General features: G+C 75.1%; 54 protein-coding genes (2 of these 54 running past the window's edge). 18 read left to right on the top strand and 36 right to left on the bottom strand.

All coding sequences use genetic code 11. The features are described 5' to 3' along the window. Both HH311_RS17070 and HH311_RS17065 read right to left on the bottom strand, forming a co-directional pair. On the bottom strand, positions 1 to 129 hold the start of the coding sequence (locus HH311_RS17070) for an LLM class flavin-dependent oxidoreductase (RefSeq protein ID WP_169184869.1). The gene continues 939 nt to the left of window position 1, outside the view; 129 of the gene's 1068 nt are visible here — the first part of the coding sequence; the start codon lies at positions 127 to 129; its stop codon lies off the left edge, out of view. Next, positions 126 to 344 carry a dodecin gene (locus HH311_RS17065; RefSeq protein WP_169184868.1) on the bottom strand — a complete coding sequence of 73 codons (219 nt, stop codon included), beginning with the start codon at positions 342 to 344 and terminating at the stop codon, positions 126 to 128. The genes HH311_RS17070 and HH311_RS17065 overlap by 4 nt, the downstream gene beginning before the upstream one ends. A 359-nt stretch (positions 345 to 703) precedes the next feature. Between HH311_RS17065 and HH311_RS17060 the strand changes: the two genes are divergently transcribed. After that, entirely contained in the window at positions 704 to 1990 is a 1287-nt protein-coding gene (locus HH311_RS17060) for a DUF222 domain-containing protein (protein WP_169184867.1), read from the top strand. A gap of 50 nt (positions 1991 to 2040) precedes the next feature. Here the strand turns inward: HH311_RS17060 and HH311_RS17055 are convergent, their stop codons facing one another. The 17 genes from HH311_RS17055 to HH311_RS16980 all read right to left on the bottom strand — a co-directional run bounded on the left by HH311_RS17055 (position 2041) and on the right by HH311_RS16980 (position 21290). Beyond that, entirely contained in the window at positions 2041 to 2547 is a 507-nt protein-coding gene (locus HH311_RS17055) for a GNAT family N-acetyltransferase (protein ID WP_312030209.1), read from the bottom strand. Between the two features lie 122 nt (positions 2548 to 2669). Beyond that, positions 2670 to 3665, bottom strand: coding sequence for an ABC transporter substrate-binding protein (locus HH311_RS17050; RefSeq protein WP_169184866.1), 996 nt, complete (start codon positions 3663 to 3665; stop codon positions 2670 to 2672). Between the two features lie 12 nt (positions 3666 to 3677). Continuing rightward, a complete protein-coding gene (locus HH311_RS17045; RefSeq protein WP_169184865.1) occupies positions 3678 to 4472 on the bottom strand; it encodes an amino acid ABC transporter ATP-binding protein in 795 nt (264 codons plus the stop codon). Beyond that, positions 4469 to 5440, bottom strand: coding sequence for an amino acid ABC transporter permease (locus HH311_RS17040; protein WP_312030208.1), 972 nt, complete (start codon positions 5438 to 5440; stop codon positions 4469 to 4471). The genes HH311_RS17045 and HH311_RS17040 overlap by 4 nt, the downstream gene beginning before the upstream one ends. 126 nt (positions 5441 to 5566) lie before the next feature. Next, complete coding sequence (locus tag HH311_RS33735) at positions 5567 to 5674, bottom strand: putative leader peptide (RefSeq protein WP_396027448.1); 108 nt, start codon at positions 5672 to 5674, stop codon at positions 5567 to 5569. A 165-nt stretch (positions 5675 to 5839) separates the two neighbouring features. Continuing rightward, on the bottom strand, positions 5840 to 7192 hold the full coding sequence (locus HH311_RS17035; RefSeq protein ID WP_169184864.1) for a rhodanese-like domain-containing protein: 1353 nt from the start codon (positions 7190 to 7192) through the stop codon (positions 5840 to 5842). Positions 7193 to 7209: 17 nt separating this feature from the next. Next, on the bottom strand, positions 7210 to 8340 hold the full coding sequence (locus HH311_RS33370) for a peptidylprolyl isomerase (protein ID WP_169184863.1): 1131 nt from the start codon (positions 8338 to 8340) through the stop codon (positions 7210 to 7212). Further along, positions 8337 to 10775 (bottom strand): RND transporter, encoded by a 2439-nt coding sequence (locus HH311_RS17025; protein WP_169184862.1) that lies wholly within the window; start codon positions 10773 to 10775, stop codon positions 8337 to 8339. The genes HH311_RS33370 and HH311_RS17025 overlap by 4 nt, the downstream gene beginning before the upstream one ends. Continuing rightward, positions 10772 to 12082: an MlaD family protein gene (locus tag HH311_RS17020; protein WP_169184861.1), complete on the bottom strand. Its 1311-nt coding sequence runs from the start codon at positions 12080 to 12082 to the stop codon at positions 10772 to 10774. The genes HH311_RS17025 and HH311_RS17020 overlap by 4 nt, the downstream gene beginning before the upstream one ends. Next, positions 12079 to 13392 carry an MlaD family protein gene (locus HH311_RS17015; RefSeq protein ID WP_169184860.1) on the bottom strand — a complete coding sequence of 438 codons (1314 nt, stop codon included), beginning with the start codon at positions 13390 to 13392 and terminating at the stop codon, positions 12079 to 12081. Before HH311_RS17015 ends, HH311_RS17020 begins: the two co-directional genes overlap by 4 nt. Continuing rightward, a complete protein-coding gene (locus tag HH311_RS17010; protein WP_169184859.1) occupies positions 13389 to 14783 on the bottom strand; it encodes an MlaD family protein in 1395 nt (464 codons plus the stop codon). The genes HH311_RS17015 and HH311_RS17010 overlap by 4 nt, the downstream gene beginning before the upstream one ends. Further along, positions 14780 to 16084, bottom strand: a complete 1305-nt coding sequence (locus HH311_RS17005; protein ID WP_169184858.1) for an MlaD family protein — start codon at positions 16082 to 16084, stop codon at positions 14780 to 14782. The genes HH311_RS17010 and HH311_RS17005 overlap by 4 nt, the downstream gene beginning before the upstream one ends. After that, positions 16084 to 17499 carry an MlaD family protein gene (locus HH311_RS17000; protein WP_169184857.1) on the bottom strand — a complete coding sequence of 472 codons (1416 nt, stop codon included), beginning with the start codon at positions 17497 to 17499 and terminating at the stop codon, positions 16084 to 16086. The genes HH311_RS17005 and HH311_RS17000 overlap by 1 nt, the downstream gene beginning before the upstream one ends. Next, complete coding sequence (locus HH311_RS16995; protein WP_169184856.1) at positions 17496 to 18758, bottom strand: MlaD family protein; 1263 nt, start codon at positions 18756 to 18758, stop codon at positions 17496 to 17498. Before HH311_RS16995 ends, HH311_RS17000 begins: the two co-directional genes overlap by 4 nt. A 2-nt stretch (positions 18759 to 18760) precedes the next feature. After that, positions 18761 to 19570, bottom strand: coding sequence for an ABC transporter ATP-binding protein (locus tag HH311_RS16990; RefSeq protein ID WP_169184855.1), 810 nt, complete (start codon positions 19568 to 19570; stop codon positions 18761 to 18763). Positions 19571 to 19584: 14 nt separating this feature from the next. Continuing rightward, positions 19585 to 20421, bottom strand: coding sequence for an ABC transporter permease (locus HH311_RS16985; RefSeq protein WP_312030207.1), 837 nt, complete (start codon positions 20419 to 20421; stop codon positions 19585 to 19587). After that, positions 20418 to 21290, bottom strand: coding sequence for an ABC transporter permease (locus HH311_RS16980; protein WP_169184854.1), 873 nt, complete (start codon positions 21288 to 21290; stop codon positions 20418 to 20420). Before HH311_RS16980 ends, HH311_RS16985 begins: the two co-directional genes overlap by 4 nt. Positions 21291 to 21941: 651 nt before the next feature. On the opposite strand from HH311_RS16980, the gene HH311_RS16975 reads away from it, so the two are divergent. The 13 genes from HH311_RS16975 (at position 21942) to HH311_RS16915 (ending at position 34561) form a co-directional block, all read left to right on the top strand. Beyond that, positions 21942 to 22793, top strand: a complete 852-nt coding sequence (locus tag HH311_RS16975) for an ABC transporter permease subunit (protein ID WP_312030206.1) — start codon at positions 21942 to 21944, stop codon at positions 22791 to 22793. Beyond that, positions 22790 to 23506: an ABC transporter ATP-binding protein gene (locus tag HH311_RS16970; protein ID WP_312030205.1), complete on the top strand. Its 717-nt coding sequence runs from the start codon at positions 22790 to 22792 to the stop codon at positions 23504 to 23506. Before HH311_RS16975 ends, HH311_RS16970 begins: the two co-directional genes overlap by 4 nt. Then, on the top strand, positions 23493 to 24482 hold the full coding sequence (locus HH311_RS16965) for an ABC transporter substrate-binding protein (protein ID WP_169184853.1): 990 nt from the start codon (positions 23493 to 23495) through the stop codon (positions 24480 to 24482). The genes HH311_RS16970 and HH311_RS16965 overlap by 14 nt, the downstream gene beginning before the upstream one ends. A gap of 50 nt (positions 24483 to 24532) precedes the next feature. Next, positions 24533 to 25600, top strand: coding sequence for an LLM class flavin-dependent oxidoreductase (locus tag HH311_RS16960; protein WP_169184852.1), 1068 nt, complete (start codon positions 24533 to 24535; stop codon positions 25598 to 25600). 257 nt (positions 25601 to 25857) lie between these two features. Then, entirely contained in the window at positions 25858 to 26340 is a 483-nt protein-coding gene (locus tag HH311_RS16955; protein WP_169184851.1) for an OsmC family protein, read from the top strand. 443 nt (positions 26341 to 26783) lie between these two features. Then, entirely contained in the window at positions 26784 to 27635 is an 852-nt protein-coding gene (locus HH311_RS16950) for an ABC transporter permease (protein ID WP_312030204.1), read from the top strand. A gap of 11 nt (positions 27636 to 27646) precedes the next feature. Next, positions 27647 to 28435: an ABC transporter ATP-binding protein gene (locus HH311_RS16945; protein ID WP_396027450.1), complete on the top strand. Its 789-nt coding sequence runs from the start codon at positions 27647 to 27649 to the stop codon at positions 28433 to 28435. Next, the gene (locus tag HH311_RS16940) at positions 28432 to 29421 is read left to right on the top strand and encodes an ABC transporter substrate-binding protein (protein WP_169184850.1); all 990 of its coding nucleotides are present in this window, start codon (positions 28432 to 28434) and stop codon (positions 29419 to 29421) included. The genes HH311_RS16945 and HH311_RS16940 overlap by 4 nt, the downstream gene beginning before the upstream one ends. Next, positions 29418 to 31058: an FAD-dependent oxidoreductase gene (locus tag HH311_RS16935; RefSeq protein ID WP_169184849.1), complete on the top strand. Its 1641-nt coding sequence runs from the start codon at positions 29418 to 29420 to the stop codon at positions 31056 to 31058. Before HH311_RS16940 ends, HH311_RS16935 begins: the two co-directional genes overlap by 4 nt. Continuing rightward, positions 31055 to 31462: a ferredoxin family protein gene (locus tag HH311_RS16930; RefSeq protein WP_169184848.1), complete on the top strand. Its 408-nt coding sequence runs from the start codon at positions 31055 to 31057 to the stop codon at positions 31460 to 31462. The genes HH311_RS16935 and HH311_RS16930 overlap by 4 nt, the downstream gene beginning before the upstream one ends. Beyond that, entirely contained in the window at positions 31459 to 33024 is a 1566-nt protein-coding gene (locus HH311_RS16925; protein WP_169184847.1) for an FAD-dependent oxidoreductase, read from the top strand. Before HH311_RS16930 ends, HH311_RS16925 begins: the two co-directional genes overlap by 4 nt. Next, positions 33021 to 33371 carry a ferredoxin family protein gene (locus HH311_RS16920; RefSeq protein ID WP_169184846.1) on the top strand — a complete coding sequence of 117 codons (351 nt, stop codon included), beginning with the start codon at positions 33021 to 33023 and terminating at the stop codon, positions 33369 to 33371. The genes HH311_RS16925 and HH311_RS16920 overlap by 4 nt, the downstream gene beginning before the upstream one ends. 86 nt (positions 33372 to 33457) lie before the next feature. Next, positions 33458 to 34561: an LLM class flavin-dependent oxidoreductase gene (locus HH311_RS16915; RefSeq protein ID WP_169184845.1), complete on the top strand. Its 1104-nt coding sequence runs from the start codon at positions 33458 to 33460 to the stop codon at positions 34559 to 34561. Between the two features lie 25 nt (positions 34562 to 34586). Here HH311_RS16915 and HH311_RS16910 read toward each other — a convergent pair whose 3' ends face one another. From HH311_RS16910 to HH311_RS16885, 6 genes are read right to left on the bottom strand one after another with little or no spacing between them, the layout of a single operon-like run. Then, the gene (locus tag HH311_RS16910; RefSeq protein WP_169184844.1) at positions 34587 to 35378 is read right to left on the bottom strand and encodes a sulfotransferase; all 792 of its coding nucleotides are present in this window, start codon (positions 35376 to 35378) and stop codon (positions 34587 to 34589) included. Between the two features lies 1 nt (position 35379). Then, on the bottom strand, positions 35380 to 36339 hold the full coding sequence (locus HH311_RS16905) for a hypothetical protein (protein WP_169184843.1): 960 nt from the start codon (positions 36337 to 36339) through the stop codon (positions 35380 to 35382). Beyond that, positions 36336 to 36995: an adenylyl-sulfate kinase gene (cysC, locus tag HH311_RS16900; RefSeq protein ID WP_211190376.1), complete on the bottom strand. Its 660-nt coding sequence runs from the start codon at positions 36993 to 36995 to the stop codon at positions 36336 to 36338. Before cysC ends, HH311_RS16905 begins: the two co-directional genes overlap by 4 nt. Before the next feature lie 16 nt (positions 36996 to 37011). After that, entirely contained in the window at positions 37012 to 37905 is an 894-nt protein-coding gene (locus tag HH311_RS16895) for an ABC transporter permease (RefSeq protein WP_169184842.1), read from the bottom strand. Then, positions 37895 to 38698, bottom strand: a complete 804-nt coding sequence (locus tag HH311_RS16890) for an ABC transporter ATP-binding protein (protein ID WP_169184841.1) — start codon at positions 38696 to 38698, stop codon at positions 37895 to 37897. The genes HH311_RS16895 and HH311_RS16890 overlap by 11 nt, the downstream gene beginning before the upstream one ends. Before the next feature lie 22 nt (positions 38699 to 38720). After that, positions 38721 to 39803 carry an ABC transporter substrate-binding protein gene (locus HH311_RS16885; RefSeq protein WP_169184840.1) on the bottom strand — a complete coding sequence of 361 codons (1083 nt, stop codon included), beginning with the start codon at positions 39801 to 39803 and terminating at the stop codon, positions 38721 to 38723. Positions 39804 to 40254: 451 nt separating this feature from the next. Between HH311_RS16885 and HH311_RS16880 the strand changes: the two genes are divergently transcribed. Then, complete coding sequence (locus HH311_RS16880; RefSeq protein WP_169184839.1) at positions 40255 to 41208, top strand: DUF559 domain-containing protein; 954 nt, start codon at positions 40255 to 40257, stop codon at positions 41206 to 41208. Here HH311_RS16880 and HH311_RS16875 read toward each other — a convergent pair. From HH311_RS16875 to HH311_RS16860, 4 genes are all read right to left on the bottom strand, one after another. Further along, positions 41171 to 42112 carry an MBL fold metallo-hydrolase gene (locus HH311_RS16875; RefSeq protein ID WP_169184838.1) on the bottom strand — a complete coding sequence of 314 codons (942 nt, stop codon included), beginning with the start codon at positions 42110 to 42112 and terminating at the stop codon, positions 41171 to 41173. The two genes, HH311_RS16880 and HH311_RS16875, sit on opposite strands and share 38 nt — an antisense overlap. 13 nt (positions 42113 to 42125) lie before the next feature. Beyond that, positions 42126 to 42716 (bottom strand): fumarylacetoacetate hydrolase family protein, encoded by a 591-nt coding sequence (locus tag HH311_RS16870; protein ID WP_169184837.1) that lies wholly within the window; start codon positions 42714 to 42716, stop codon positions 42126 to 42128. A 2-nt stretch (positions 42717 to 42718) separates the two neighbouring features. After that, a complete protein-coding gene (locus tag HH311_RS16865; protein ID WP_169184836.1) occupies positions 42719 to 43810 on the bottom strand; it encodes a hypothetical protein in 1092 nt (363 codons plus the stop codon). A gap of 82 nt (positions 43811 to 43892) precedes the next feature. Next, on the bottom strand, positions 43893 to 44786 hold the full coding sequence (locus tag HH311_RS16860; protein WP_169184835.1) for a LysR family transcriptional regulator: 894 nt from the start codon (positions 44784 to 44786) through the stop codon (positions 43893 to 43895). Between the two features lie 121 nt (positions 44787 to 44907). On the opposite strand from HH311_RS16860, the gene HH311_RS16855 reads away from it, so the two are divergent. Further along, positions 44908 to 45753 carry a polysaccharide deacetylase family protein gene (locus HH311_RS16855; protein WP_169184834.1) on the top strand — a complete coding sequence of 282 codons (846 nt, stop codon included), beginning with the start codon at positions 44908 to 44910 and terminating at the stop codon, positions 45751 to 45753. Between the two features lie 124 nt (positions 45754 to 45877). On the opposite strand, the gene HH311_RS16850 is transcribed toward HH311_RS16855, so the two are convergent. Further along, positions 45878 to 46366 (bottom strand): DoxX family membrane protein, encoded by a 489-nt coding sequence (locus HH311_RS16850; protein WP_169184833.1) that lies wholly within the window; start codon positions 46364 to 46366, stop codon positions 45878 to 45880. A 164-nt stretch (positions 46367 to 46530) separates the two neighbouring features. Here HH311_RS16850 and HH311_RS16845 point away from each other — a divergent pair, with 164 nt between their 5' ends. Next, a complete protein-coding gene (locus HH311_RS16845; RefSeq protein ID WP_169184832.1) occupies positions 46531 to 48744 on the top strand; it encodes an MFS transporter in 2214 nt (737 codons plus the stop codon). A 221-nt stretch (positions 48745 to 48965) separates the two neighbouring features. Then, positions 48966 to 50024 (top strand): isopenicillin N synthase family oxygenase, encoded by a 1059-nt coding sequence (locus tag HH311_RS16840; protein WP_169184831.1) that lies wholly within the window; start codon positions 48966 to 48968, stop codon positions 50022 to 50024. 19 nt (positions 50025 to 50043) lie between these two features. On the opposite strand, the gene HH311_RS16835 is transcribed toward HH311_RS16840, so the two are convergent. The 6 genes in view from HH311_RS16835 to HH311_RS16810 are tightly spaced (at most 31 nt apart) and all read right to left on the bottom strand, a layout consistent with a single transcriptional unit that may run on beyond the window. After that, positions 50044 to 51405 (bottom strand): aminotransferase class V-fold PLP-dependent enzyme, encoded by a 1362-nt coding sequence (locus HH311_RS16835; protein ID WP_169184830.1) that lies wholly within the window; start codon positions 51403 to 51405, stop codon positions 50044 to 50046. Then, a complete protein-coding gene (locus HH311_RS16830) occupies positions 51402 to 52703 on the bottom strand; it encodes an MFS transporter (protein WP_169184829.1) in 1302 nt (433 codons plus the stop codon). The genes HH311_RS16835 and HH311_RS16830 overlap by 4 nt, the downstream gene beginning before the upstream one ends. Further along, positions 52703 to 53071, bottom strand: a complete 369-nt coding sequence (locus tag HH311_RS16825) for a hypothetical protein (RefSeq protein ID WP_169184828.1) — start codon at positions 53069 to 53071, stop codon at positions 52703 to 52705. The genes HH311_RS16830 and HH311_RS16825 overlap by 1 nt, the downstream gene beginning before the upstream one ends. A gap of 12 nt (positions 53072 to 53083) precedes the next feature. Continuing rightward, positions 53084 to 54361 (bottom strand): YeeE/YedE family protein, encoded by a 1278-nt coding sequence (locus HH311_RS16820; RefSeq protein WP_169184827.1) that lies wholly within the window; start codon positions 54359 to 54361, stop codon positions 53084 to 53086. A 31-nt stretch (positions 54362 to 54392) separates the two neighbouring features. Beyond that, positions 54393 to 56411, bottom strand: a complete 2019-nt coding sequence (locus tag HH311_RS16815; RefSeq protein ID WP_169184826.1) for a hypothetical protein — start codon at positions 56409 to 56411, stop codon at positions 54393 to 54395. Beyond that, positions 56398 to 56502: the 3' end of a hypothetical protein gene (locus tag HH311_RS16810; RefSeq protein ID WP_169184917.1), read on the bottom strand. The gene runs 1701 nt beyond the window's last position; only the last 105 of its 1806 coding nucleotides appear in the window; its start codon lies off the right edge, out of view; the stop codon is at positions 56398 to 56400. Before HH311_RS16810 ends, HH311_RS16815 begins: the two co-directional genes overlap by 14 nt.

Below are 56502 nucleotides of genomic sequence, written 5' to 3'. Positions count from 1 at the left end.
TTCGGCGAGCAGCACGAGGCGCTGGTTGCGCTCCCAGGACGCGTCGAGCGGGTCCTCGGGGTGACGCAGCGCCGCCCAGCTGCCGTAGACGTTGGCCCAGACCCCGAACCGCGGGCCCGCCGCGGTCACGGCTTCGTGTCCTGCAGCGTGAAGCCCACCACGAGGGTCACCTGGACGTGCCCGACCTCGCCGTCGCGGACCTCCCCGCGAATCTCGGTGACCTCGAACCAGCCGATCTCGTCGATGGTCTCCGAGGCGCGCTTGATCGCGCCGCGGATGGCGTCGTCGACGCCGATCTCCGAGCTCCCGACGATGTCGGTCTTGCTGTACACGTTGTCGGACATACGTCTCCTCCTGGATGCGTGCTCATGGGAAGGGAGTGCTGTGGCGCGGCCGTCACCGCATGGGCGGCGTGGTGCCGAGGGGCGCGACGCGGCCGGGGTTCAGGACGCGGGCGGACAGCTCGCCGAACAGGTACGGCAGAGGTCGATGTGACGGCGCAGCACGGCTGCGTTCACCACCCGCCACCTCCTCCGGCGTCGTCCCGTGTGATCACCGACGCTAGCGGACGGGCCCGGGCCACAGGCCGCGACGACGGCCCACGGTGGGCGCGGTCACATCGCCACGGGCGGGTCGCGGGCGGCGCCGTCGGAGGTCCGCTCGCTCGAGGGTCGTTGTCGGGGGGTTGAGTTACCGTGCGAACATGAGTTCGAACGAGGCAGTGGGTGATGCGGTAAGCGCGGAGCTGGCCGCGCTGCTCGCGCGCCTCGGCGAGCTCGCCGTCGGCCTCGATGCGGTGCCGGACGCGGTACGGATCGACCGGATCGCGCTGCTGGAACAGACCCGCGCCGCGCTGGCCGCCGCGCAGCACACCGAGATGGTCGCCTTCGCCGGTTCCCAGGTCGCCGCCCACGAGGCCGAGATCGCCGCCGGCCGGCTGGACCCGCGCAAACTCGGCACCGGCATCGCCGATCAGATCGCCCTGGCCGCGCACGTGTCGCCGTGGCAGGGCTCGCGGCGCCTCACGATCGCCCGCGCCCTGGCCACCGACCTGCCCCACGTGCGTGGGCTGCTGGCGGCCGGGCGGATCAGCGAGCGGCTGGCCGAGACCGTGGTCGCCCAGACCTCCCACCTGGACGCGGCAGCGCGTCGCGCGGTCGACAAGCAACTCGGAGGCGCTCGCCTCGACGAGCTGGGGTTCCGGCGGGCCGAAGCGACGGTGAAGAAGACCGCCTACGAGACCGACCCCGCCGGCTACACCCACCGCGGCCGCACCGCCCGCAAAGACCGGCGGGTCACGGTGCGCCCCGCCCCGGACACCATGAGCGTCCTCTCGGCGCTGCTGCCCGTCGAACAAGGCGTGGCCTGCCTCGCCGCGCTACGCCGCCACGCCGACTCGTTGATCGCCACCGGCGACACCGACGGCCGCAGCCGCGACCAGATCCTCGCCGACACCCTCGTGGAGCGAGTCACCGGACAAGGCCGCGCCCAGGACGTGGATGTCGAGGTCGGGATCGTGCTCCCCCTCGACGCCCTGCTCGACCCCGACAGCCCCACCACCGGCGAGCTGGTCGGCCACGGGCCGCTACCCGCCGGGATCGTGCGCGACCTGCTGCGCTCCACCGGCGGGAAAAGGTGGTGGCGGCGGCTGTTCGCCCACCCCGCCCACGGCGGCCTGCTCGGCGGCGACCCCCAGAAGCGGCGCTTCGACGGGTTCCTCGCCCGGCTGATCGACCTCCGCGACCACGGCCGCTGCCGGGACCCCTTCTGCGACGCGGCGATCCGCCACCACGACCACATCGTCCAGTCCCGCGCCGGCGGCCCCGCCAGCCTCGCCAACGGCCGCGGGGTCTGCGCCCGCGGCAACTACACCCGCGAGATGCCCGACTGGACCGTCGAGACCATCCACGACGGGCACGGCGAGCACCCCCACACCGTGCGCACCACCACCCCGACCGGCCACACCTACACCAGCCGCGCCGGACCCTGATCACGCCGCGGCGCGCTCCCAGACCCGCCGGCGACCCGCACGGTGCCCACTCACGACGGCGCCCGGGCGACGAGCTTCTCGAAGGGGTGCTTGCCGACCTCCTCGGGCGGCCGGGAACGGTCGTAGAGCGGCCGGTAGCCGGTGCTCAGGTAAAGGTTCTGCGCCTCGGGCTGGCGCCAGCCCGTCGTGAGGTAGATGCGGGCGTACCCGCGGGCGGCGATCTCGCGCTCCAGCTCGACGAGCACCCGCGCGGCGAGCCCTCGGCGGCGATGCCGGGAGTCGGTCCAGATGCGCTTGAGCTCGGCGGTGTCCGCGTCCCACCGGCGGAAGGCGCCGCCCGAGACGGGGACGCCGTCCTCGAGGAGGAGGACGAGCCCGCCGTCGGGCGGCCCGAAGCGCTCCCGCTCGCGGCGCATCTCCTCGGCGAGGTCGCCGAGGGTGTGCCCGTAGCGCCGGCCGTACTCCTGGTCGAGCTCACGGAGCATCGGGAGCACCAGCGGGTCGGCGTAGTCGACCCACCGCAGCTCGTTCGCGGGAGCACGACGAGGTGCGGACACGCGGGGGCTCCTTCCGGGGAGGTCAGGCGGCGGCGGACGCCGGGACGCGCACCGCCGCGTCGCGGGTGCGGCGCCGCAGCCGAAACCGAGCAGCGAGGCCCGGACCGCGTTGTCGAGGACGCTCACGAGTTGGTGATCGGCAGGCCGGGCGGGTTGATCTCCGAGGTCTTCACCGCCTCGTTGGAGAGGTTCCAGGTCGCGAGCACCTTCTGGTACTGGCCGTTCGCGATGAGGTAGTTGATCGCGTCGGCGAGGGGCTTGACCAGGCCGTTGTCCTTCTTCGTCGTGGCGGCGATCAGCCCCTGCAGGGACGCCCCGGCGCCGGAGTACGTGCCGGCGCTGCGCTTCGGCGTCGGGGTGTGCGCGCTCTGGGTGACGTTGTAGGCGACCTCGGGGTTCGGCTCGAACGCGGCGTCGATCTTCCCCGAGGCCAGCGCGAGCTCGACGGCGTTGTTGTCGGGGAAGTACTCGACGTCGATGTCCTTGCCCTGGGCCTGCAGCTGCGCCTTCCACTGCAGCAGGATCTTCTCCTGGTTGGTGCCGGCGCCGACGTAGATCCGCTTGCCCGCGAGCACCGAGGGGTCGCCCGTGAAGGTCAGCGGGTTCGAGGCGAGCGTCTCGAGGGCCAGGTTGTCCTGGCGGTACGTCGCGAAGTCGTACTTCTTCTTCCGCTCCTCGGTGTCGGTGATGTTGGAGATCCCGACGTCGGTGCGGCCGCTGTCGATCCCGACGAACATGTTCTCCCAGGTGGCGTCGGTGAGGTTCACCTTCAGCCCGAGCACGGCGCCGATCGAGCGGGCGAGGTCGGGCTCGACGCCGGTCAGCGTCTTGTCGTCGGTGCCGGTGAAGCCGAGCGGCGGGGAGCCCGCGGGCAGCAGTCCGAGCCCGACGTTCAGCACGCCGCCGTCGCGGATCTGCTGCGGCAGCTCGTTGCGGATGGCGTCGACGGTCGGGACCTGGATCGTCGACTCCTGGGCGGCCCCGTTCGACAGCGCACCGATCGTGACGCTGCCGTCCCCGCCGCCGTCCGAGGCGGAACCGCCGCCACAGGCCGCGACGAGCGAGAGCAGCGCGGCGGACGCGGCGACGGCGACGGTCGTCCGTCTGGGGAAGAACATGCTTCTGTCCTCCTACAGGACCTTGGTGAGGAACTCGCGGGTGCGGGGATGGACGGGGTGGTCGAGGACCTGCGCGGGCGGGCCCTGCTCGACGACCACGCCGCCGTCGAGGAACACGACCTGGTCGGCCACCTCCCGGGCGAAGCCGATCTCGTGGGTGACGACGACGAGGGTGGTGCCGGTGGCGGCGAGGTCCTTGATGACGGAGAGCACCTCGCCGACGAGCTCGGGGTCGAGCGCGGACGTCGGTTCGTCGCAGAGGATCACGCCGGGCCGCAGGGCCAGCGCCCGCGCGATCGCGACCCGCTGCTGCTGCCCGCCCGAGAGCTGGCGCGGATAGGCGCCTGCCTTGTCGGCGAGCCCGACGCGGGCCAGCAGCTCCTCGGCCAGCTCGATCGCCTCGGGCCGCCCGAGCGCGCCGGTGGCGCTCGGCGCGGCGGCGACGTTGTCGAGCGCCGTGAGGTGGGGGAAGAGGTTGAAGTTCTGGAACACGAACCCGATGCGCCGGCGCTGGACGAGGATCGCGCGTTCGGGCAGCTCCTTGAGCCGGTCACCGACCCGCTGCACGCCGATCGGCTCGCCGCCGACGCTGACGTAACCGCGGTCGAGCTTCTCCAGGTGGTTGATCGCGCGCAGCAGGGTCGACTTGCCGGAGCCCGACGGGCCCAGGACGGCCGTGACGGTGCCCGGGTCGATGGTGAGGTCGATCCCCGCGAGGACCTCGAGGGTGCCGAACGACTTGTGCGCGCCGTGGACCTCGACCGCGGCGGCCCGCACCGGCGCGAGGCCGGCGTCGAGCGCGGTCATCGCGCGGCCCCGATCGACCGGATCGACCCGAGCGTGCGTCGCAGCCGCTGCAGGGGCGTCGGCGGCAGCGTCCGCTCGGCACCGCGGGCGAACCGTCGCTCGACGTAGTACTGCACGACGGAGATCACGCTGGTGAGCACGACATACCAGACGGTGGCGACGACCAGCAGCGGGACGATGTCCCCGGGGTAGGTCGACCCGAGGCTCTGCACCTGTCCGAACAGGTCGAGCAGCGACACGTAGAACACCAGGGACGAGCCCTTGACGATGTCGATCAGCACGTTGACGTAGGACGGCACGATCGTGCGCAACGCCTGCGGCAGGACGATGTGACGGAACTGGTAGATGCGGGGCAGCCCGAGGGCGGCGGCCGCCTCGTGCTGGCCCTGGTCGACCGAGAGCAGCCCGGAGCGCACCACCTCGGCCGCGAACGCCGCGGCGTTGAGGCTGAGCCCGACGATGGCGATCACCAGGTCGGTGCCGAGCCTCGCCACCCCGAAGGTGACGAACTGCGGTCCGAAGGGGACACCGAGCCCGAGCACCTTGTAGAGGGCGCTGAAGTTGTAGAGGAACAGCAGCAGGACGATGAGCGGGACCGACCGGAACAGCCAGATGTAGGCCCAACTGACGGTCTGCAGCACCGGGCTCTGCGACCGGCGCATCAACGCGAGCACGATGCCGCCCGCCAGCGCGAGGACGGCGCTGATCGCCGTCACCTCGAGGGTGATCAGCAGGCCCTGCAGCACCACAGGGCGGGCGAACCAGTAGGTGAAGCGGTCCCATTGGTAGAACGGGTTCGTGATGAGCCCGTGCACGACCTGGGCGAGCAGCACCAGCACGACCACGGTGGCGATCCACCGGCCGGGATGACGGAGCGGGACGACGCGCTGCGCGGTCAGGTCCGGCTCGGCGGGTCGCTCGGGCCTTGCCTCGACGGCTTCTCCCGTCGAGGGCAGGGGTGGGGGCACGGCAGTCTCCAGACTCCGGAGCGCGCACCAACACGACCCCTGCGCGTGGCAGGGGCCGAGATCAGCGGCGGTGATCGACAGCTCAGGAAGGATCGGCGCGCGGTTCCGGCGCCGGGGAGATCCGGGTCAGCGACAGAGCGCGCTGCTGACCCGCGCGAGGTCGACGTGCCGACGGGTGCGGCTGGTCGCGCGACCGTGGCAACGCCACACGTCGGTCCGCGATGCCGTGTCCATGCCCGTCCTCGGGTCAGCGTTCTCCACGACCCGCGCCGAACGGCGCGATCTTGTCGGACGCTAGACATCGCTGCTCGCGCTTGTCAACGGTCCGCCGGTGAGGTCATGCGCGTCACGGATCGTTGCCGCCCGACGCATCTGCCCAGGTCAGCGACCTGGACGGAGTCACTCGGCGGTCAGGCCGAGGCGCACCGCCTCGTCGAAGTCGTCGTCGACGAGGACGACGTCGCGCCCTGCCCGGGCGAGGATGCCCGCGCCGACCCCGGCGCGGTAGCCCGACTGGCAGTGCACCCACAGCGTCGTCTCCGGCAGCTCGTCGAGCCGGCCGGCGAGCTCGTGCAGCGGCACGTTGACCGCGGAGGGGATGGCCTCGGCCGCGAACTCGTCCTCGCGGCGGACGTCGAGCACGACGGCGTCGTCGGTCCCGGCGAGGTCGGTGAAGGAGGCCACCGGGAACGAGGCCCGCTCCGACGACGGCACCAGGTCCGCGGGCTCCCCCACCCCGGCGCCGCCGAGGTGGTCGATGCCCAGCCGGACGAGCTCGCGACGCGCGTCGGCGATCTGCTCGGAGCTCTCCCCGAGCAGCGTCACCGGCGCGCCCCACGGCACGACCCAGCCCAGGTAGGTCGCGAACGACCCCTCCAGACCGATGCCGATCGCACCCGCGACGTGGTCGGCCGCGTACGCCCGCCGCTCGCGCAGGTCGACGACCCACTCCCCCGCGGCGAGCCGCCGCCGCAGGATCTCGGCGTTGACCGGCGCCACCGGCCCGTCGTCGGGGGCCTCGGGCCCGGCGAGGTTCTGCGGGCCGATGTGGGCGTAGTACGACGGGTAGGCGGTGAGGCCCTCGACGAGGCGGCGCACGAAGTCACCCTCGTCGTCGACCGTGAGCGCGAGGTTGCCCTCCCGCTCGGCCGCGATCGTGCTCTCGCTCGCGCCCGAGGTCGGCGCGGAGGAGCAGAAGCTCCCGAACCCGTGGGTGGGGAAGATCCGGGCGGTCTCCTCGAGCTCGTCGGCCAGACGGCGGGCGGAGCGGTACTGGGCGCGGCTGAGCTCCTCGGTGCGGCCGGGGTCGACGAGGTCGGTGCGCCCGACGGTGCCGAAGAGCAGCGAGCCGCCCGTGAACACGGCGGCGGGCTCCCCGGGGTCGGGCCCGCGGACGACGTAGGCGACGTGGTCCGCGGTGTGGCCCGGCGTGGCGAGCACCCGCACCGTGAGCGCGCCGACGGCCAGCTCGTCGCCGTCGCGGACCGGGGTGCGCTCGAAGGCCACGTCCTCGCCGGCGGGCACGGCGTAGCGGGCGCCGGTACGCCGGGCCAGGGCCAGGCCGCCGCTGACGTAGTCGTTGTGCACGTGGGTCTCGACGACCAGCCCGACGGCGAGGCCGTGCTCGCCGAGCACCGCCTCGAGGCGGTGGAGGTCACGCTGCGGGTCGACCACCACCGCGGTCGCGCCGTCGTGCGCGACGTAGCTGCGGTCGCCCAGCGACGCTGTCTCGAGCACGGCGACGTCGACCACGGGGTCCTCCAGGGTTGCTAGCGGGGAGCGGGTGCCGAGCTCGGGTCGGCGGGCTGGTAGCTCTCGGCGTACTCGACACCCTCGGCGCGCAGGCGGTCGGCGATCCAGCCGTTCCACACCGCGCCGGTGCGTTCGACGCCGAGCTGGGCGCGCAGCTCGTCGCGCGCCTGGTCGAGGGTCAGCGGGGTGCCGGGGCGGACCTCGGCGACCTGGGCGACCACGAACGCCTGCTGCAGCGGCAGCGGCCCGACGTACGCGTTCGGGGCGGCCCCGAACACCGCGTCGGCCAGACCCTGGTCGAGCGTCGCGAGCTGGTCGTGGCCCACCAGCCCGAGGTCGCCGCCGGTGCCGCGCGTGCTCTGGTCGAGCGAGCGGGCGGCCTCGGCGGTGACGTCGGCTCCCCCGCGCAGCCGGTCGAGCGTCGCCGCCGCATCCTGCTGGGACCCGAGCACGACGGCGCGCACGTGGCGCTGCTCCGGGGTGGTCAGGGTGGCCCTGCGCTGGTCGTACGCGCGGGCCACGTCGTCGTCGGTCACCGGCGGCACGCCCCGGGTGATCCGGTCGTAGAGCTGGGACGTGACCATCTGGCGGCGGACCTCGCCGAGCACGTCCTGCTCGGAGACCCCCGCGGCGGAGAGCTTCGCGAGGAAGTCGTCGCGCCCGGCCGGGAAGCTGCGGGCGACGAGCTGGTCGAGCTGGTCGGAGACCGCCTTGTCGGCGACCACGATGCCGCGGGCCGCCGCCTCGCGGGTGACCAGCTCGCTCACCGCGACCGCCTTCGCGGTGTCCCGCCGGAACCGGTCCTGCCCGGCCGGGTCGGTCGGCGCGGCGATGCCGTAGAGGGCGCCGTAGAGCCGGACCCGGGCGTCGAGGGACTGCGTGGTGACCACCTCGCCCCGCAGACCGCCGACACGCAGCGCCGCGTCCGCGGGCAGCGCGGTGACCGTCGACCAGGCGAGCTGGCCGGCGCTCGCGAGCAGCACCAGCACCAGCACCACGGCGGTGACGATCCGGCCGCGGCGGGTGCGGGGCGCGTCGAGGAGGGCCACACGCCGGCGGGCGACGAGTCGCCGCAGGCGGCCCCGTGGACGACCCTCGGCGGGGTCGCGGTCGGGTCCGGCCCCGGGCCGGGTGAGGGTCTCGGTCACGCCGGGACCTCCGTCCTGTCGCGGTCGGTGGTGGCGACGGCGTGGGGAGCGCCGCCGCCCCCGGCGGGACGCCGCCGGCGTCGGGGGATCACACCGGCCACGGCCGGGGCGGTGACCAGCAGCGCGGCGAGGTAGGCCAGGGCGACGCTGCCGGTGAGCACGAGGCCGAAGTCGCGCAGTACCCAGAGCCGGGACGCCGCGAGCGCCGCGTAGCCGACGGCGGCGGTCGCGGCGGCGACGGCGACGCTGCGGCGGTGCCGCCGGGCGTCGCCGGTGCCGGGCAGCCGCAGCAGGACGACGAACTCGGCGGCGCTGACCGCGACGAGCGCGCCCAGGGCCAGCGTGAGCACCGTCGGCCGGATGCCGGTGACCCACATGAGGGCGTAGCCCCAGCCCGTCGCGAGGACGGCGGCGGCGACGGCCCGCAGCGCCTCGCGTCGCCGCCGCAGCCCCAGCCCGAGCACCAGCCCGACGGCGGCGATCCCGGCCAGGGTGGCCGGGTAGCGCTCCGCGGAGATCGTCGCGTAGCCGTCGGCCGCGGCGACCGGCAGGCCGGCCAGCTCGGCGGTGTATCCCGGCGGCACGGGTGGGAGCCCGGCCCGGATCGCGCGCACGAGGTCGGCCTGGGTGCGCAGCTCCTGGTCGAGCGAGAGCCCGACGGTGACCAGCGAGGTGTGGTCGTCGGAGGTGACCACCGCCGAGCGCAGGTAGTCGGGCAGGAGCGCCGCGGCGTCCCGGATCTGCGCCGCGGTCGGGGCGTCGCCGAGGAAGCCGAGCTGGTCGGGCAGGCTGATCACCGGGCGCAGCTGGTCGCCGTGGGCGGCGAGGAGCTGCCGCGAGACGGTGCGCGACCAGGCGAGCGCGGGCGGGGAGAGCACGTCGGGCCCGCGCAGGACGACGGTGATCTCGCCCGACGAGCCCAGCACGCGGTCGGCGGCGCGGGCGTCGTCCAGCTGCGGGGTGCCCCGCGCGAGGTCCAGCGGGTTGGCGGTGACCCCGAGACCGGCCAGGGCGGCCCAGCCGAGTCCGGCGACGACGACGAGCGCGGCGGCGGCGAGCCGCACCCCCACCGGCCGCGGGCGCGGCGGCGGCTCCGCCCCGCCCGCGGCCGTCGCCGGGAGGTCCTCGGAACCGGCGGGGGCGTACCGGCGCAGCGCGAGCCCGGCGCCCACGGTCAGGCCCACGCCGAGGCCGAGCACGAGGCCCAGCTGGCGCACGAACGGCAGCGGCGAGACCGCCAGCGCGGCGAACCCGGCCGCGGCCGCGAGGCCCATCACCACCATCGGCCGGCGGTCGCGGGCCGAGGCGAGGTAGAGCAGGAACGAGGTCCCGACGCCGAGCAGCGCCGGGAGGAGCGCGATTGCACCGAACGACAGCGGGACGCCCAGCCACCCCGCGACGGCGGGCGTGACGCTCGCGCCGAGGGCGGCGACCGCGAGCGGCCAGAGCACCGCCCGCCACCGGTCGCCTCGGCCGTGATCGCTTCCCGGGGGTGGTTCCGGACGCGCGGCCGTCGAATCCGCCACGGGAGAACGATCGGCGGCGGGCGTGGCGCGTCCTCGTCGCCGCACCGCGGGCACCAACCAGAACCGCACCGCCACCACGAGCGCGACGAGCCCGGCGAGCAGCGGCAGGTCCCGCACGACCGCGGTGGCCAGCCCCGACGTGACGACCGGGACGCCGGCCACCGTGGTCGACGTGGTCTCCAGCCCCGCCGCCGCGACCTGCGACCGCACCCCGTCGACGAGCCGCGCGGTGCCGGCCTGGTCGAGGCCCTCGCGGGGCCGGACGAGGACGGCGACGGCGTCGGGGGCGGGCACCACGAACCGCCACCGCGGCTTCGGGCTCCCGTCCGGGTCGAGGATCGCGGCGCGGACGAAGGCCGGGTTGCGCAGCGTCGGCACTCCCGCGGGGAGTGCCGCGACCACGAGCGGCGCGTAGCGGGCGTCGACGGCCTCGGCGGCGGCCTGACCGGCCGCGGCGGCGTCGGCCGGGTCCGCCCCGGCCTGCGTCGCCTGGACCTGCGCTGCCTGCCGGGCCCCGTCGCGACGCCCGGCGACCTGCGCGAGCAGGCCGCGAGCCGCGCCGACGACCTGGTTGAGGACGGTGGCCGGGCCGTAGACCGCGGCGACGTCCGGGGTGCGGGCGAGGTCGCCCTCGAGGCGCAGCAGCCGCAGCAGCTGGTCGGGGTCGGTGAGGAGTGCCGGCCCGGGGCGAGCGGAGCGACGGGGATCGGACTCCGGCTGGGCGGAGCGGGCGAGCACCACGATCGGGTCACCGCCGAACGCCCGGGCCTCGTCGGCCGTCGCGGCCACCGACGCGGCACCGCTCGGGAGGAACTGCTCGGTCCCGGTGTCGACCCGCAGCTGCGCGAGGCCGCCCACCAGGCCCGCGAGGACCGCGAGGGCCGCGCCGGCCGCGGCGAGCCGCCTCATCCGCCGTCCCGATCGATGTGGGGGAACGGCCCCTGCGGCTGCCGGTTCGCGAGGGACCCGGGCGCCGGGTAGGCGTTCTCCCCGGTGATGATGCCGGGTGGCAGCGTGAGGGGGTCGGGCTGCAGCGCGCCCGGGTTCTCCACGGCCTGCAGGGGGATGTAGATCTGCCCGTCCGTGGTGGGGTGGTCCATCCCGGCGGCGAAGTTCGCGAAGAACTGGCCCGCCTCGGGGCCGTAGGGCCGCAGGTAGCGCAGCGCGGGGTTGAGGTCGCGCAGCAGGTCCGTCGCCGGCCCGACGAAGGCGCGGACGTCGGCGCCGGTCGCGGGGACCCGGTCGAGGGTGGCCGGGGAAGCGTCGAGCGTGCCCTTCAGGTCGGGCAGCAGCCCGCGGAGCTCCGCGGTCACCACCGGCAGCTCCTGCAGCGCGATGCCGAGGTCGGGAGCGGCCCGCTGCAGGTCGGACGCGACCGGGGCGAGCTTCCCGGAGAGCCCGGTGAGGTCGTCGGAGGCGGTGCGGGTGCTGGCGAGCAGCCCGGGCAGACGCTCGACGCTGCCCTGCAGGGCCTGGCGCTGGCCGGCGGTCGCGGCCGTGACCCGGTTCGCGTCGCGGACGACCTGGGCGATCTGCCCGCGGTCCGTGTCCACCGAGGAGAAGACGGTGTCCAGCTCGGCCGAGAGGCGGGTGAGGTCGGCCGACTGCGCGGAGAGCGCGTCGAGCGCGTCGCCGCCGTGGTCCCCGATGCGGGCCAGGCCGTCGACGAGGCGCGCGACGTCCTGCCGGCGGCCCGCGGTCGCGGTCCCCGCGGACCGGATCACCGACCCGAGCGCGCCGCGGGTGGGGGTGTCGACGCTCGCGAGGACGTCGCGCAGGTCGACCGAGGGCCGCACCCCGGCCGGGGGCAGCACCGTCCCGGACGGCAGGGCAGGCCCGGTGCCGTCGACGAGGTCGACGTAGTACTGCCCGGCCAGCGACTTCTCGCTGACCCGGATGCTCGCGCCCTGGTGCAGCGGGACGGCGACGTCGTCGAGGCGCAGCTCGAGCCGCCGGGCCGACGCCGCCCCGGGCGCCGGGGTGATGGTCTCCACGACCCCGACGCGCACGCCGGCCGTCTCGACGTCGGCGAACGGCACCAGGTTGCGCACGGTGTCGACGTCGGCGGAGACCGCGTAGTCGCGGTCGGAGGTGAAGAACGGGACCTCGACCCCGGTGAACGACCACATCCAGGCCAGGACGAGCAGGCTCACCAGGGCGAACCCGAGGACGAGGGCCAGCCGGCCGTGTCCGACCAGCGAGTCGCGAATCTTCATCGGGGACCTCCTGACCCGGCGGCCGGGTAGGGCCCGTAGGGGCTCGGCCCGTCGCGGTAGGTGTTGGTGCCGGCCCGATCCGGGGGCAGCGTGCCGTCGGGGTTGGTGAGGTCGAGCGAGAGGTGGCCGCGGCCGATGCGGCGCCCGTTCGCCTCGCCGACGCTGAACACCGAGTTGGTGTTGGCGAAGAAGGCCTGCAGGTCGTACATCCACGGCGCGACCTGGGCGGTGGCGTCGTCGGCCCAGCGCGCGACCGGGTGGGCGTCGCCCAGGGCGCCCTTCAGGTCGGTGACCACGGGCCGCAGACCCCCCAGCACCGGCCGGGCCTCCGCGACGACGGGGGTGGCCTGCGCGGCCACCTGCTGCAGCGTCACCGTCACGTCGTCGAACCGCTCGAGCGCGGGTGGCAGGGCGTCGCCCGCGGCCCGGAGCTCGTCGAGCGTCGGGTCGAGCTCGCCGGTCAGCGTCGAGGTGCTCGACAGGGCCCGGCGCAGGTCGTCGGAGAGGCCGGGCAGCTGGTCGAGCGTGTGGGCGAGCTGGTCGTCGCGGCCGGCGAGCGTCGCCAGCGTGGCCTGCGTGGAGTCGAGCAGGCCCCGCAGCCGGGCGTCGTCGTGGCCGGCCGCCGTCCCGACCTGCGCGAGGGTGCCGACGAGCCGGCGGATGTTCTCGCGGCGCGCCGCGAGCGCGGTGACGACCGGACGCAGCTGGTCGAGGGTCGCGCTGGTCGCGTCGAGGCCGGCCGGCAGCGACCGCGGCGCCCGGGCCAGCGCCTCGTCGGACTCCGAGATCAGTGAGGTCAGGGCGGCGCGGGAGCGGTCGTCGAGCCCGCCGAGGGCCTCCTCGACCTGCACCGGGCGGGAGGTCTGGGTGATCGGGAGGACGTCGTCGGGCCCGAGCTCCCTGGCCGGCGGCGCTCCCGGGGACAGCGAGATGTACATCTCGTTGAGCGGGTTCTTCGGGCGTAGCACCGCCCGGGCGTCGGCGTAGACCGGGTGTCCGGGTTCGATCGAGAGCGTGAGGATCGAGGTGTGGTGGTCGGTGGCCTCGGAGCCCTCGATGAGCCCGACCGGCACCCCGGCGATCCGGACCTCCTGGGAGTTCCCGGGGCTCACCGACACCGCGTCGTCGACCTCGACCCGGATCTCGCTGCGCGAGCTCCACGGCGGGGTGAAGTTCAGCTGGGTGAGGATGACGACCGCCGCCACCGCCCCGAGCACGACGACGCCGACCAGCACGAGGGTGTCGCGGCCCAGGCCCGGGATGCTCCGCAGCCGCCGCCAGCGGCGGCGCAGCGTCGTTCCGGCGCTCACCGGCCGGGCCCCGGGTCGAGGAGCGGGCGGGCGACCGGTGAGACCGCGTCGGTCAGGCCCGGCGCGGTCAGCGGGTGGTTGAGGCGGTCGAGCAGCCCGTCGAGGCCGCCCTGGCCGGTGATCAGCGAGGACGCCCCGAAGCCCGGCTGGAAATTGATCATGCCGGCGTTCCCGTCGTAGGTCTTGATCGCGCCGTTGAGGTTGGTCAGGGCATAACCGAGCTGGGCGTAGAGCGGGCCCCTGGTGTCGAGCCCTCCGCCCGGGTACTTGGAGTTCTCGTCGCCCTCGGGGGTGCCGTGGAACTCGGCGTTCAGCGCCCCGAGGATCGGGCCGTTGATCCGGTCGAAGACCGGGTCGGCGACGTCGTCGAGCACCCGGTTCCCGGCGCGGACGGCGGGCACCAGGTCGCCCACGAGGGGGTGGGCGTCGTCGAGGGCCGGGCGGAGCTGGTCGAGGAGGTCGTGGGTCCGGGCGAGGGCCGGGTCCAGGTCGCGGAAGAGCGGGTCGAGGTCGCGGACCGCGGGGTCGATGGCGTCGGCGGTCGGCGGGATGCGGTCCAGGGTGGTGGAGAGGTCGTCGGCGCCGCGGTGGACCGCGCGCAGGGTCTCGGGCATCGCGGCGACCGCGTCGGACACCGGGCGGCTCTCCCGGGCCAGGACGTCGGCCGTCGTCGCGAAGGAGTCCACGACCGACCCGAGCTGCCCGTCCCTCTCCGACAGGACGCCGGCGGCCCGGTCGACGTTCGTCACGAGCGCCTCGAGGTCGGTGTCCGGCCGCCGGCCGCGCAGCGCGTCGAGCGTCTGCCCGGCGGGGACGAGGGTGGCCGGCGCGGTGCGCAGCAGGGAGCGCAGCGGGTCCTGGGCACCGCCGGGTCCGGGACGCAGCGTCCGGTCGAGCAGCCCGAACGTGCGCTGCAGGGACCGCTGGGCGTCCGGGGGGATCGCAGCGAGCGCGGTGTCGAGCTCGACGGGGGTCGTGGTCCGGTCGGCCGGGATCCGGCCGCCGTCGGGCCGGCCCGGGCGTCCCCCGGCGACGAGGTCGACGTAGTAGGTCCCGCCGAGCACCGTGGTCGGACGGATGTCGGCGCGCGGCGCCGTCCCGAGCTTCTCGACGGTGCCCGGGTCGAGCTTGAGCCGGATCTCGACGTGTCCCGGGGCGGTCTGCTCGACCGAGGCCACGGTGCCCACCGGGGTGCCGGCGATCTTCACCTCGCTCTTGTCGGCCTCGAGCTTGTAGTCCCGGGCCGCGTCGACGACGAGCACGGAGCCGGGCCGCAGCGTCGTCACCAGCGAGGTCTTCGCGAAGACGAGGGCGAACACCGCGACGGTGACGAGCAGCAGCAGGGCGCCGGTGCGCGCGGGGGTGAGCCAGGCACGGAAGCGGGCGGTCATCCGGTGCTCCCTCCGGGGACGAGGGCACCGTTCGGGTCCCGGTCGCGGAACGCCGTGCAGGGTGCGGGGTAGGTGTCCAGCGGGGCGTCACCGAACCCGGCGGGGAGGCCGGACAGCGACGAGGACGACGGCGCCGAGAGGAAGATCCGGAACTGGTGCCGGAACCCGTTGTGGCTGGTGTTGAGCCTGCTGAACGTGTCGGTGAACAGCGTGATGTCGCAGGTGTGGCGCGAGAGGACGGCCAGCGGCGGCGCGGCCGCCCGGAGCCCGTCGTCGAGGCGGGGCACGAAGGGCCGCAGATCGGCGAAGGTCCTCGTGAGGTCGGTGAGCGCTGGCTTCGCGTGGTCGGCGACGCCGGGCACCTCGTCGAGCGGCGGGACCGCCTCGCGCAGCACCCCGTGCAGGTCGGGGGTGGCCCGCCCGAGGGCCGCCGCGCCGGGCCCGAGGGTGCGCATCGCGTTCCCGGTGTCGCCCAGCGGGCCGTAGAACGAGTCGCTGGCGGTGCGCAGCGCGGGCAGCGTGTCCGCGGCTTCCGCGACGGTCTGCGCGAGCGGGCGCCCGCCGTCGGTGGAGACCGCCGCGAGGGTGTCGCGGCTCTGCGCGAGCAGGCTGCGCAGCTCGTCGGAGGTGGGCGCCAGGTGCCCGGCGAGCGAGGCCCCGGAGTTCAGCATGCCCGGCAGGTCGGCGTCCGGGTCGGCGAGCGCCCCGGTGATCGTCCCGACGTCGTCGAGGTCGCCGCGGGCGGCGCCGAGGAAGCGGCCCAGGGCCGCTCCCTGTCCCGCGAGCCCGCCGCCGACCTCCCGCAGCGTCGAGCGCAGTGCCCCCCGGGTCGGCTCGTCGAACACGTCGAGCAGGTCGGCGAGGTCGTGGGTGGGGTCGGTGTGGGCCGCCGGCAGCACGCCCTGCAGCGGCGGCGCCGCCGCGGAGCCGGGCGAGAACTCGACGTACTTCTGGGCCAGCGCCGACTGGTCACGGATCTCGGCGTGGGCGTCGGCGTGGACGTCGACGTGGCCGTCGAGGACCAGGGTGGCGACCGCCTGACCGTTCTCGACGGCGACCGACTCGACCTGCCCGATCCGCTGGCCGCCGGTGCGGACCTCGGAGTTGGCGTCGGTCTGGCCGACGTCGGTGAACGCGACCCGCACCGTCGTCGTCGGCGCGCCGGGCAGGTGGCCGCGGTTCGCGGTGAACGCCACCACCGTGATCAGGGCGATGACGACGACGGCGACGCCGCCGACGATCAGCGTCCGGCGGTGCTCGGCCGCGGCGTGGGTCCCGGGGACCGGCTTCGTGCGGGCCATCACCGACCCCCTCCCAGCATCTGGCCGACGAGCCCCTGCTCCTGCGCGGGGGTGAGGCCGGTGGCGTTGTCCGAGGTCCCGGCCGGCGCGGGGGCGGCCGGGGCGGGCGCTCCCCCCGGCAGGAGCGTGGGCAGTCCGGGCGCCGCGGGCACGGCCGCGCCGGCGGTCGTGCACAGCGGGTCGGGGACGGCACCGGCGGGGAACAGGCCGGCACCGGCGTGGCAGATCGTCTGCGGGGTGGTCACCGCGACGCCGCGGAAGTAGTGCGAGGCGCCGTCGTAGCCGTTGGTGGCCATCGCCCAGTCCGCGATGCCGCTCATGAAGTCCTCCAGGTGGCTCGGCACGCCGCGCGGGTGCTCGAGCAGCGCCTGCCCGATCGGCCGGACCGACCCGGTGACCGAGTGCAGGTCGTGCGCCGCGGGCTGCAGGTCCCCGACGAGGGGCCGGGCCTGGTCGAGCAGCGCGTCCAGGCGGTCGAGCACCGGGGGCAGCGACCCGAGCGCCGGGTCGGCGGCGTCGGAGAAGTCCTGCAGCTCCCGGCTCAGGGTGGTCAGGTCGCTGGTGACCGGCCGGATCGAGCGCAGCACCGGCGTCGTGGCGTCGGCCGTCCCGGCCAGCTGGCCGAGGGTGCGCCGCACCGAGGCCACGGTGTCGGGCAGCGCGACGAGGGTCGCGTCGAGCGCCTGCCGGTTGGCGGCGGTCGCGTCGAGGGTCTGCTTCGTCGTGTCGACGAGCTCGTCGAGGGTGGCGCCGTCGTGGTCGGCGAGGCCGGCCGACACCCGCGAGCCGTCGTCGATCATGTGGTCGAGCGCGTCGTTCTGCTGGTGGAGCACCGCGGTGAGCTGGTCCGTGCGCCGCAGCGCCGGGGCCAGCGCGTCGAGGGCGGCCGCGACCTGCGGGCCGCGGCCGCGCAGCCCCTCCCCCAGCGTGGTGACCATCGCGGCGAGCGCGGCCGAGGTGGGGTCGTCGAAGGTGTCGAGGACGTCGTCGACGTCCACCGCCCGGGAGGTGTGCTCGGGCCCGATCACCGCCGGGTCGCCCAGCGGCGGGGCCTGCGGGGTGCCGGGGGTCAGGTCGAGGTAGCGCTCCCCGAGGAGGCTGACCGGCCGGATGGCCGCGGCCGCGTCGGCGTGCAGCTGCCGCGCCGACGGGTCGACGTCCATGACGACGCGGGCCAGGCGCCGGCCCTGCGGGCCCGGCGGGTCGAGTCGGACCTCGTCGACGAGGCCGACCTCGACGCCGTACATCTTGACCTCGTTGCCGGCGCGCAGCGGGCTCGCGTCGGCGAACACGGCCTCGACGCGCCCGGACGACGCGGTGCCGGTGTCGTCGGCGCGCAGCACGGCGCCGGTGGTCGCGCCGACCAGCCCGATCACGACGAGGGCGACGGCGGCCGCCCGGGTGGTCCTGGTCATCGTGCGGCGTCCCCGTTCGCGTCGGTCCACGGCTGGCCGCCCGCGGCGCCCGGCGCCGGGGTGCGGTCGATGACCCCGCCGACGGGCGGGGCCGGGGGCTGCTCGTTCAGCGTCGTCTGGCCGCCGGTGAACAGGGCGCGCGCGACGTGGCCGGTCGAGTCGTAGGAGGAGAAGAAGTTGCCCCAGTTCCCGAGGAAGCCCGCGGTCTCGGGCGCGTAGGGCCGCAGGAACGCCACCGCGGGGGCGGAGCGCTGCACCGCCTCGGTGAGCTGCGGGACGGTGTGGTGGGTGCGGTCGAGCAGGCCCGGGGTGTCGCCGAGGAGCGCGTTCGCCGCCTGCAGGGTCGGCTTCAGCTGCGCGAGCGTCGGCTGCAGCTGCCCCAGCACCGAGCGCAGGTCGCCCGCGACCCCGGGCAGCCGGTCGGCCGCGGGACGGAGGTCGTCGAGCAGGGGGTCCGCGGCGTCGGTGGCGTCGGGCACCTTGTCCAGGGCGTTGCGCGTGGCGTCGAGGGCCCCGGGCAGCTCGGCGAGGCCGTCGGAGAGCTGCTGCTGGCGGGTGGCGACGGCGTCGGTGAGGGTGCCGAGGTCACGGACGGTGCCCGCGACGGCGCCCCGGCGCTGCGCCAGGACCTGGGTGACCTGGTGGGCGTTCGTCACGAGCTCGCGGATGGCGGGCCCGTCGTCGCCGACCGCGTCGAGCACCGCGCCCAGCGCGTCGACCGTCGGTCCCGCGGTCTCCAGCATCTGGTTCGCGTCGTCCTCGCGGCCGTGCAGCGTGCCGTCGAGCTCGCGGACGGTCGAGGCGAGGTGGGACCGCGTCGCGGGGTCGAGGGCGTCGAGGACGTCCTCGAGGGTGACCTGCGCCGACCCGGCCGGGATGAGGGCGTCGTCCGGGAGCGCCGCGGCGGTCGCGGGGCCGGGGTCGACGGCGAGGAACCGCTCCCCCAGCACCGAGCGCGACTCGACGCGCACCACGGTGCCCGCGTGCAGCGGCAGCGGGACGTCGGAGTCGCCGGTGGGCAGCTCGACGGTGGCGATGGCCTGGTCGCCGCGCGCGTCCAGCCCGGTGATCGTCCCGGCGTCCCGGCCGGCGAGCTGGACGGGGGTGCCGGTCGTGAGGCCGAGCGCCGAGGGCATGACGACCTGGAGCCGGTAGGGCGCGGTCGCGGCGGTGACCGCGGTGACGATCCCGGCGACCGCGACGACGACGGCGAGCACACCGAGGACCACGGTGACGACGCGGCGGGAGGGGGCTGCCATGGTCAGTCCATCCCGAGCGGGCCGTCGGAGTCCCCGGAGAGGAACTGCCGCACGAACTCGTCGTCGGACTCGAACGCCTCGTCCGCCGGCCCGGAGTGCACCAGCCGGCCCCGGTACAGCACGCCGACGTCGTCGGAGACCTTGCGGGCCGTCGCGATGTCGTGGGTGACCAGCACGTACGTGCCGCCGTGCTCCTCGTGGATCCTCAGGACGAGGTCGGTGAGCAGGTTGGTGCGCACCGGGTCGAGGCCGGAGTCGGGCTCGTCGAAGAGCAGGATCTCGGGGTCCATGACGAGGGCGCGCGCGAAGCCCGCCCGCTTGCGCATCCCTCCGGAGATCTCGTTGGGGGCCTTGTCCTTCGAGTCCTCCAGGCCGACCTCCCGCAGCCGCGTCATCACCTTCTCCTCGACCTCGTCCTCGTCGAGCTCGGTGTGGCGGCGCAGCGGGAAGGCGACGTTGTCGAAGAGGTCCATCGAGCCGAACAGCGCGCCGTCCTGGAACAGCACGCCGAACCGGGTGCGCAGCGCCCGCCGCTGCGCCAGCGTCATCGCCCACAGGTCCTCACCGAAGACCCGCACGCGGCCGCGGTCGGGCTCGAGCAGGCCGAGCACGTGCTTGAGCAGGACGCTCTTGCCGGTGCCCGACGGCCCCAGCACGGTGGTGATCGCACCCTCGCGGAGGCGCAGGTCGAGGTCGTCGAGCACCGGCGGGCCGCCGCCGAAGGACTTGGTCACGCCCTCGAGCTCGATCGCGGCGCCGCCGCCGTCGGCCCGGGGGATCTCGGTGGTGGGGACGTTCTCCTGGATCGTCATCGGCTCGCTCCGGGTCAGTTCGCCACGGGGGCGTTGGGGAAACCGGCCCAGAACAGCTGCTGGAAGAACAGCCCGACGAGGCTGACCAGCACCATGTTCACGACCATCGACCGGGCGGTGTTCTGGCCCACCCCGACCGGGCCGCCGGTGGCGGTGAAGCCGTACCAGCAGCCGACGAGCACGACGACGATGCCGAGCGCCATCGTCCAGATCATCGAGAACAGCAGGTCGAGCGGACTCTGGAAGGCCCACAGCACCTGGAGGAACCCGCCGGGCGAGACCGACCGCAGGACCTCGACGCCCATGAGGAACGCCCCGAGGTAGAGCAGGCCCAGCCCGACGATGAACAGGAACGGCATGACGAGGATCGACGCGAGCACCCGCGTGCTGACGAGGTACGAGACCGGGTCGATACCCATCACCTCGAGCGCGTCGACCTCCTCGTTGGCGCGCATCGAGCCGAGCTCGGCGACGAAGCCGCACCCGACCTTCGCCGCGAGGATCCAGCCCCACATCTCCGGCGCGCAGGTCCGCAGCCCGGCGTAGCCCGGGAAGATCGCCACGTAGCCCGAGGCGCCGAACTGCCGCGTCGTGTAGTGCCCCTGGACGGTGAAGATGACCCCGATCAGGAACTCCATGAACCAGATGACCAGCCCGCTGGAGACCACCAGGATCGCGCCCTGCCGGACGACCTCGGTGGGGAACGTGCGCGCCGCGTTCGGGATGGTCCGCAGCACCTGCAGCGAGAAGCGCACCATCTCGGCGCCGTTCGCGAACAGGTCCCGGACCTTGCGGGCGAGGCGGCCGGTGTCGAGCTCGATCTCGCGGGGCTCCTTCGCGGGGGCGCTCACCGGACCGACCCCATCTCGGGGAAGAGGCCGAGCGCGGAGACGTTCACCGCGAAGTCGACGAGGAAGACCAGCACGAAGGCCATGACGACGGCCTCGTTGACCGCCCGCCCGACGCCGATCGACCCGCCCCGGGCGGTCAGTCCCTTGTGGGCGCAGACGATGCCGGTGACGAAGCCGACGACCGCGCTCTTGCCGACCGCGACCACCAGCTCCACCGAGGTCAGGTTCTTGAACAGCGTGTCCCAGTAGTCCGCGGCGGGGACGTCGCCGTAGGTGACGGTGCTGTAGAGCCCGCCGACGATGCCCATCACCAGGCTGACGACCATCAGCAGCGGGGTGAGCAGCGAGATCGACAGCACGCGGGGCACCACGAGCTCGCGGACCGGGTCGAGCCCGAGCACCTCGAGGGCGTCGATCTCCTCCCGGATGACGCGGGCCCCGAGATCGGCGGTGAGCGCGGTCCCGACGATGCCGGCGACGACCATGGAGTTGATCCACGGCGTGAAGTCGCGGGTGTTGACGATGAAGAAGTACTGGCCGTAGCGGTAGGCGGCACCGAGCAGGTTGAGGAAGTTCAGCCCCAGGATCCCGATCATCAGGGCGAACGTGAACACCGCGAGCACCATCGGGACCGCGGAGCGGGTGAGCACCCGGTACATCTCGTCGCGCGTCTCGGCCCAGTGGCCCCGCGGGTGGCGCACCAGGCTCCACAGCACCTGGCCGCCGAGCCGGACGACGCCACCGAGCTCGGTCAGGACGCGGACCGGCGGGTCGAGGACCCGGCTCCAGTCGTCGCCTGGACGCACCGTGGCCGCGCGGGCACGTTGCGTGGCCGCGTCGGCGTAGGCGGTATCGCGGGGAGAACCCATGGGAATCCTTCGACCGGTCCCGGGATCGAGGGGGAGCACCCGGGAGGCGTGCCTCGGCGAGGAGGCGATGGGGGGCGGACGCCACGGCGCGTCCGGGGAAGCCGGTTCGGCGAGGAACCCGGCAGCCGGTCCGGGCGGGCTCGTCCGACGAGCCCGACACGGCCGACAGGGGGCGTCCCGCGCAGAGGGGACGGCCCGGGCTATCCGGTCAGCAACAACACGTGGTCGAGCCGAGACGGCCGAGGTCCACGTGCAGGCGCTGCACCAGAAGGACCTCGGTCATGGTGCGAAAGTATGCACACCCTGAGCCGGGTGCTTTACACCCCCCTTATTCCGGACTTTTCACAGGTCAGCGCAGGGGGCCAGGGGCGTGAGGGGGTGCGAGGCGCGGGCGGGCCGAGCTCGAGGGGCACTGCACGCACCCGGCGGGCGACTCCGGGCTGCGTCCTGTGCTGGTGATCATGTGTGGCCGTCGCGGCCCGCGCCCGCCCGGCCACGCTGGGTTGCGTCGACGCGTCCGATTCCCGCACGATCAGGGCATGGGTCCGGGATGGGTGTTCGCGTGGCGCCGCCACGTGGACCTCATGCGCCTGGACGCCACCACCTGTCGCTGACACACGCCGACCTCTCCCCCCGACGTCCGGAGCCCGTGTGTCCACCACCCTGCCCGGCGCGCCCGCGCGCGCCTCGGCCCCCTCGTCCCCCACCCCACCCGACCCGTCGTCGGGACCCCGTCGCCGCCTCCCGACTTGGCAGCGCTGGATCTCGCCGGTCGCGATCGTCGTCGTCTGGCAGCTCGCGTCCACGACGGGCCTGCTCGCCGAGGACGAGCTCGCCTCGCCGTGGCGCGTCCTCACCGCCGCGTGGGACGTCACCCTGACCGGCGAGCTGCCGCAGGGGCTCGCGGTGTCGCTGGCCCGCGTCGTCGTCGGGTTCCTGCTCGGCGCGGTCGTCGGCCTCGTCCTCGGGGTGTGGTCCGGGCTCTCGCGCTGGGGCGGCCTGCTGATCGACCCGCCGGTGCAGATGCTGCGGACGCTGCCCCACCTCGCGCTCGTCCCGCTGTTCATCCTGTGGTTCGGGGTGCAGGAGACGCCGAAGGTGCTGCTCGTCGCGCTGGGCGTGCTCTTCCCGATCTACCTCAACGTCCACGCCGGGGTCCGCGGCGTGGACCCCAAGCTGCTCGAGATGGCGCGGGTCTCCGGGTTCGACCGGCGCGAGGTGATCCGCCACGTCGTCGTGCCCGGCGCGCTGCCCTCGGCCCTGACCGGGCTGCGCCTCTCGCTCGGCATCGCCTGGCTCTCGATCGTGGTGGCCGAGACCGTGTCCTCCGACAGCGGCCTCGGCTACATGATCACCGACGCCCGGGAGTTCCTGCGCACCGACGTCATCGTCGTCGGCCTCGTCGTCTACGCCCTGCTCGGGCTGGGCACCGACGCGCTGGTGCGCCGCATCGAGCGGCGCGCGCTGCGCTGGCGCCCGGTGCTCGCCGGGGCCGACGCGTGAGCGCCCCGGTGACCGCTCCCGCCCGGGTCGCCGGCCTCGTCCGGGACTTCGGCGGCCGCCGCGTGCTCGAGGGCCTCGACCTCACCGTGGGGCCGGGCGAGTTCGTCGCGCTGCTCGGGCGCAGCGGGTCGGGCAAGAGCACGCTGCTGCGCGTGCTCGCCGGGCTCGACGACACGGCGGCCGAGGGCGTCGAGGGCACCGTCGAGGTGCCCGGCTCGGTGGCGGTCGCGTTCCAGGAGCCGCGGCTGCTGCCGTGGCGCAGCGTGCGCGACAACGTCCTGCTCGGGCTCCACCGCGACGACGCCGCCGACGCGGCGGACCGCGCGCTCGCCGAGGTCGGGCTCACCGAGCGGGCCGACGCCTGGCCGCTGACCCTCTCCGGCGGGGAGGCGCAGCGGGCCTCGCTGGCCCGTGCCCTGGTCCGCGAGCCCGACCTGCTCCTGCTCGACGAGCCGTTCGGCGCCCTCGACGCCCTCACCCGCATCGCGATGCACGACCTCGTGCTCGACCTGTGGGGCCGGCACCGCCCGGGCATCCTGCTCGTCACCCACGACGTCGACGAGGCCCTGGCGCTGGCGGACCGGGTGCTGGTGCTCGACGAGGGCCGCATCGTGGCCGACCACGCCCCCGGCCCCCGGCCGCGCCACGACGTGGCCGACCTGCGCTCCACGGTGCTCGCCGAGCTCGGGGTGATCGACGATGCGACGGCCTAGTGTCCTGGTCGGCGTCGCCCTGGTGCTCGTCGTGCTGGCGGGCTGCTCGTCGGTGCCGCGCTCGCGGCCACCCGTGCAGCCGCCCGCCGACCCGGCGGGCGTCGTCCTGCACGTCGGGGACCAGAAGGGCGGCACGCAGTCGCTGCTACGGGCCGCGAACCTCCTGGGCGGCCTGCCGTACCGGATCGAGTGGACCACCTTCAGCGCCGGCCCGCCGCTGATCGAGGCCGCCCGCTCCGGCGCCATCGACATCGGGCAGACCGGCAACACCCCGGTGATCTTCGCCGCCGCGGCGAAGGCCCGCGTGCAGCTGGTGGCCGCCTCGCAGGGCAACGTCGTCTCCGACGCGATCCTCGTGCCGCACGACTCGCCCATCCACACCGTGGCCGACCTGCGGGGCAAGAAGGTCGCGTTCGGCAAGGGCACGTCGGCGCACGGCCAGCTGCTGTACACGCTGCGCGCCGCCGGGCTGACGATGGACGACATCGACCCGAGCTACCTGCAGCCCAGCGACGCCTACGCGGCGTTCAAGCAGGGCCAGGTCGACGCCTGGGCCACCTGGGATCCCTACACCGCCCAGGCGCAGCTGGAGTCGGGCGCGCGGGTGATCGCCACCGGCGACGGCACCGCGAACGGCTACTCGTTCGAGGTCGCGAGCAACGAGGCGCTCGCCGACCCGCGGAAGCAGGCGGCGGTCGCCGATTACCTGCGCCGGGTCGACGCCGCCATGCGCTACTCCGACACCCACCGCGACCAGCGCGCCGTCGTCTGGAGCCGGGAGACGAAGCTCGCCCTCCCGGTCACGCAGCTGGCGGCGCAGCGCGGCCCGGACCTGCCGGTGCCGATGGACGACCGGCTGGTGGCGTCCGAGCAGGACCTCGCCGACGCCTTCTCCGACGCCGGGGTGATCCCCGGCCGCGTCCGTTTCGCCGACATCGTCGACCGCCGCTTCGAAGGGAGGGCTGCGCCCCTGTGAACGGATGTGGTCGCTCCCGCGACCACATTCGTGCACCTGGCGCTCGCGCCATGATCACTCCGCACTGGTTCCTGCCCACGTCCGGCGACGCCCGCGGCATCGTCGCGCGCCGCCACGCCGACCGCGGGCAGGCCGGGGACGCACCCCGGCCCGCCGAGATCGACTACCTCGCCCAGGTCGCCCGCGCCGCCGAGCACCTCGGGTTCTCCGGGGTCCTCACCCCGACCGGGACGTTCTGCGAGGACGCCTGGATCACGACGGCGGCCCTGCTGCGCGAGACCCGCACCCTGCGCTACCTCGTGGCCTTCCGCCCCGGGTTGATCTCCCCGACGCTGGCCGCCCAGCAGGCCGCCACGTACCAGCGGATCTCCGGCGGGCGGCTGATGCTCAACGTCGTCACCGGCGGCGACGCGGTGGAGCAGCAGCGCTTCGGCGACTGGACCGACCATGACGACCGGTACGCCCGGACCGCCGAGTTCCTGACGGTGCTCCGCGGCGCCTGGGGGTCCGAGCCCTTCGACTTCGCCGGCGAGCACTACCGGGTCGCGGGGGCCGAGACGCTCGCCGCCCCGGACCCCACCCCGCCGATCTACTTCGGCGGCTCCTCCGACGCCGCGCTGCCCGTGGCCGCCCGCCACGCCGACGTGTACCTCACCTGGGGCGAGCCGCCCGCGCAGGTCGCGGAGAAGATCGGGCGCGTCCGGAAGCTGGCCGACGAGCTCGACCGGGACCTCCGCTTCGGCATCCGGCTGCACGTCATCACCCGCGACACCGCTGAGCAGGCCTGGGCCGAGGCGCGGCGCATGCTCGACGCGCTCGATCCGGCCGCCATCGCGAAGGCCCAGGCCACCCTGCGGACGAGCCAGTCGGTCGGTCAGCAGCGGATGCTGGCCCTGCACGGCGGGTCCGCCGACGACCTCGAGATCAGCCCCAACCTGTGGGCCGGGGTCGGGCTGGTGCGCGGCGGGGCGGGCACCGCGCTGGTCGGGAGCCACGAGCAGGTCGCGGAACGGATCGCCGAGTACCAGGAGCTCGGGATCTCCGAGTTCGTCCTCTCCGGCTACCCCCACCTCGAGGAGGCCTACCAGGTCGGCGAAGGGGTGCTCCCCCTCCTGTGAGGCAGGACGGGCTGGCAGGGCGGTGCCTGATCGAGTAGGAACGGTGATCGTGAGCCCGCGCCTGGTGCGACGTCTGCACGTCGACCTGTGCCGTACGCCGTCGATGGGCTGTCGACCCGCCCGCTGAGCGTCCGCCCACACTCCACCACCCGCGGCGATCCGTCGCGGTGTCCCGCGCGAACCCTCGCGCGTCCCCGATCAGCCGGCGTGTGTCCGCATGCCGGTGACCCCCACGCGCTCGACAGGAGAGCACCCCCATGGCCATCGCGCCCAAGGAGACCGTCGTCCCGTTCGCCGTGCACGGCGAGGGGACCGGCGTCTTCCAGACCCTCACCGCCGGCGGCGAGGGCGGCCACGTCTTCACCGCCGACGCCTACCCCGCCTTCGGCGGCAAGGACTCGGCCCCGAGCCCGCTCTTCTACGCGCTCGGCGCCCTGACCTCGTGCAACCAGGTCACCGCCAGCCTCGTCGCCAAGGACCTGGGCATCTCGCTCGGGCAGTGGACCTTCGACATCGTGGGCGACCTCGACACCGCCGTGCTGGTCGGCGGCGCGCAGGGCAACGCGAACTTCGACAAGGTCGAGGTCCGCGCGACCGTCGAGACCGACGCCTCCCCCGAGCAGTTCGACACCCTGGTCTCCGAGACCGAGCGCCGCTGCCCGGTCACGCAGCTGTTCCAGCGCAGCGGCCTGGAGTTCGTCAACACCTGGAGCCGCGCCGAGCTGCCCGCGCACGTCTGAGGCCGCTCCGCGGGACCCGAGGGGTCCGGCCGCCTCCCTCGCGGTCGGACCCCTCGGCGTCGCGGTCACGATTCGTGACGGTTGTCGGGACAAGCGACTGAGACGGGTCACACAGCGCCCCGGTCCCCCTTGACCCTCGTGCAACCCGGATCACAGGATGCAAGGAGCCGGCCGGGAGCGTCCCCGGGTCGGGTCACCACCTGCGAGGAGGACGGCATGGGCGAGCTCGCTCTCTGCCGCCGTCGCCACCTCGACTTCAAGCGCACCGCCAGCGCGGTCTGTCGCCCTTCCTAGAGCCTGACCCGGCCCGCCCCTCTCGCCGTGGGCCGCGAGTCCTCCTGGGCCGCGCGTGCGCCTGCACGCCCTCCGCCCCTGCCCGGCAGCGCCGCCGACGGTGGGGTACGGCCGCGCGTGCCCGGGGCCCACCGACCCGAAGGGCACCCGTGTCCGCACCCCCGGTCGCCACCGACCACCCGACCCCGACCGCCCCCGTGCTGCGGGATCTGCCGCTGCGCGCCGCGCGGGTCCGACGCGGCATCCCCCGGCCCGTCCGGCGCACGCTCGTCGTCGTCGCCCTGCTCGTGGTCTGGCAGGTCCTCGCCGAGGTCGGGGTCCTGACCCCGGACACGCTGTCCTCGCCGATCGACACCGTGCGGACCGCGGTCGACATGTTCGCCTCCGGCGACCTCGACACCGCGCTGCTCACCTCGCTGCAGCGGGCCGCCACCGGCCTCGCCCTCGGTGTCCCCGTCGGGCTCGTGCTCGCGCTGGCCTCGGGGCTCTTCCGCGTGGGCGAGGACGTCATCGACAGCCCGATGCAGATGCTGCGCACGCTGCCGTTCCTCGGCATCACCCCGCTGCTCATCCTGTGGTTCGGCATCGGCGACACCCCGAAGATCGCGCTGGTCTTCCTCGGCGTCTGCTTCCCGGTCTACGTCAACACGCTGGTCGGCATCCGCAACGTCGACGCGCGCCTGGTCGAGGCCGCGCGGACCTTCGGCGCCGGCCGCTGGAGCGTCATCCGGTCGGTGGTGCTCCCCGGCGCGCTGCCCAACATCCTGGTCGGGCTGCGCCTGGCCCTCGGGATCGCCTGGCTCGCCCTCGTCGTCGGCGAGCAGATCTCCTCCGACGGCGGCATCGGGTCACTGATGCTCCAGGCGCAGGACAACCTGCGCACCGACCGGATCGTCGTCTGCCTGGTCGTCTACGCCCTGCTCGGCCTGCTCTCGGACCTCGTCGTCCGGGTGCTCGAGCGCGTGCTGCTGACCTGGCGCCAGGGCCTGGAGGCGAGCTGACCGTGACCTCGTTGCTGCCGGGCACCGTCCCGGCCGACACCACCGCCGACACGCCCGTCGCGGCCCTCGCCGTCGACGCCCACGACGTCCGCCGCCGCTTCGGCGAGCGCGACATCCTGCGCGGGGTCGACCTGCAGGTGCGCCCCGGCGAGTTCCTCGCCCTGCTCGGCGCGAGCGGCTCGGGCAAGACGACGCTGCTGAAGATCCTGGGCGGCCTGGACCGCGAGGCGCAGGGCCGGGTGCGCGTGCCCGCCCGGGTGTCGATCGCGTTCCAGGAGCCGCGCCTGCTGCCCTGGCAGAAGGCGTGGCGCAACGTGGCGTTCGGGCTCCGCGGGGCCGACGTCCGGGACCGGGCCCTCGCCGCCCTGCGCGAGGTCGGGCTGGAGCACCTCGCCGACCAGTGGCCCAAGACCCTCTCGGGCGGCGAGGCCCAGCGGGTCGCGCTCGCCCGCGCGCTGGTCCGCGACCCGGACCTGCTGCTGCTCGACGAGCCCCTGGCCGCGCTCGACGCGCTGACCCGGTTGCGCATGCAGCGCCTCATCGCCGACCTGTGCGCGCGCCGCGGCCTCACCGCGATCCTCGTGACCCACGACGTCGACGAGGCCGTGACCCTCGCCGACCGCGCCGTCGTCCTGCGCGAGGGCGCCCTCGCCCACGAGCTCCCCGTCGACCTCGACCGCCCCCGCGACCCCAGCGGGCCCGAGTTCGGCACCCACCGCGACCAGCTCCTGGGCTGGCTCGGGGTCGGGAACGCCGCGACCCCCTCCGAAGACCCGCTCCCCGAGGAGAACACCCCGTGATCCGCCTGCTGCGGCGCGCCGCACTCGCCGTCGTCCCGCTGGCCATCGTCTCGCTGGCCCTCACCGCGTGCTCGTCCGGGGGTTCCGGCGGGTCCGGGGGCTCCGGCGCCACCCTGCGCGTCGGCGTCATCGTCACCGGCAGCCAGCAGGGGTACGGCGTCGAGCAGTACGCCTACAGCCAGGGCATCCTGCAGCGCCACCTCTCCGCCGCCGGCATCGGCGACGTCGCGTTCACGTCCTTCCCGAACGGCCCCAACCTGAACCAGGCACTCAAGGGCGGCTCCCTGGACATGGGCGTCCTCGGCGACACCCCCGCCGTCTCCGGCCGCGCGGCGAACCTGCCCACCGAGCTCTCCGGGGTCAGCCTGCGCGGGCAGGACGCCTGGCTGATCGCCGGGCGCGGCGTGACCTCGCTGAACGACCTGCGCGGCAAGACCGTCGCGACGCAGCAGGGCTCCTACATGCACCGCTACCTCGTCGGGCTCCTGCAGCAGGCCGGCCTCGCCTCGCAGGTCAAGATCACGTTCCTGTTGGCCAACAGCGCGCAGCAGGCCCTCGACAAGGGCGACATCGCCGCCTACGCGGCACCGGTGCCGGTCGCGCCCCAACTGGCCGGCAAGGGCTACGCCGTGATCGACAAGGCCAGCGCGCACCCCGGCCTGCCCGGCAACAGCTACATCACCATCGGCACCGACGCCGCGCAGAAGTACCCGCAGCTCGCCTCGGCCTGGAACGCGGCGATCGCCGAGACCGCGGCCGGCATCGCGAAGGACCCGTCGGCCTACCAGGCCTACGCCGCCAAGGTGTCCGGGCTCCCCCAGGCGATCATCGCCCAGTCCTACCCGGCAGCGGAGTTCGGGAACCCGGCGGTCACCCCGACCGACGTCGCGACGGCGAAGACCACGCTGGACTTCCTGGTCTCCCAGCAGCTCGCGGCCGGGCCCTTCGACGTGAACTCGTGGGTCGCGCCGGGCGGCCGCGCATGACGGGCCCCGAGCGCGTCCGGCGCAGCGCCCGCCGGCCCGTCGCGGTCCCGCCGCGGGTCGACGTGCTGGTCCTCGGCGGCGGTCCCGCCGGCACCTGGGCCGCGCTCGCCGCCGCGGCCGAGGGCGCGACCGTCGCCCTGGTCGACAAGGGCTGGTGCGGCACGAGCGGGGCGGCCGCCGCGGGCGGCAACAACCTGTGGTTCGTGCCGCCTGAGGGCGACGCCCGCGAGCGGGCCATCGACACCCGCACGCGCGAGGGCGGCTTCCTCACCGATCCCGGCCGCATGGCCGCGGCGATGGCGCGGACCTGGGACGCGGTGCACGAGCTGGCCGCGGCCGGCTACCCCTTCCCGGCCGACCAGCACGGCCCCGGCCGCTACCTCGGCTCGTTGCAGGGACCGGAGTACATGCGGCTGCAACGCCGGCGGGTGCGCCGCGCCGGGGTCCTCGTCGTCGACCAGTCCCCCGCCACCGAGCTGCTCCACGACGACGACGGCGCGGTCGTCGGAGCGGCCGGCGTGCACCGCCAGCACGGCAACGCGCCGTGGACGATCGGGGCGGGCGCCGTCGTCGTCGCCACCGGCGGCTGCGCGTTCCTCTCCGGCGCGCTCGGCTGCAACGTCGACACCGGCGACGGCGCGCTGATGGCCGCCGAGGTCGGGGCGGAGCTCTCCGGGATGGAGTTCTCCAACCAGTACGGCACCGCCCCCGCGTTCGGCGCCGAGACCAAGGGCCTGATGTACCAGTTCGCGACCTACAGCCGGGCCGATGGCACCGAGCTCGACATCGGCGGGATGGGGCGCCCGGCGCTGCAGCGCGCCATGGTCGAGGGCCCGGTGTACGCCCGACTCGACCGCGCGGAACCGGAGCTGCACCAGAAGATGCGCTGGTCCCAGCCCAACTTCTTCCTGCCCTTCGACAAGATGGGCATCGACCCGTTCCGGGAGCGCTTCGGGGTCCGGGCGGTGCTCGAGGGCACGGTGCGCGGCACCGGCGGCATCGCCGTCCCCGGTGAGGGCTGCGCGACGACGGTGCCCGGCCTGTTCGCCGCGGGCGACGCCGCCTCCCGCGAGGACATCACCGGCGGCATCACCGGCGGTGGCAGCCACAACGGCGCGTGGGCGATCTCGTCCGGGAGCTGGGCGGGCGCCGCCGCGGCCCGGTCCGCGGTTGGTCGCCGCCCCGTGGGCACGCCGCGTCCCGCGGGGCGGGCCGGGCTGCGTCCGGCGACGACGGCCCGGGGCGAGGCGGCCGGGGTCGACGCGGCCGGCGTCGTCGCAGCCGGTGTCGTCGCAGCAGTGCAGTCCCGCGTGCTGCCGCTCGAGCTCAACCGCTTCCGCACCGGGGCCGGGCTGCGCGAGTCGCTCGCCGTGCTCGACCCGCTGTGGGAGGAGGTCGTCGACTCCCTCGCCCCGGCCGACCGGCCCGGCACCCACAGCCGGCAGGCCGCCGCGATGGTCGCCCACGCCCGGTGGATGTACCGGGCCGCCCTCGCCCGGCCCGAGTCGCGGGCGATGCACGTCCGCGACGACCACCCGGGCACCGATCCCGCCCAGGCCCGTCGCCTGCGGGTCTGGGGGCTCGACGAGGTCACGGTGGCGCCGGCGTCGGCGCGGGAGGCGGTGATCGCGTCGTGATCGAGGTGATCAGCGAGGCCCGCTGCATCGACTGCGGCATCTGCGTCGACGTCTGCCCCACCAACGTCTTCGACGCCGACGAGCACGCTCACCCGTCGATCGCGCGGCAGTCCGACTGCCAGACCTGCTTCCTGTGCGAGGCCCACTGCCCCACCGACGCCCTGTTCGTCTCACCGCTCTCCGGGCCGGCCCCCGAGGGCTCCCCGCTGCGCGACGAGGAGTCCCTCGCCCGCGAGGGCCGGTTCGGCGAGTACCGCGGCTGGATCGGCTGGGGACACGGGCGCACCCCGGGCAGCCGGAACGACCGCAACCAGGTCTTCACCCTGCGGCTGCGCGCGCTGCGCCCGCCCGAACCCGCGGCACCCGGCTCCACCACCGCCGAGAAGGAAGGACCGCGCCCGTGAGCGACGTGCTGGAGATCGAGACCGACGTGCTCGTCGCCGGCGGCGGCCCGGCCGGCACCTGGGCGGCGCTGCGCGCCGCGGACGCCGGGGCCGACGTCGTGCTCGTCGACAAGGGCTGGTGCGGGGCGAGCGGCGCGACGGCCGCCGCCGGCACCGGGGTCTGGTACGTCGAGCCGGACCCGCAGGCCCGGGAGGAGGCGATGGCCTCCCGCGAGGCGCTCGGCGGTTACCTCGCCGACCGGGCGTGGATGGGCCGGGTGCTCGACGAGACCTACGCGGGCATGAACGAGTTCGCGGCGCGCGGCCGCTACCCCTTCCCCGTCGACGACGACGGCCGCCAGATCCGCCGCGGCGTGCAGGGCCCGGAGTACATGCGCCGGATGCGGATGCTCGTGCGCCGCGCCGGGGTGCGGATCCTCGACCACTCCCCGCTGCTCGAACTGCTCACCGACGCCGACGGGGCCGTGGTCGGCGCCGCCGGGCAGCGTCGCCAGGCCGGCGGCGACTACCGGATCCGCGCCGGCGCCGTCGTGCTCGCCACCGGGGGCTGCGCCTTCGCCAGCGGCGCCCTCGGCACCCACGTCGACACCGGCGACGGGACGCTGGCCGCCGCCGAGGTCGGGGCGCACCTGTCGGGCATGGAGTTCTCCAACGCCTACGCGATCGCGCCCGCGCACAGCTCGGTCACCAAGACCGCCTACTACAGCTACGCCTCCTTCTACCGCGCCGACGGCACGGTGCTCGAGGGCGCGGGCAGCACCCGCGGCCGGTCGGTGATCGCCCGGACGCTGCTCTCCGAGCCGGTGCTGGCCCGGCTGGACCACGCGGGCCCGGCCGAGCGCGAGGCGATGCGCTGCGGCCAGCCCAACTTCTTCCTCGCCTTCGACCGCGCGGGCATCGACCCCTTCACCGACCGGTTCCCGATCACGCTGCTCGCCGAGGGCACCGTCCGCGGCACCGGCGGGATCGCGCTGGCCTCGACCGCGTGCGACACCGACGTGCCCGGGCTCTACGCCGCCGGCGACGTGGCCACCCGCGAGTACATCTGCGGCGGCTTCACCGGCGGGGGCAGTCACAACGCGGCGTGGGCGCTGTCGTCGGGCAGCTGGGCCGGACGCGCCGCGGCCGCCCACGCCCGCACCGTCGCCGACCGGCGCCGGGCCGCGGTCCCGGCCGGCGGCGCCGGACTGCGACCGGCCGGCGGGGAGGGGATCACCGCGCGGGAGATGGTGCGCGAGGTCCAGGACCAGGTGCTCCCCTACGACCTCAACTACCTGCGTCACGGCGACCGGCTCGCCCCGGCCCTCGAGACGCTGCACGGGCTGTGGCGCGAGGCCCGCGCCGGGCTCGCCGACGCCGACCCGTGGCGGGCACGCGAGGCCGCGGCGATGACCGCGGTCGCCCGCTGGATGTACACCGCGGCGCTGGCCCGCGACGAGTCGCGCGGGATGCACAAGCGCGAGGACCGCCCCGGCAGCGACCCGACGTGGCACCACCGCCTCGACGTCGGCGGGCTCGACGAGCCCTGGACCCGCTCGGCGGCGCTGGAGGTGGCGGCGTGATCGAGCTGGTCTCCGCGCAGCGCTGCATCGGCTGCGACCGCTGCGTGGACGTCTGTCCCACCGACGTGTTCGACCGCGGCCCCGACGGCGTCCCGGTGGTCGCCCGCCAGGCCGACTGCCAGACCTGCTTCCTCTGCGAGGCCTGGTGCCCCGTCGACGCGCTGTTCGTCGCTCCCGAGCGCGATCCGCTGCCGGAGGGTCCCGACGAGGCCGCGCTGGGCGGCACACTCGGGAGCTACCGGGAGGCGATCGGCTGGGGCCGCGGCCGCACCCCGGGCGCCCGGGTCGCGGTCGGCCCACCGCTGCGCCACGAGCCCGGCGACCGGCCGGGGCCACCGTTGGTCTGAATCCGGCCCCTGGTCCGAGCCGGGCTCCGGCCGGAGCCCCACCGCGACCCGGACCCGGGCCGCCGTCGTCCGCAAGGAGCACCGTCATGCGCTTCCAGGTCCTCGACATCGTCCCGCACGCCCCGCACCCGGTCACCGGGGAGATCATCAGCGTGCACGAGCGCCTCGAGCGCGTGGTGGCGACGGCGGTGCGGGCCGAGCGGCTCGGGTTCGACTCCTACGCGGTGGGCGAGCGGCACGCCGGCGAGTTCGTGTCCTCGGCCCCGACGGTGCTGCTCGGCGCCCTCGCCCAGGCCACCGACCGCATCCTGCTCTCGACCGGGGTCACGGTGCTGTCGCTGCTCGACCCGGTCCGTGTCGCCGAGGACTACGCGACGGTCGACCAGCTCTCCGGCGGCCGCCTCGAGATCGTCATCGGCAAGGGCAACGAGGACCGCCACTTCGGCATGTTCGGCCTGGAGCTGGGCCGCCAGTACGAGTACCTCACCGAGAACTACGAGCTGCTGCGCCGGTTGCTGCGCGAGACCGACGTCGACTGGACCGGGACGCACCACGCCGACCTGCACGGCGTCACGACCTTCCCGCGGCCCTTCGACGGCCCCTTCCGCATCTGGCACGGCTCGGCGACGTCGACGCACGCCGTGGACCTGGCCGCGCGGTGGGGCGACCCGCTGTTCTCGGCGAACGCGCTGCAGCCGCGCGAGGCCTACCAGGTGCTCATCGACCGCTACCGCGAGAAGCTCGTCGAGCACGGGCACGACCCGGCGGTGGGCTACGTCGGCGCCGGCTCGGGCGGGCTCTTCCTCGCCGACTCGGACGCCGAGGCGATCGCGCAGTACCGGCCGATCTACGAGGCGATGGCGGCCAAGCTCGCCGCCGCGCACGCCGGCGACACCCGCAAGGGCAAGACGATGTCGTTCACGACGATGGAGGACGCCGTCGCGCACGGTCCGGCGCTGGTGGGCACGTCGCAGCGGGTCGCCGAGAAGATCGTCGACTACCACAAGGCCTACCGGCACGACGTCCAGTCGGTGTCGATCAACCCGGTGCTGCCGTGGTCCCAGCAGCAGGAGGTGCTGGAGCGGTTCGCGACCGAGGTGATCCCGGCGGTGCAGCGCGAGGTCACGACGACGCTGTGGGGCCCGGAGGATCCGGGCCGCGCCGGTGCGCTGCGCGCTCGTGAGCACTAAATGCCGGTATAGCGACACTTAGTGCTCACGTGGGCGAAGCCCACCTCCCGAGGGACCACCCCGTCAGCGACTCCAGGCGGGCCACGTCGTCGGCGAACCACGGCAGCGCCGCGGCCCGCTCCTCGGGGGTGGGCCCGCTGGTCCGGCCGTGGACGTCGGAGCGCACGTGGTGACGGGGCACCCCGCCGACCTTCCCCGTCTCCACACCGAGGAAGGCGCAGACCCGGTCCGCCGTCAGGACCGGGGCGTCGCGGAGATCGGCGTAGCGCACTAGCAGCACCTGCTCGCGGGGGAAGAGCGAGAAGAGGTTCTCGACCTGCTCGCCGTAGCGGCCCTGCGCGACGTAGTGCCAGAAGTGCGCCCAGCCCGCGGCCCGGCGCTGCGGCTCGAGGCGGCACGCGGTGAGGAAGTCGGCCTCGGGCTCGAGGCCGGCCTCCCGCAGGTGCGACCAGTTCGAGTGCGCCCGCTCCACCGGGTCGCGCAGGACGGCGACGAGCTTCGCGTCCGGGACGAGGTCCGCGATCCGCTTCTGCGCGTCGGTGTCGTAGAGGTAGAAGACGGTGCCCTCACCGCGCCGGGCGCCGGCCGGGGCCGGATCGAAGAGCGCCTCGTAGTCCGCACGGCGCCACACGTGCTCGCCCCAGGTCTCGACGTCGCCCGGGCCCCCGCCGGAGCTCGGTGGCGGGCCGTCGGTGAGGAAGAACTTGGGCTCCTTGACCTCGGGCAGGAAGAGCTGCGGGTGTCCCTGGAGCGCCCGGTGCAGCGCCGACGTCCCGCACTTGGGCGCGCCGATCAGCAGGAAGTCGGGGAGGGCCATGTCAGGCCGCGTCCACCAGCGGCGAGTCGGTCCGGGCCGCCACCGCCTCGGTCCGCAGCTCGTGGGCCCCGTCGGCGCGGGTCACCTCGTAGTAGAGGCGGTAGCCGCCGCCGGGCAGGGCCACGACGTCGAGGTAGCGCAGCCCGGCCCCGGCGCGCGCCGGCTCGGGCGCCTGGGCGGCCGGCCCGTCGCCCACGATCCGGAAGGTGCCGAACGCCGCGCCGTCGAGAGCGACCCCGGTGCGCTCCTCCCAGTTCTCCGCCGCGCTGGCCCGGCCGTCGTAGGTCGCGACGAGCCGGTCGCCGAGGTCGACCACCGAGCTGACGCGGACGCCGCGAGAGTCCCAGCGGCCCGCCTCGGCGCGCAGCGCGGTGCCCGCCCAGGTCCAGGCCACCCCGTCCGGGCTCGAGTAGTGCTCGGTGGTCATGCGGTCGGTGGCGTCCGGGTCGTCGAGCGGGTGGACCGAGGCCCACAGGTGCCAGATCCCGCCGTGCGACTGCACCACCGGGTCCTTGACGGCCCAGCCACCGGGCCCGGCGTCGCCGGGCAGCACCGTCGTCGACGGGGCGGTGGCGAGTCCCTCGGGGGTGTCGGCCTCGAGCAGCTCGACCCACCAGTGCTTCGTACCCGGCGTCGCGCAGCTGACGTAGAGCCGCCAGCGGCCCTCCGGGGTCACCACGAGCGCCGGCCGCTCGAGCGACTCCGCGGCGAACCGGTCCTTGTCCACGACGGCGACGACGCCGAAGGACACCCCGTCGGTCGACCGGGCTACGACGTTCGCGTAGCCCCGCCCCTCCCCCTCGGGCCGGCGCAGCCGGTAGGCGAGGTGGAAGACGCCGTCGCGGTGGACCGCGCTCGGCGCCCCCGCCCAGGTGCCCGGACGTCCGTCCGGCGGCGGGACGACGACGGTGCCCGAGGCACCGTCGGGCAGCGGCACCCCGTGGGTGTCGACGGCGGTCATGCGTGCTCCGTTCCGGCGTGCTCGTCGGTGCTCGGGCCGTACGCGGCGTGCTGCAGGTCGCGCAGGCCCGTGTGGGGGCGCTCGGTGATCCCACGCGCGACGAGGTGGTCGATGAGCGCCGACACCGACTCGTCCACCGTCTGCTCGTGGGTGGGCAGGACGACGTCGGGGTGCTCGGGCACCTCGTACTCGTCGTCCACCCCGGTCAGCCCGCTGACCTCGCCCGCGCGCTGTCGAGCGTAGAGACCCTTGACGTCGCGCTCGCTGGTGACCTCCAGCGGCGTCGACACGTGCACCTCGACGAACGGCACCCCGTGCCCGACGTGGTCGGCGCGGACCTGCTCGCGGACGTCGGCGTGCGGGGCGATCGAGGCGACCAGCACGATGACGCCGTTGCGGGCGAGGAGGCCGGACACGAACCCGATCCGGCGGATGTTCACCGCCCGGTCCTCGCGGCTGTAGCCGAGGCCCTTGGACAGGTTGGTGCGGATGAGGTCGCCGTCGAGGATCTCCACGCCGCAGCGCACGGTCCGCAGCCGGTCGGCCACCCCCGCGGCGACGGTCGACTTCCCGGCGCTGGGCAGCCCGGTCAGCCAGACCGTGGCACCGCCCGCGCAGGGCACCGACGAGGGGTGGACCTGCATGGTCTCGCTCATGCCGTGTCCTCCCGGGTCACGGTCCGGTCGCCAGGCCGCGGGCACGCAGGATGCGCCGCTCGGCCGGGCGGAACGCGATCAGCTCCACCCCGATGCCGACGATGAGGATGAGCAGGATCGCCGCCATCACCGAGGGCATGTCCGAGAGCGACTGGCCCTGGTTGAGGTAGGCGCCGAGGCCGAAGCCGAGGCTCGGCGAGGTCGCGATGATCTCGGCGGCCATCAGCGAGCGCCACGAGAACGCCCAGCCCTGCTTGAGGCCGGCGAAGAACCCGGGCAGGGCGGCGGGCAGCATGATCAGCCGCGCCGCCTGCGACCGGCTCGCGCCCATCGCGTAGCCGACGCGCGGCAGCAGCGGCGGCACCTGCTCGATCCCCGAGACGAGGCCGTTCGCGATCGAGGGCACCGCGCCCATGAGGACGACGAAGTAGATCGTCCCGTCGGTCAGGCCGAACCACAGCACCGCCGCGGGCACCCACGCCACCGACGGGAGGCTCTGCAGCCCGGTCAGGATCGGCCCGATCGCCGAGCGCACCACCGGCACGGTCGCCACCAGGAGCCCGAGCGGGGTCCCGATGACCAGGGCGAACAGGAAGCCCAGCACGGCACGGCTGATCGAGGTCCAGATGATCGACAGCGCCTGGCCGCTGGCGAACTCGGCGCCGATCGTCCCGAACACCGCCTCCGGCGACGGCAGCTTGAACTCCGGCCAGATCGCCGACGCCCACAGGATCTGCCAGACGACGATGAACAGCACCACCGCGACGATCGGCGGTAGGACGCTCGTCGCGAACCGCCGCCACCACGGCACCCGTCGTTCGGTCGGGGTGTCGAGCGCGTCGAGGCCGCGCCCCACGTCGATCGACTCGTCGCGCTCCTCGGTGAGCACCGCCTGGTCGTCAGCGGCCATGGGCGGAGATCACCTCGCGCAGCTCGCTCGTGATGTGGTCGTGGAGCTCCTCGGCGTCGGTGTCCTCGCCGGTGCCCCACTCCCGCACGACACGACCGGGGCGGCTCGACAGCAGCACGACCCGCTCGGCCAGCCGGACCGACTCCCGCACGTCGTGGGTGACGAACAGGATCGTCGTGCCCGTCGCCTCCCAGACGCGCAGCAGCTCGGCCTGCAGGAAGTCGCGGGTGATCGCGTCGAGCGCCCCGAACGGCTCGTCCATGAGCAGCACGCCCGGCTGCACCTCGGTCGCGCCGGAGCCGGCGGTCCCGGTGGCGGCGGCGAGCGCCCGGGCGAGCGCGACCCGCTGGCGCATGCCGCCCGAGAGCTCGTGGGGCCGCTTGTCGGCCTGGCCCTCGAGGCGGACCAGGCCGAGCAGCTCCTGGGCGCGCTCCTTGCGCCGCTGACGGCCGACCCCGGCGAGGCGCAGCGGCAGCTCGACGTTGCGCCCCGCGGTGAGCCATGGCAGCAGCGCCGCCTCCTGGAACATCACCGCGGGCCGCGCGGTGCCGGCGGCGACGGTCCCGGAGGTCGGCTGGTCCAGCCCGGCGACCAGGTTGAGCAGCGTCGACTTGCCGCACCCCGACGCCCCGAGCAGGCAGACGAACTCCCCCGGGGCGACCGTGAGGTCGACGCCGTCGAGCGCGACGACGGCGTCCGTCCCCGACCCGAACACCTTCGAGACTCCCGCGACCTCGACGGCGGGCGGGCCGGTGCGGGGTGCCCGGTCCCGGCGGTCCAGCGTGGCGGTCATGGTGCAGTCCTCCGAGGGGTGGTCACTTCTGGTCGAGGCCCGCGGCGTCCACCGTGGGCCGTCCGGCCTGCGTCAGCGCCTGGTTGAGCGGGCCCACGTCGATGAGGCCCTTGACGTTCGTCGCCGACTTCGCGGTCCCCGCCGTCACCGCGTCCTGCGCGAGCTGCGGGAAGAGCGCGGCCAGCGGGTCCGGGTTGAGGCTGACGCTGCTCCACGCCCGGTCGAGGACGTTCTGCGGGAGCGGCTTGCTGCCCGAGGCGCCCAGCCCCGCGTTGGCGGCGGCCTTCGCGGCGGCCGGGTTCGACGTCCCGAGGTCCTCGGCGGCGACGAGGCCCTTGAGGAACGCCGCGACGGTGGCCGGGTGGGCCTGGACGAAGTCGGTGCGGGCGATGACGACCGTCGTCGGGAACTGGCCGTTCGGCCACAGCGTCCGCTCGTCGATCAGCTGGGTGGCGCCGGCCTGCAGGACGAACTGCGAGGCGTACGGCTCGGGGAGCCACCCGCCGTCGAGCTGACCGGTCTTGTAGGCGTCGAGCGCGCGGGCGTTGTCGATGTTGACGACCTCGACGGCGCCCGGCCCGGTGCCGATCGGCAGGTTGTTCTCCTTGAGCCACTTCTTGAGCGCGATGTCCTGGGTGTTCGCCAGCTGCGGGGTGGCGATCTTCTTGCCCAGGAGCTGCTGCGGGCTGGTGATCCCGGGCCGCACGACGAGCTGCGCCCCGCCCGAGGTGGCCCCGGAGATGACCCGGATGCCGTCGGGGTTCTGCTTGTAGGCGTTGATCGCCGGGCCGGAGCCGATGAACCCGATGTCGATCGAGTTCCCGAGCAGCGCGGCGGTCTCCTCGGGCCCGGCGTTGAACGTCTCCGTCGTCAGCTTGGTCTGGCCGAGGTTCTGCGCGAACAGCCCGTTCTGCACCCCGATCAGGGCGCCGGCGTGGGTGATGTTCGGGAAGTAGCCGAGACGCAGTTGCTGGGCGGGGCCCTGGTCGGCGACCGGGGTGGAGGACGGCGCCTCCTGCGCGCGGGAGCACCCGGCGGCGAGGGCGAGGGCGGCGACCGCGGCGGCGACGACGGCGAGCGCGCGACGGGAACGGGATCGGGTCACGGGTCGGGGTTCTCCTGGGGCGGCCCCGCTCTGTGGTGGGCGGGGTCGTGGACGGGGGACGTGGTCGTCCGCGGCGCGCGTCGGGGCGGGCGTCGTCGGACGGGGTGACGACGCCGGGCGCGGGCGGGCGTCAGGAGAACAGACAGGCGCAGCTGTACACGCGGCCGAAGTCGACGTGGCGACGGGCCACGAGGCGGACTCCGGCGGTCATGGTCGTCGAGCCTGCCATGTGGGGGCCCGGAGTGCCACGTTCGTGAGCTGGGCGACGCCGGCGTGGGGCGCGGACGGGACGGCGGGTGACCACCGGGTCCGCGGCCGCGCGTCGGGCACCGCCACGATGAAGATCTCGATCCTGGGTGCGACACGCCCAACCGGCGCCACGACTCGCGACCAGGATCGGGATCTTCTTCGTGGGCGGGAGCCGATCGCGACCGGGTGGCGTCGAAGCCGCATGAGGATCGACGAGCGGGCCGCCCGGTTCCGGCGGACACGGCGTGACCAGGACGGGGTGTTCAGCACCGCGCAGGCCCGTGCGGCGGGGTACTCGCGGGCGGCGGTCGCTGCGAAGATCGCGCGTGGCGAGTGGGTGCCCGAGCTGCACGGCGTGCTCCGTGCCGCCGATCATCCGGCCACCCCCCGCACGCGCATCCGCGTCGCGATGCTGTCGCTCGGCGACACCGCGACCCTCACGGGGCGGTCGGCCCTGTACTGGTGGCGGGTGATCGACGTCCCGCCCGACGAGGTGGAGGTCGCGGTCTCCCACGAGCGCCGTCCCCGGCCCCGTCCCGGAGTGCGCCTGGTGCGCCGCGCGGTCCCGATCCCGGACCGGGTCGTCGTCGACGGCGTCGCGGTGGCCGCCAAGCCGGTCGCCGTGCTGGCCGCCGTCGCCGACCTCGACCTCGTCGCCGGCGCGCACCTCCTCGACCGCGTCCTGACGAAGGGCGCGGTCGGCCTCGACGCGCTGCGGGCGGCGCACCTGCGGACGGCCGGCCGACGGGGAACGGGGACCGCCCGCACGCTGCTGGCGCTGGCCGACGGCGGGGCCCGGTCGGAAGCGGAACGGATCGCCCACCGCGAGCTCCGGGAGGCCGGCGTGGGCGGGTGGCTGGCCGACCACGAGGTCCGGCTCCCCGGCTACGGGCTCGCGGTCCTCGACCTGGCCCTCCTCGCGGAGAGGGTGCTCGTCGAGATCGACGGGTGGGCCTACCACCGCGACCTGCGGGCGTTCCTCCGGGACACGGCCCGCCAGAACGCCCTGGTCCTGGAGGGCTGGGTGGTCATCCGGACGACCTGGTACGAGCTCACGCAGAACCCGGACCGGTTCGTGCGCAACGTCGTCGAGGCCCTCGCCGCCCAGCGGAGCGCCGCTACGCGAAGCAGCTCAGCGGGCCGCCGTGGTAGGTGACCATGTCCCCCAGCGCGCCGAACACGTCGATCGACCCGCCCCGCTCCAGCCCGTCCAGCTCGGCGTACGCGCGGTGGAGGTTCCCGACGATGCGCTCGGCGTCGGGCCAGTCGGCGAACCGGCCGAGGTCGGTGTCGCGCGCGGCGTCCAGCGGGCTGACCCCCGCCTCCCGGCCGCGCCGGGCCACGTCGAGCACGAACCGCAGGTAGTCCAGCGTCGCGTCGACCGGCGCCCGGTCGTGGAACACCGGGCCGTGGCCCGGCACCACGGTCTGCGCCCCCAAGGGCAGCAGCACGTTCTCCAGCACCTCCACCGCGCCCGTCACCGAGCCCATCAGCAGGAACGGGGTGCCGCCATGGAAGACCAGGTCGCCGCAGAAGAGCACGGAACGGTCGGGGAACCAGACGATCGAGTCGTTGGTGGTGTGCGCCGGCGTCCCGACGTGGACCACCTCGGCGCGCAGGTCCCCCGCGTGCACCGTGACCCGGTCGGTGAAGGTGAGGAACGGCGGCTCGAGGGGCAGGTCGCCCCACTCCGGGTTGTCCCAGAACGGCAGCTCGCGCGCCGGTCCGAACGCGATGGCCTCGGCCCGCGCCTTCTCGTGCGCGACCACCGTGGCGCCCGCGAACAGGGCGTTGCCGAAGGTGTGGTCGCCGTGGTGGTGGGTGTTCACCAGCGTGCGCACCGGCGCGGCCGACACCGACGCGATCGCGTCCAGGAACGCCCGCGTCCGACGCTCGGTGGAGCACGAGTCGACCGCCGTCACGCCCTGCGGGCCCACGACGAAGCCGGTGTTGTTGATCCACCACGTCCCGTCCGGCTGGACGTAGGCGTGGATGTCCTCCGAGACCTCCTCGAGCCGGGGCGGGCCGGGCTCGGTGATGTCGTCGTGGCGGGCACTCATGACGGGGCCTCCTTCAGCGCAGCGGGATCGGGGCGGGGCCGGGCACGACCCGCGCGTCGATCGCGCCGAGCCCCTCGGCCTCGAGGTGGACGTCGTCGCCGGGCGCGAGCCACGGATAGGCGTCGGCGCCGTGCACCCGGGAGAGCTCGAGCACGCACCCGGTCCCGACGGTGCCCGACCCGACGAGGTCCCCCGGCACCACCCGGGTCCCGCGGGACGCGTAGGCGATCATCTGCCCGAAGGACCAGTACAGGCTGTCGAGCCGGCCCGCGCTGTACGGCCGCCCGTTGACCGACGCCGCCATCGCGGCGGTGGGCACGAGCTCGTCGGGGGTGACCATCCAGGGCCCGCAGCTCGACGCGAAGTCCTTGCCCTTCGCCGGGCCGAGGTTCAGGCGCATCTCGGCGCCCTGCAGGTCACGGGCGCTCCAGTCGCAGAAGAGCACGTAGCCCGCGATGTGACCGACGGCGTCCCCGGGCGACAGGTCCCGGCCCTCGCGCCCGATCACCGCGGCGATCTCGAGCTCGTAGTCCAGCGCCGCCGACCCGGGCGGGACCGCGACGTCGTCGCCCGCGCCGAGCAGCGAGGACGGGTTGGTGCGCATCGCTACCCCACTTCGGCCCGCAGCCGGGCCGCCGCCTCGGTCATCGAGACGAGCTTCGCGCGGGCGAGCGGCCGCGGCAGGCTGAACATCCCGCAGTCGGTGGTCAGGTGCACCCGCTCGGCCGGGACGTGCTCGAGGATCTTCCGCACCCCGGCGACGACCGCGTCCGGCGTCTCCACCACCAGGCGCTTGATGTCGATGCACCCGACGCCGAGGCCCTTGTCGCTCGGGTAGCGCGACCACAGGGCCGCGTCGTCGGACGGGAACCCGGTCTCGGCGAAGGCGTACTCCACCGCGTCGACGTCGAGCTCGTTCGCCACGAGCTCGTGGAACCCGGCGTAGGGCGTGATGCCGATGGGCGCCCCGCTCGCGAGGTGGCAGATGTGGAAGATCCGCAGCGCGTCGACGCCCTCGAGCGCGCGGTTCAGCGTCTCCACCACCAGCGGGTAGTCCTCGGGCGCGTGCAGCGTGAACCCGACGTCGTCGAGCTGGAGCACCTCCACCCCGGCGGCGACCGCGTCGCGGAACTCGGCGTTGTAGGCGTCCGCGAGGTCGCGGTAGAGCGCCTTCCTGTCGCCGTAGTGACGGTCGGTGAGCCAGCCGGCGAGGTTGGCCGGGCCCATGCCGCTGGCGAACTTCACGGTGCGCGGGCTGACCGACCGGGCCGTCGTCCACAGGTCGGCGAGGTGCATGGTGCCCCGCCCCACCGGTCCGTCGACGACGACCTCGCTCCACGTCCCCTCGAACGCGGCGGCGCCCTCGCGGCCCATCCCGGGGATGGCGTGGTTCGGCGCGGGCAGGACCTCGATGCCGTCGAGGTGGTAGCTGGGGTAGAGCAGGAACGAGGAGATGAAGCCCTCGTGGCGGTCGTACCAGAGGTGGCCGTCGGTGGGCAGGTCGAGCCCGGCGTCGATCTGGTCGCCGATCATCGCGCGGACGCCGTCGGCGTAGGCCTCGTGGAAGTCGCCGCGGCGCAGCGCGACGCGGATGTCCTCGGCGCCGAGGTCGAAGGTGTTCCACCGCGGCCGCGGATAGGAGCCCACGGCCGTCGTCGGGAACAGGTGGCCGAAGTGGTCGGACAGCCGTCGCGTCATCGCGGGCCTCCTCGTCGAGGGTTCGTCGAGGACCGACCGTGGCACCGCGCGGCGCCCGGATCAGGTGCCGGATCGGTTGCGATCAGGGGTTGACGACGCCGGGCGGGGTCGCCCCGGCGAGCACGCCCACCGCCTGGCGGAAGGCGACGGCGGCCCGCGAGCGGTCGTCCGCGCGGGTCGCCACCGAGACCTGCGCGGCCTCCCCGGCGAGCGGGACGAACCGCACGTCGGGCCGCGCGAAGAACCGGCGGGCCGGGTCGCCGTGCACGCCGAGCATCCCCGAGGTGGCGACGGCGGCCGGGATCGCGGCCGGGGTGCGCACCACCGGGCTGCGCCGCGAGACGTCCATCGCCGGACCCGCCCACCGGCGCAGACCCGGGTGCCGCCCGACCGGGCGCACCCACGCGAGCCCCTCGAGGTCGGCCGGTTCGAGCCGCGCGGCCTCGGCCAGCGGCGACGACGCGGGCACGACGGCGACCCGCTCGGCCCACAGCAGCGGGTCGAGGCGCAGCCCGTCGACCGGCCCGACGTCGTGCACGACCGCGACGTCGACCTCGCCGTCGCGCACCGCCTCGTACTGCGAGTCCCAGTCCAGCTCGACGTGGACGAGGTCGGCGCCCGGGAGCTGCTCGCCGACGAGGTCGCGCAGCGCGGGCCAGCGCTCCGCCGCCCCGAACCCGAGCACCCCGACCCGCACGACGCCGTCGGAGGCGCCGGCGGGCGCGGCGCGCACCTGCTCGCGCAGCGCGTCGACGCGGGCCAGCACGTCCTGCGCGTGGCGGACCAGGCGGACGCCCTCGGCGGTGGGCCGGACCCGGCGGCTGGTGCGGTCGAAGAGCCGTGTCCCGAGCTCGCGCTCCAGCGCCCGGACGTGCCGGCCGAAGGCCTGCGGCGCGATGTAGTGGCGCTCGGCCGCCCGCCGGAAGTGCCGTTCCTCCGCCAGCGTCACCACGTAGCGGAGCGCCTGGATCTCCATGTCGCGCCCTCCGTGGCCAGCACGGTACGCCGGGAACGGGGGTGGGCGGATCCGCCGGATTCACCCTGTTGCGCCGTGTCGCGGGCACCGTCCGCAGCCGGTCGTCGCCGACGATCACCGCATGGGGCTGCGACGGCGGACCGTGCTGCTGGGGGCCGCGGGTGCCGCCGTGCTGGCCGCCGCGGGGTGCTCGACCGCCGCTCCGGCCGCCCCGGTGAACCCGCCCTCGTCGTCACCACCCCCGCCGACGACGGCGGCCGACCCCGCCGCGCAGGTCCTCGCCCGGATCGCCGACGTCCCCGTCCTGTGCTGGCACCAGCTGCGGGACTGGCGACCCGGCGACTCGGCATCGGCCCGCGCCACGCTCATCTGCCCGCCGGCCGCCTTCCGCACCCAGCTCGACGCCCTGCGCGACGGCGGGTACACGACGATCTCGCCCGACCAGCACCTCGCGCACCTGACGACCGGCGCGCCGCTGCCGCCCAAGCCGGTGCTGCTGACCTTCGACGACTCGCGGGGCAGCCAGATCACCACCGGGGTCCCCGAGCTCGCGCGGCGCGGGATGCACGCGGCGTTCTTCGTCATGACGGTGCCGCTGGGCAAGCCGACGTGGATGTCGCGCGACGACGTCCGGCGCCTGCACGACGCCGGGCACACCGTCGCCGCCCACACCTATGACCACCACCGCGCCGACCGGTACGCCGGCACCGACTGGGACGTCCAGCTGGTCCGGCCCCGCGCCGAGCTGGAGGCGATCACCGGGGCCCCGGTGCGGCACTTCGCCTATCCCTACGGCGACTGGTCGCCCGCCGACTTCGCCCCCCTCGACGCGGCCGGCTACGTCACCGCCTACCAGCTCGCCGAGAAGCCCGTCGACCCGACGCGGCCGGCGCTCACGCTGCGCCGCACCCTCGTCGGGTCGACGTGGGACGGGCCGGCGTTGGTGGCGGCGATGTCCCGCCCCTGACGTCGCCGGGGTGCAAGCGAAGCGTCGTTGCTTGCATCCAGTGGCGGGAAAGCCCCGTCGTCGGCGCACGGTGTGGCAGGAAAGCCCCGTCGTCGGCGCGCGGTGTGGCAGGAAAGCCCCGTCGTCAGGCCAGCGCGCGAGCCCGCGCCGCCACCCCGGCCGACCCCGCCAGCCCGGCGCCGAGCGCGGCGAGCGCGACCCCGGCCCCCGAGCGCTCGGTGCCCAGCGCGTGGTCCAGCGACAGGTCGCCGGGCCCCTCGGCCGCCACCGCGAGGGCGGCCGCCGTCAGGACCGCGTTGTACTCCCAGCCGCCCTTGGTCACCCACGGGCCGTTGGCCTTGTGCACGTGGAACACGGCCGAGCCCATCGCCCCGGTGATCATCGTCGCGGCCAGCGGGGTGGCCAGCCCGGCCGCGAGGAGCGCCCCGCCGCCGGCCTCGGACAGGCCCGCCGCGACGGCGTTGTCGCGCCCCGGCTTGAGGCCCATGCCCTCGAAGCCCTGCGCGGTGCCCTCGATGCCGCCACCGCCGAACCACCCGGCCAGCTTCTGCATGCCGTGGCCGAAGAACAGCAGCCCGACCACCAGCCGCAGCACCAGCATCCCGATCTTCACGAGGGCTCCCGTCCCGTGCTCGAACAGTTGTCTCGTCAACCTAACCCTCGGTCGAGAGGTGCGCGCCGCGGGGAGTCGGACGAGGGTCACATGTGCCTGGGTCCCAGATAGGTGCACACTACAATCGTTCTGCTCGTTGCTCTCACTAACGAATCGGACGGCCCATGACGACGACGGCGACCGCCTCCGCGCCCGTCTCGCGCGCCCACCCGGACCACCCCGGGTACAAGTGGCTCGCCCTGTCGAACACCACGCTCGGCGTGCTGATGGCGACGATGAACTCCTCCATCGTCCTGATCTCGCTCCCCGCGATCTTCCGCGGCATCGGCATCAACCCGCTGCAGGCCGGCAACATCAGCTACCTGCTGTGGATGATCATGGGCTACATGCTGGTCACCGCGGTGCTGGTGGTCACGCTGGGCCGCTTCGGCGACATGTACGGCCGCGCGAAGATCTACAACGCCGGCTTCGCGGTCTTCTCGGTCGCCTCGATCGCGCTCGCGCTCGACCCCTTCTCCGGGGGCGGCGGGGCGCTGTGGCTGATCCTCATCCGCGTCGTGCAGGGCATCGGCGGCGCCATGCTCATGGCGAACTCCACCGCGATCCTCACCGACGCCTTCCCGGCCGAGCGCCGCGGCTTCGCGATCGGCACCAACTCGGTGGCCGCGATCGGCGGGTCGTTCATCGGTCTGCTCGTCGGCGGCGTGCTCTCCGAGGTCGACTGGCGTCTCGTGTTCTGGGTGAGCGTCCCGTTCGGCGTCATCGGCACCGTCTGGGCCTACAAGACGCTGCGCGACCCGGCCGGCCGTCGCGCCCACAAGATCGACTGGTGGGGCAACCTCACCTTCGGGGTCGGGCTGATCCTGCTGCTCGTCGGCGTCATCTACGCCATCCAGCCCTACGGGAACCACGCCGAGGGCTGGACGAGCCCGTTCGTCCTGTCCTGCCTCATCGCGGGCGTCGTCGTCCTCGTGATCTTCTGCTTCGTGGAGACGCGCGTCTCCCAGCCGATGTTCAACCTGAAGCTGTTCCGGATCCGGGCGTTCACGTCGGGCCTGGTCGCCACGCTGATGAGCGCGCTCTCCCGCGGCGGCCTGCAGTTCATGCTGATCATCTGGCTGCAGGGCATCTGGCTGCCGCTGCACGGCTACGAGTACGAGCAGACCCCGCTCTGGTCGGCGATCTACATGCTGCCGCTGACCATCGGCTTCCTGGTCTCGGCGCCGATCTCCGGCGTGCTCTCCGACCGGTTCGGCGCGCGCCTGTTCGCCACCGGCGGGCTCGTCATCGTCGCGCTGACCTTCGTCGGGCTGCTCCTGGTGCCGACCGACTTCAACTACTGGGTCTTCGCGGTCATCCTCTTCGTCAACGGCGTCGGCTCGGGCCTGTTCATCTCCCCGAACATGACCGGGATCATGAACTCGCTGCCGGCCGACCAGCGCGGGGCCGGCAGCGGCATGATGTCGACGCTGCAGAACTCGGGCATGGCGCTCTCGATCGGCATCTTCTTCTCGATGCTCATCGCAGGCCTCGCCTCGTCGATGCCCACGGCGCTGTTCTCCGGGCTGACCGCCCAGAACGTGCCCGCGAACATCGCGCACGAGGTGGCCAACCTGCCCCCGGTCGGGACGCTGTTCGCGGCGTTCCTGGGCTACAACCCGATGCAGGAGGTCCTCGGCCCGCAGGTGCTCGGCTCGCTGCCGCCGGGGAACGCCGCGACGCTGATCGGCAAGCAGTTCTTCCCGAACCTCGTCACCGGGGCCTTCCACGACGGGCTCGTCGTCGTGTTCGCGGTCGCCATCGGGGTCTGCCTCATCGGCGCCATCGCCTCGCTCTTCCGCGGCGGCAAGTACGTCCACCAGGACGTCCCGGCACAGGCCCGCGTCGAGCCCGCCGAGGGCGACCCGGCCGGCCCGGCGCTCCCGGCGCCGACCGTCGGGCACCTGGACCAGCACGGGGCACCGTCGGGACCCGCGCCCGCCGTGACGGGCACCGGCAACGGGAACGGCAACGGCCACGGCAACGGCCACGGCAACGGCCACGGAGTCCCGACGCGGCCGGCGGCTCCGGTCAGTGCCGGCCCGGCCGGTGAGCCCGGCGGGACGGTCACGGGTCGGGTGACCGCGACCGACGGGAGCCCGGTGGGCGCCACGCTCACCGCGACCGACCCGAGCGGGCGCCAGCTCGGGCGGGCCCGCACCGACTCCGAGGGCTCGTTCACGCTGCGGGCCCGACCGGGGGCGGCGCTGCTCATCTGCTCCGCACCCGGGTACCGGCCGCGGGCCGAGTCGGTGACGATCGGCGCCGGCGGCGTGCGCCACGACGTCGTGCTCGAGCCGTCGGGCCGGCCCGCGCGCACCCCGGTCGCCGGGAGCTGACCGCCCCGTCGACCCCACATGATCACCAGCCCTGGGTGGCGGCCACGAGCTCCTCCCGACGACCACCCAGGTCTGTTGATCATGGAGCCCGACGATCACGGGGACGCCATCGCTGCCGGGCGGTCCCCGGACGACCACCCGGTCCCGGTGACCACACGAGCCCGTGACCGGGATCACCGGCGGCGGGATCCGAGCTACGGCCGAGCGCAGACTCGGAGCCGATGAGCGAGACCCTCTCCCCCGCCGCGCCCGGCTCCTCGACCGGCCTCCCGGTGCTCGACCTGCGCCGGCTGCACGGTCCCGACCGGCCGGCCCTGCTCGACGAGCTGCGCCGCGCGGCGCGCGACGTCGGGTTCTTCGTCGTCACCGGCCACGGCGTCGACCCGGCGCTCGAGGCCTCCCTCGACGACGGGGTCCGCCGCTTCTTCGCGCTCCCGGTCGCCGAGCGGCGCGCCATCGAGAACACCGGCTCGCCGCACTTCCGCGGGTACAGCCGCGTCGGGACCGAGCAGACCGCCGGGGCGGCCGACCAGCGCGAGCAGATCGACGTCGGGCCGGAGCGCGAGCCGCTGCCCCGCCACCCCGGCGACCCGGCCTGGACCGGTCTCGTCGGGCCCAACCGGTGGCCGACCACCCTCCCCGGGCTCCGGACCGCGGTCCTCGCGTGGCAGGCCGAGGCGCTGCGGGTGAGCCGCGAGATCCTGCGCGCGCTCGCGGAGTCGCTCGGCCAGGCCCCGGACCACTTCGACCGGTGGTTCGACGACGAGTCCCACCTGCACCTCAAAGTCATCCACTACCCGGGCGGGACCGCCAGCCGCCAGGGCGTCGGCGCGCACAAGGACTACGGGTTCCTCGCGCTGCTCCACCAGGACACCGTCGGGGGCCTGCAGGTCCAGCTCCCCGACACCGCCGACGGTTCCCCCGGCGCGTGGATCGACGCCACCCCGGTGCCGGGCGGCTACGTCGTCAACATCGGCGAGATGCTCGAGATCGCGACCCGCGGCTACCTCACCGCGACCCGCCACCGCGTCACCAGCCCGCCGGCCGGCGTCGACCGCTTCTCGGTGGCGTTCTTCCTGGGCCCGCGCCTGGACGCCGTCGTCGAACCGCTGACGCTGCCCGCGGACCTCGTCGCCGAGCTCGGCGAGGCGTACGACCCCGACGCCTACGACCCGACCCACGACCCCGCCAACCCCCTGCACGCCGCCTACGGCGAGAACGCCGTCCGCGGGTGGGTGCGCTCGCACCCGGACGTGGCGCGGCGGTGGGGGTGGTCGTAGGACGCCCGCCAGGAGGCCGTCAGGCCGACGGCACCCAGCACTCCTGTGCCGGGGACGGCCGGTAGCGCAACCGCGGGCCCTCGCTCGCCAGCGCGGCGAGCCCCGCCACGAGCCGCTCGACGTCGTCGACCGTGTTCTGCAGGCCCAGGCTCGCCCGCACCACGCCGTAGCTCGCGAGCCGGTCGCCGCCGGCGATCGCGGCCTCCACCCGCGCCTGCTCGGCGTCGTCGGCGCCCACCCAGCGGCGCACGAGCCGGTGGTTGCAGATCGTCCCCGCGCGGACCTCGACCCCGTGCTCGGCCTCGAGTGCCGACGCGACCAGCGCGTGGTGCAGCCCGGCCACCCGGAACGGCACGGCGCCGATCCGGTCCTCGGTCCGGTAGCGGTCCGGGTCCACGGCCGGCGTCACGCCCTCGACCGCCGACAGCCGGTCCACCAGCACCGCGGTCAGCGCCCGCTCGTGCGCCTCGACCAGGCCCCACCCGGCGTCGAGCAGCGCGTCGGCCGCCGCCCCGAGCGCGACGATGCCGGTGGCGTTCCACGTCCCCGTCTGGTGCCGTTCGGCCGGCGGCGCCCACAGCACCGCGCCGTCGGCCGCGAGCATGTCGATCGACCCGCCGCCGGGGTCCACCGGCGTCCGGTCCAGCACCGCCCGGGGCAACGACAGCACCCCCAGCCCGAACGGCGCGTAGACCTTGTGCGCCGAGAACGCGAGCGCGTCCACCCCGCTCGCGGCCATGTCGATCTGTCGGTGCGGCGCGAGCTGCGCGGCGTCGGCGAACAGCAGCGCGCCGGCGTCGTGGGCGAGGTCCGCCAGCGTCGCGAGGTCGGGCCGGTGGCCGGTGAGGTTGGACGCCCCGGTCACCGCCACCAGGCGCACCCGGCCCCGATGGGCGTCGAGCACCTCGGCGAGGTGGGCGACGTCGAGCGCGCCCGCGTCGTCGGCGCGCACCTCCGCCACCCGCGCCGCGCTCTGGTGGCGCCACGGCAGGTTGTTGCTGGTGTGCTCGATCTCCGAGGTGACGACGACGTCGTCGGGTCCGAGTGCGAGCAGCCGGGCCAGGTGGTTGATCGCCGCGCTGGTGTTGGTCGTGAAGAGCAGCGCGTTGTCGGCGGGCTGGCCGAGGAAGCGCTCGATCGCCGCGACGGCGCCCTCGACCGCCTCCACGGTGGCCCGCGCCCGCGGCCCGGAGCCGCGGTGCAGCGCGCCGTACTCCCCCAGCATCCCGACGACGGCGTCGACCACGACCGCCAGCGGCGGCGTCGTCGCCGCGTTGTTCAGCGCCGCGACCGGCACGAGGCGCCCGTCGGGCAGGGCGACCGGGCCCCCGGCGTCGAACACGCGGGGCAGGGCGGCGGGCGGGGCGGTGGCGAGGCTCATGCGGTGTCCTCCGGGGAACGGACGGGGAGCGGGGCCGTCGGCGCGCACGGCCCCGTCGGCTCGGGAGGGGTCCCGACGACGGGTGCCGGCACCAGCGGCGCGGTCGGCGGCTCGGTGTCGGCCGCCCGACCGGGGTCGGTGAGCGTGACGCGCAGGCCCGCGACGACCTGGCCGAGCGCGACGAGGAGCAGCAGGGAGAGCGGCAGGATCCACGCGCCGCTGGCGTCGTGCAGCGGGCCGAGGAGCAGCGGCCCGGCGACGGCGAGCGCGTAGCCGGTCCCCTGCACCTGCGCGGAGAGCCGGGTGGGATCGCCCGCGGACCGTCGGGCGACCAGGGCCATCGCGAGCGGGAAGCCCCAGTGCGCGGTGGTGAGCAGCACCGCCCAGAGCCACGCACCCCGGGCGGGGGCGAGCGCCAGGCCGGCGAGGCCGAGGACCTGCGCGGCCCCGACCCCGGCGACGAGGGCCGTGCCGTGGCCGCGGCGCACCAGGGCGGGCAGCAGCAGGGCCGCGGGCAGCGCGGGGACGACGGTGACCGCGAGCAGCACCGACGCCGTGCCCGACGCCAGCCCGGCGTCGCGGTAGACCTGGGGGAGCCAGCCCATCACCGCGAACGCGCCGAGGCTCTGAGCCCCGAAGAAGGCCGCGAGCGCGACCGGGCGCCGACCCTCGACGGCGGCCGGTCGCCGGGTCGCCACCGGGCCCGCCTCGACCGGCGTGCCCGCCCACGACGCCGCGGCCGCCACCGCGAGCAGGGCCCAGACGCCGAGCCCGCCGCGCCAGCCCAGGCCGGTCGCCGACCCGACCGGCACCGCCAGCGCGGCCGGCGCCGCGATCCCGACGAGCACGCCGGTGGAGAACACGCCGGTCGCCCAGGGCGAGCGCGGCGCCACCAGCGGCGGGAGCACGACGTTGATCCAGGAGACCGCGACCAGGGCCACGGCACTCGTCGCGAGCAGCGTCGTCACCGACCCGGACGCGGCCCGCGCGAGCAGCGCGACCGCGATCACGGCCAGGCCGCCGAGCACGACCGCCCGGGCACCGAGACGACGGGTCACCGCGGGCGCCGCGATGCCGCCGGCGGCGAACACCGCCAGCGGCATCGCGGTGAGCACCCCGGCACCGAGGCCGCCGAGCCCGAGCCCGCCCGAGGCGACGGGGGCCCGCAACGCGCCGAGCACGGCACCGACGGCGGTGACCGGGGAGCGCAGGCACGCCGCGGTGAGTCCCACGGCGAGCAGGAGGGCCCCCGCCCCCGCGAGCGGTCCACGCCCGGGGTGGGGGCGGGAGCCCGCCATCAGCTCTCGGCCGAGCCGGGGCCGGCCTGCGCGCCCTGCGGCGCCGCCTGGCCGCCGCTCTCGCCCGCGGCGTCGGCGAGCAGGCCGAGGGGCGTCACCGCGACGCGCAGGAGGTCGGGCACGCCGAGGGTCGGGTCGGGCAGCGGGGCGGCCACCCCGGGCAGGACGTAGGTCGCGGTGCCGCCGGGCTCGGGCGCGAGGTGGCCGGTGCCGGAGCCGGTGGCCGCGCCGGTGGCCGCGCCGGTGCCGGCGGTCCCGGTGTCGGCGGTCCCGGTGTCGGACGGAGCGGCCGAGGCGAGCCCGGCGCCGGACACGGCGAGCACGCCGGCGCCGAGGGTGCCGGCGACGAGACGGGTGAGGGTGTTCATGACGGATCCCTTTCAGCAGCGGGAGTCGGAGGGCTTCGGGTTGGCGAGCCCGAAGACGGGGCGCAGCGCGAGACCGGCGACGGTCCCGACGATGGCCGTGAGGCCCCACAGCCAGCCGTGGAGGCTGAAGGAGGCGATGCCGGAGAAGTAGGCGCCGATGTTGCAGCCGCCGGCGAGACGGGCGCCGTAGCCCATGAGGACGCCGCCGAGCAGGGCGGCGACGACCGTGCGCCACGGCACCGCCCGGTGGAGCACGAACGCCCCACCGAGCGCCGAGGCCACCAGGGCGCCGGCCATGATCCCGAAGTCGAGGACCGAGACGCGGTCGGCGAGGACCGACCCGGCCAGCGACCTCGCGTTCGCGGGCACCTGGAAGTAGGCCCATCCGGCGGGGTGGGCACCGAACAGCGCGGCGATCTTCGAGCCCCAGAGCCCGAACGCCGACGTGACGCCCCAGGGCTGCCCGGAGACGACGAGCACGGCCGCGTTGAGCACGCCGAGCAGCACCGCCCCGACCCAGAGCGGCCACGAGCCGCGCAGCACGCGCCGCAGCCCGCGCTCGGTCGGCGGGGCGTCGATCGGCGGCGGGTTGCGGCGCCGGCCCACCACGACGGTCACCGCGACGATCCCGCCCATGACCACCAGCGAGACCGCGAGCGCGCCCGGGTAGCCCAGGATCGCGGCCAGGTTCACGACCGGCCCCTGGGGGACGGTCCTCGTCCAGAACGTGAAGGTGCCGATGGACGCCATCGACCCGAGGACGAACCCGACCAGCGTGTAGAGGATCGAGGTCTGCCCGGACCCGACCGAGAACAGCGTGCCCGAGGCACACGACCCGCCGAGCTGCATCCCGACGCCGAACAGGAAGGAGCCGACGAACAGCGGGATCCCGACGGGGCCGAGCTGCGGGCTCGCGGACCCGGTCACGCTCAGCCCGAACGGCAGGATGATCGAGAACAGCACGGCCGCGACGGCGAGCATCAGCATGTGGGCCCGCAGCGCGGCCCCCTGCCCCACGGCGACGAGCTGGCGCCACGCCCCGGTGAACCCGAACCGGGAGTGGAAGAGCGTGACGCCGAGCGCGAGGCCGAGGCCGAGCACGCCGGCCATGCGGGGCCCGGCGGTCGCCCACACCGCGGCCGCCAGGGCGACCCAGATGACCAGCCCGATCGCGACCACGACCCGGTTGGCCGGCGGCGCCGCCGGGGCCGGGGTGAACACGGGCTCGAACTGGTGGCCGGGGCCGCCGAGGAGGCGTCGCGGCCAGGTGAGGTCGGGGACGGTGGTCATGGAGTCTCCATGGGGAAGGGGGGTTCGGGGATCACGACAGCGGCCCGGAGAGCGGGACGATCCCGCCGCCGGGGAACCAGGCCCCGGGCTGGCCGCCGTGGCCCATCCCGGGCATGCCGGGCATGACGTCGATCGCCGCGGCCGCGTAGAGCCGGGGCGGGGCGTCGGGCAGCCCGCGGGCGTGCGCCCAGGCGAGGTAGCCCGACGACGTCGGGGCGGCGTCCGCCGAGATCGTCGTGAGCAGGGCGGCGTACCCGCGGGGCGTGGCGTCCTGTGGGGTGAACGGCAGCGGGAACATCGTCGACGACCCGGCCGCGAGCACGTCCGGGGCGACCAGCCACGGCGCGAGGAAGACCCCGCCCGTGAACGTCCGGGTCCGCGTCGCCGCGGCCGTGACGTCGGTCAGCTCGGCGTGCGCCCGGTCCCACCCGGACAGGACCAGCAGCCCGTCCTCGGGGCGCGGGGCGTCGGAGATCGCCAGCCCGAGGCGCGCCGCGGTGGCCCGCACGGCCGCGACGGCGGCCCGCGAGCGGGCCGAGTCGTCGCCGACCAGGAAGAGCGAGGTCAGCCCCCGGGCGTGCAGGTCGGTCACCGCCGCGGTCAGGATGCCGGCCTGCGCCGGGGTGAGCAGCGTCGACGGGCACGCCGTCCCGGAGCCGCCGCCGAGCAGGTCGCCGAGCAGCGCGTCCGCGCACTCCGGCCCGTCCGGGCCGGCGAGCACGGCCGGGTCGGCCGCGGACGGTCCCGTCGTCACCGGCACCGTCGCCGAGCCGTGCGGCCCGGTGAGGGTGAGCGCGTCGGTGCCCGCCGGCACGTCGACGACCGCCCACCGTCCGGGCGCGCCCGGACGCGTGGCGAACGGGACCGGTGCCCCGCCCGCGGAGACGGTGTAGGCGCCGGCGTCGGGAGCGCCGGCCGTCCCGCCCATGTCCATGCCGTCCATCCCGCCCATGTCCATGCCGTCCATGCCGTCCCTGCCGCCCCCGGGCGCGGGGTCCGCGCCGTCGGAGAGTCGGACGAGGGTCGGGCCACCGGCCGTCGGCGCGACGAGCACCGCCGCCCGCTGGGTGCCGAGGGACATCGGGCGCAGCAGCGCCCGCCCCGCCTGCGGCGGTTGGGGCGCGCTGGGCAGCGCGCCCAGCACCGCGAGCGCGCCCAGCGCGAGGGCCAGCCCTCCCGACGCCCACCGGGCCAGCTCCCGACGCTGCCGGGCTCCCGACGACGTGCGGGCACGCAGGCCCGGCGCCAGCAGCCCGGCGGCCGCGAGCGGCAGCGCGACGAGGGCGACGGTGACCGGACCGCGCACGCTGCCGGTCAGGTCGGCGAGCCCCGGACCGTCGACGACCAGGGCGACGGCCCCCGGCACGGCGCCCGCGAGCGCGACCGCCACGCCGAGCCGCGCCACCCGCACCGACCCGGCGTCGGGACCGTCCCCGAGCCGTGACGCGGCGACCGCGGCGAGACCGGACGCCGTGGTGAGCACCACCGCGGCGAGCAGCTCGACCACCGCGGCCGCGCCCCAGCCCACCAGGGCCACCTCGAGCGCGACGGTCCCCGCGAGGAGCGCACCGGCGACCGCGGCGGACCGGCGCGGCAGCGTCGCCACCGCGGCGACGAGCAGCACGTGGCCCGCGACCGCGGGCCACCCGGCGTCGCCGAGGATCCCGGCGACGACGACGGCGACACCCGCGGCGACCGCGGCCCCCCGGAGAACCGCGGTCGCCGCGGGCCCGCCCACCCCGCGCGCCAGGCCGAGCCCGGCGACGAGGGAGCTCGCGACGACGAGCACGACACGGACCACGACGGAGGTCGGGGAGGCCTCCGGGGCGACGAACGACAGCACGACCGGGCCCACGTCGGGGGTGGCCGTGACGCCGGTGGTGATCAGCACGACGAGGCCGACCACGGTCGCGAGCGCCAGGGCGCCCGCGATCAGCAGGGTCCCGCGGCCGCCGGCCGGGGGCCCGGCCCTCCCGGGCCCGTCGGGTGACGGGTCCGGGAGGGCCGGCGCCTCCGGCGTGGGCGCCGCGGCGGTGCTACTTGACGTCACCATCGGCGGTCACGAACAGCTGCGAGTGCGGCTTCGCGTTGCCGAACGGCCCGTGGGGCCAGTCGGCACGGTTGAAGTCGACGCACGGCTC

The organism is Actinomycetospora sp. TBRC 11914, from assembly GCF_012933465.1.
Taxonomy (GTDB): Bacteria; Actinomycetota; Actinomycetes; order Mycobacteriales; family Pseudonocardiaceae; genus Actinomycetospora.
The sequence above is the reverse complement of the archived record's forward strand: the minus strand, read 5'-3'. Positions and strand labels throughout refer to the sequence as shown.

Excerpts from the sequence above, each read along its gene's own strand:
- HH311_RS17065 (WP_169184868.1), bottom strand. The coding sequence starts at position 344 with ATGTCCGACAACGTGTACAGCAAGACCGACATCGTCGGGAGCTCGGAG.
- HH311_RS17060 (WP_169184867.1), top strand. The coding sequence starts at position 704 with ATGAGTTCGAACGAGGCAGTGGGTGATGCGGTAAGCGCGGAGCTGGCC.
- HH311_RS17050 (WP_169184866.1), bottom strand. The coding sequence starts at position 3,665 with ATGTTCTTCCCCAGACGGACGACCGTCGCCGTCGCCGCGTCCGCCGCG.
- HH311_RS17045 (WP_169184865.1), bottom strand. The coding sequence starts at position 4,472 with ATGACCGCGCTCGACGCCGGCCTCGCGCCGGTGCGGGCCGCCGCGGTC.
- HH311_RS33735 (WP_396027448.1), bottom strand. The coding sequence starts at position 5,674 with ATGGACACGGCATCGCGGACCGACGTGTGGCGTTGCCACGGTCGCGCG.
- HH311_RS17025 (WP_169184862.1), bottom strand. The coding sequence starts at position 10,775 with ATGAGGCGGCTCGCCGCGGCCGGCGCGGCCCTCGCGGTCCTCGCGGGC.
- HH311_RS17020 (WP_169184861.1), bottom strand. The coding sequence starts at position 12,082 with ATGAAGATTCGCGACTCGCTGGTCGGACACGGCCGGCTGGCCCTCGTC.
- HH311_RS17010 (WP_169184859.1), bottom strand. The coding sequence starts at position 14,783 with ATGACCGCCCGCTTCCGTGCCTGGCTCACCCCCGCGCGCACCGGCGCC.
- HH311_RS17005 (WP_169184858.1), bottom strand. The coding sequence starts at position 16,084 with ATGGCCCGCACGAAGCCGGTCCCCGGGACCCACGCCGCGGCCGAGCAC.
- HH311_RS17000 (WP_169184857.1), bottom strand. The coding sequence starts at position 17,499 with ATGACCAGGACCACCCGGGCGGCCGCCGTCGCCCTCGTCGTGATCGGG.
- HH311_RS16995 (WP_169184856.1), bottom strand. The coding sequence starts at position 18,758 with ATGGCAGCCCCCTCCCGCCGCGTCGTCACCGTGGTCCTCGGTGTGCTC.
- HH311_RS16990 (WP_169184855.1), bottom strand. The coding sequence starts at position 19,570 with ATGACGATCCAGGAGAACGTCCCCACCACCGAGATCCCCCGGGCCGAC.
- HH311_RS16980 (WP_169184854.1), bottom strand. The coding sequence starts at position 21,290 with ATGGGTTCTCCCCGCGATACCGCCTACGCCGACGCGGCCACGCAACGT.
- HH311_RS16965 (WP_169184853.1), top strand. The coding sequence starts at position 23,493 with ATGCGACGGCCTAGTGTCCTGGTCGGCGTCGCCCTGGTGCTCGTCGTG.
- HH311_RS16960 (WP_169184852.1), top strand. The coding sequence starts at position 24,533 with ATGATCACTCCGCACTGGTTCCTGCCCACGTCCGGCGACGCCCGCGGC.
- HH311_RS16955 (WP_169184851.1), top strand. The coding sequence starts at position 25,858 with ATGGCCATCGCGCCCAAGGAGACCGTCGTCCCGTTCGCCGTGCACGGC.
- HH311_RS16935 (WP_169184849.1), top strand. The coding sequence starts at position 29,418 with ATGACGGGCCCCGAGCGCGTCCGGCGCAGCGCCCGCCGGCCCGTCGCG.
- HH311_RS16915 (WP_169184845.1), top strand. The coding sequence starts at position 33,458 with ATGCGCTTCCAGGTCCTCGACATCGTCCCGCACGCCCCGCACCCGGTC.
- HH311_RS16910 (WP_169184844.1), bottom strand. The coding sequence starts at position 35,378 with ATGGCCCTCCCCGACTTCCTGCTGATCGGCGCGCCCAAGTGCGGGACG.
- HH311_RS16905 (WP_169184843.1), bottom strand. The coding sequence starts at position 36,339 with ATGACCGCCGTCGACACCCACGGGGTGCCGCTGCCCGACGGTGCCTCG.
- cysC (WP_211190376.1), bottom strand. The coding sequence starts at position 36,995 with ATGAGCGAGACCATGCAGGTCCACCCCTCGTCGGTGCCCTGCGCGGGC.
- HH311_RS16895 (WP_169184842.1), bottom strand. The coding sequence starts at position 37,905 with ATGGCCGCTGACGACCAGGCGGTGCTCACCGAGGAGCGCGACGAGTCG.
- HH311_RS16890 (WP_169184841.1), bottom strand. The coding sequence starts at position 38,698 with ATGACCGCCACGCTGGACCGCCGGGACCGGGCACCCCGCACCGGCCCG.
- HH311_RS16880 (WP_169184839.1), top strand. The coding sequence starts at position 40,255 with ATGAGGATCGACGAGCGGGCCGCCCGGTTCCGGCGGACACGGCGTGAC.
- HH311_RS16875 (WP_169184838.1), bottom strand. The coding sequence starts at position 42,112 with ATGAGTGCCCGCCACGACGACATCACCGAGCCCGGCCCGCCCCGGCTC.
- HH311_RS16870 (WP_169184837.1), bottom strand. The coding sequence starts at position 42,716 with ATGCGCACCAACCCGTCCTCGCTGCTCGGCGCGGGCGACGACGTCGCG.
- HH311_RS16865 (WP_169184836.1), bottom strand. The coding sequence starts at position 43,810 with ATGACGCGACGGCTGTCCGACCACTTCGGCCACCTGTTCCCGACGACG.
- HH311_RS16860 (WP_169184835.1), bottom strand. The coding sequence starts at position 44,786 with ATGGAGATCCAGGCGCTCCGCTACGTGGTGACGCTGGCGGAGGAACGG.
- HH311_RS16855 (WP_169184834.1), top strand. The coding sequence starts at position 44,908 with ATGGGGCTGCGACGGCGGACCGTGCTGCTGGGGGCCGCGGGTGCCGCC.
- HH311_RS16845 (WP_169184832.1), top strand. The coding sequence starts at position 46,531 with ATGACGACGACGGCGACCGCCTCCGCGCCCGTCTCGCGCGCCCACCCG.
- HH311_RS16840 (WP_169184831.1), top strand. The coding sequence starts at position 48,966 with ATGAGCGAGACCCTCTCCCCCGCCGCGCCCGGCTCCTCGACCGGCCTC.
- HH311_RS16835 (WP_169184830.1), bottom strand. The coding sequence starts at position 51,405 with ATGAGCCTCGCCACCGCCCCGCCCGCCGCCCTGCCCCGCGTGTTCGAC.
- HH311_RS16830 (WP_169184829.1), bottom strand. The coding sequence starts at position 52,703 with ATGGCGGGCTCCCGCCCCCACCCCGGGCGTGGACCGCTCGCGGGGGCG.
- HH311_RS16825 (WP_169184828.1), bottom strand. The coding sequence starts at position 53,071 with ATGAACACCCTCACCCGTCTCGTCGCCGGCACCCTCGGCGCCGGCGTG.
- HH311_RS16820 (WP_169184827.1), bottom strand. The coding sequence starts at position 54,361 with ATGACCACCGTCCCCGACCTCACCTGGCCGCGACGCCTCCTCGGCGGC.